This window comes from Chryseobacterium sp. StRB126 (assembly GCF_000829375.1).
In the GTDB taxonomy this organism is placed as follows: Bacteria; Bacteroidota; Bacteroidia; order Flavobacteriales; family Weeksellaceae; genus Chryseobacterium.
In genome coordinates this window covers 2,707,834-2,765,504 of sequence record NZ_AP014624.1, presented here as the reverse complement: position 1 = coordinate 2,765,504, position 57,671 = coordinate 2,707,834, and the positions used below count along the sequence as shown (strand labels likewise).

The window sequence follows — 57,671 nt, the reverse complement described above, 5'->3', positions numbered from 1 at the left end:
ATTCCTGTAACACCTGCGCCTGCACAGGAAAACATTAAGTTTAACGTAGAAGTAGCTCCGGTAATTGATGTTTTGGATGATTCTGACAAAAAATCTCAGGAGCTTGTTGAAAAACATGGTTTGTATGATCATAAATTAGATCTGGCTAATTTCCAAATGCCCCCTGTTGAGTTGTTAAAAGATTATGGTAACGAGGAAATTTCCATCAACAAAGAAGAATTAGAAGAAAATAAAAACAAAATTGTTGGACTTCTGAAGAACTTCAACGTAGGAATTGCAGAGATTAAAGCAACCATCGGTCCAACAGTTACTTTATACGAGATTGTACCGGAAGCTGGAATTCGTGTTGCTGCCATTAAAAAGCTACAAGATGATATCGCATTGAACCTTTCTGCATTGGGAATCAGAATTATTGCTCCAATGCCAGGAAAAGGAACCATTGGTATTGAAGTACCAAGAAAAAATCCCACAATGGTTTCTATGCGTTCCGTAATTGCTTCTCATAAATTCCAGAATACGGATATGGATCTTCCGGTGGTTTTCGGAAAAACGATTTCCAACGAGATCTTTATGGCTGACCTTTCAAAAATGCCTCACTTATTGATGGCGGGAGCAACAGGACAGGGTAAGTCTGTCGGGATTAATGCAATTCTTACTTCCCTACTCTACAAGAAGCACCCAAGCGAACTGAAATTCGTAATGGTTGACCCTAAAAAAGTGGAACTTTCTCTATATTCAAAAATTGAAAGACATTATTTAGCGAAATTACCAGACGCCGAAGAAGCCATCATCACAGATACCAATAAAGTAATCAATACTCTGAACTCTCTGTGTATTGAAATGGATACAAGATATGATCTTCTGAAGAATGCTTTCTGTAAAAACCTTAAAGAATACAACAAGAAGTTTGCGGAAAGAAAATTAAATCCTGAAAACGGACATCGCTTCCTTCCATATATTGTATTGGTAGTAGACGAGTTTGCAGACTTAATTATGACTGCCGGAAAAGAAGTTGAATTACCGATTGCCAGATTGGCACAGCTTGCAAGAGCTGTAGGTATCCACCTAATTGTTGCAACTCAGAGACCATCCGTAAATGTAATCACAGGTATGATTAAAGCCAACTTCCCGGCAAGAGCTGCCTTTAGAGTAATTTCCAGTGTGGATTCAAGAACGATCCTTGATTCTCCGGGAGCAGATCAATTGATTGGTAAAGGAGATATGCTTTATTTCAACGGTAATGAGATCTTAAGACTTCAGTGTGCTTTTGTTGATACACCGGAAGTAGAAAGACTTGCAGAGTTCATTGGAGAACAAAAAGGATACTCATCTGCATTCCTTCTTCCGGAATATGTTTCAGAAGATGCGAACAGTTCTTCCGTAGGTGCTTTTGATCCTAATGAAAAAGATGCATTATTTGAAGATGCTGCAAGAATTATAGTTTCCACACAGCAGGGATCTACTTCAATGCTTCAAAGACAATTGAAACTGGGCTACAACAGAGCCGGAAGAATTATGGATCAGCTAGAAGCAAGCGGTATTGTAGGAGGCTTCAACGGAGCTAAGGCAAGAGAAGTTATCATTAGTGACCTTCATTCTTTGGAACAGTTCCTGGAAGATTTAAGAAGCTAATCAATCCTAAAAATTATTAATCCAAAAAATCAATCTCGGGCATATTTGTTTAAATATGCCCGAGTAATATAAATCATATTCAAAGAATAATCATGAAAATTTCAATACAACAAACCATTAAACTGGGACTTTTTGCATGTACACTTACATTATCTTCATGTGCCTTAAGATCCGTTCCTAGCGATTATACTTCTGTAAAACTAGATGTCATCGACAATAATACTTTGGGAAATGGCAAAGTTCTTATTTATAATGGTGCTGGAGCTCTTCATAAGATGGATAATACAGCAAGATTAAATATTGGACTTGACGGCAAATCTCTGGGACAGATCAGACCAAAAGAATATGTTATTGTTAATTTAGAAAATGGAAAACACGAGTTTACAGCACTCCATATAGATATGGTAAATATGAGAAGTAAGCATCCGGTTGAAATTAATGAACATACTAAAGTTATAAAAATTGAACCTACTATTACTTCTAATAAACTAACCACAACTAATATTCTGCCTGAGAACTTTGATAAGTATATTGAAAGGCCAGAGGTAAGATAAATGGTAAAACATCGTCTGTAATACAGACCGTGTTGAAAGTGTTTTTTTGGAACAGTTTTTGGAAGAACAGCATTAATAAAAGGAAAAGCTCTATTGCTTTAACCTTGAAAGTTTAAAATTATCTAAAGATTATTAAATAGAAAAAATGAAAAATATTATTTCAAAAGTTATATTGGGAAGTTTTGTTGTAGGTGCAGTAGGTATGGCGAATGCTCAGAAAATAGATGCAAAAGCTAAAAAGATATTGGATGATATTACAGCCAACTATAATTCTAAAAAGAATTCTTACTTCAAATTTTCTTTTGGAAGCGGACTGAACGGACAGGTTAACAAAACAGAGCCTGGTATCTATTATACAGCCGGAGATAAATACAAACTGAAGATCATGGATACAGAACAGATCTTCGATGGAAATAAAATCTACAACATCAATGCAGATGATATGGAAGTAACCATTGCAAAACCTAACGGAAACAGTGCCATGTTCTCCCCTATCAACTATCTTACTACTTACAGAAACGAGTACAATGTAACTTATAATGGTAAGAAAACAGTAAATGGTGTAAATGCAGATTTCATTAAGCTTACTCCGGTAAAAGCAAACGGAATTCAATTTGTGTACATTTTTGTAGACTCTGCGAAAAAGCAAATGGTAAAACTGGAACAGCACGGAAACAACAAAGATGTTGCAGTAATTGCGATTAAAGAGTACAAAGAGAATCAGGATTTGGATCCTAATATGTTCGTTTTCGACAAAAATAAGTTCAAAAACTACGTCATTACAGAGCTTTAAAAGTTGAAAATCAAAAAGGTAAATTCACCTTTTGATAAATTCACTTCAGAAAAAAATAACAAAATATAAAAGCCGCAAGTTTGCGGCTTTTTGATTAATTTTGGCACATGTTAAAAATACTAGACAAATATATTATAAAAACCTTCTTTGGACCGTTTTTCTTTATATTCAGCGTATTGTTTTTCATTTTCATTGTAAACATTATCTGGGTTCAATTAGGACAGTTTATGGGAAAAGGATTAAGCTACTGGCAGATCCTGAAGCTTCTTTTTTACCTTGGGGTGAACGTTATCAGTATGGTTCTTCCGCTCACAATTCTTCTGGCGAGTATCATGTCATTCGGAGAATTTGGAGAACGCTATGAGCTGGCCGCTATGAAAGCGGCAGGAATTCCCCTTACCCGAGTAATGGTTCCTCTGTTAGGAATTACTACGATTCTTGCCATCATGCTGTTTTTCTTCTCCAACAATATTATTCCGGATTTTCAGAGGAAGGCAAAGAATATGCTTTTTAATATTGCTCAAACAAAACCTGCGATTAACTTTACTCCCGGGCAGTTCATTGACCAAATCCCAGGATACATGGTGAAGTTCGACAAGATCTACGGAGAAAACGGAGAAAATATTGAAGGTGTTTTTGTTCATAAAAAAGCCAATACTTACGAAAACCAGCAGTCTGTTGTAGCTGAAAAAGGGAAGTTTGTACCGGCAACCAACAAGAACTTTCTAAAACTAATCCTTTATAATGGATATGTATTTGAAGATAATTTTGCAGGAAAAGGAGAAGATGTAAGAAGAAAACAGCCTGACCAGGCTATTAAGTTCGATACTCTGGTGAATCACTTTGACATTAGTGAACTCATCAACAAGGCCATCGAAAAAGAGCAGATTACGGATGATTATCGTTTCCAAACTTATAATGAACTTAATACAACCATTGCCGTTAGTAAAAAAGAAAATGCATTGTTCTTTAAAAGTGTAGGAAATGATGTTTTAAACCAAACCAATAGTGTAGTTGCTTATATGGATCAGTCTAACAAACCTAAAGTAACACCAAAAGCACAGATAAAAATGGATACTGTAAAAAGTGATAAAAAGCTGGAAATGATTTACAGTTCCTACAACAGACTTGAAAATCTGAAATCAACACTTGAGGTTAAAAAGAATGAGTTCAGCACCAATGTAAAATACTTCAGTAAGGTTGTTATTTACCAGCAGAGATACATCTCTTATTCGGTAACTTGTCTTATTTTCTTCCTGATTGGGTCAAGTTTGGGATCTATCATCAGAAAAGGAGGAATGGGACTTCCAGTAATTATAGCGATTGTTATCTTCATCATTTTCTATGTGATTAATGTTGGGGTGGAAAACATTGCTTGGAGTGGCAAAATGAACCCCTATTTAGCAGCATGGCTTCCTAATCTCATTCTATTTCCATTCGGAGTATGGATGACTTATAAAGCGCTTACAGATTCACAGTTGTTTGATGCAGAAAAATACAAAGTACTGTTCAAACCAATTACGAAAAGATTCTCAAAAAATAAAGAGCATAAGAGATATCAATAATTTCAAGAAATAGAAAGGCCCGGAAAATCCGGGCCTTTCTATTTCTTGAAAGATGGAAGCTGGAAGTTACTTATAGACATATCATCAAAGCTGATTGTTAAAACTATTGTAGACATCATTATAATTGAGTTTTATATCATTTAAAGATTATTCCATATATCACTTTTTATCTTTAAAACAAACTCCAATTACTCTGTAACCACAATTACCTCCAGCCTCCAGCTTCCCACTTCCTGACTATCTCAAAAAGACTATATTTGCAAAAAACTTTAACTCCATGAAAAAAACACTGGCTTTAAGCCTGTTTGCGCTGGTTTCCTTTAATGCTTATGCGCAAGAAGACAACAACACCGATTATGCATTAAGAGGTGATGAAATATATGGTTATATTATAGACAAAAGTGGTAAAAAAACCGAAGGGATCGTAAGACTGAACGGAGATGCCCTGTCCCCCTGGGATAACCAGAAGAAAGTAAAATTTATTGCCGCATCTGACATTGATAAGTCTAAAAAGAAACAGAAGTTCAAAACACTGGATACTGATGACATCAAAGAATATGTTGCTATTGATAATAACAATAGCGAAAGGCACTTCGAAAACATTAAGTATACCAATACCAAAGAAGGATTTAATACAGCAACAGGAGGCTTAAGTGGCAATATCAAAGCTTTCAACAATCTTACAAAAAGCACACAATTTGCCGAAATCGTAACAGACGGCAAGATTAAGGTATATAAATTATATGGTTATCCTACTACCTTTTCAGCCGGAACCAGCCAGATTGCCGCCGCCGATGCAGAAACCAAGAGAATGAGAGAAACTCCCTCTTATATTTACAGTAAAAAAGGTGGTAAAATTGAAGAACTTACCTTAGCCAAAGCCAAAATAATTATTGGAGACTGCAGCTATGCTAAAAGCAAAATGACCAGTGGTACTTATGCTTCCCTAAAAAATGATGAAAAGAAAAGATCCGGTCTTGGCAGACTGATTAAAAGCCAGATTGACGACGTGATGTCAAACATCCCGGAAATTGTAGAAGAAGTTATTATGGATTACAATGAAAACTGTAAATAAATTACTGAATATAAGAAAAGAGACTCCAGAATCTGAAGTCTCTTTTTTTTTTCGTTGAAAATCTATTTAACCTGAGTTCGGGATAAGACCTTTTTGTTTTTAGTAAGAAAGCCTGAAGCTGGGAGAGTGGAGTGAGTTGATGTTAAAAAAACACTTACAACCCTGTAATCTATTATTCCTTTAAAGACTGCTTCATCAAATTTTACGGCAACGTCAGAAATGGTAGCTCCGATAGTAACTTCCAGCCTCTCTCTTCCAGCTTATTATCCTTAATTTTATGATCCCGAACTCGGGTTATTTAATGAATGATTAAAATTGATAAACAAAAGCGTTAATATTCATTCCAGCACCTACTGAAGCAAATAGAACAACATCATTCTTTTTGATCTCGTGATCTTCTAATTCACCCTTTAAAATCATAGCAAGTAAAGAAGGAATAGTTGCAACACTGCTGTTACCCAGTTTATGAATCACCATAGGCATGATATGCTCCGGAGTCGGAGTATTATACAGCTGATAAAACCTGCTAACAATGGCTTCATCCATTTTTTCATTAGCCTGATGGATGATAATTTTATTTAATTCATGGATTGAGTACCCGCTACTATCCAGACATTTTTTCATGGCTTCAGGAACATGCAGAAGGGCAAATTCATAGATTTTCCTTCCATCCATTTTAATATATTTGGTATCCGGACAACGTTCATTGTTGTAAGACTTCCCGAAATATAAATAATCCTTTTCTGCAAAGGTATAGGAAGCGGACAAATGAGATTTAATTCCAGATTCGTCCTCTGAATTAGTTTCAAGAACAGCAGCGCCGGCGCCGTCTGCATAAATCATACTATCTCTGTCATGGATATCCACCACACGGGAAAGTGTTTCAGCTCCAATCACCAAACAACGCTTGGCAATCCCTGCCTTAATAAATGCATTCGCTTGTATTACCCCTTCAATCCATCCCGGGCATCCAAATAAAACATCGTAGGCAACACAGAAATTATTTCGTATTCCTAATAAATGCTTCACACGGGCTGCAAGACTCGGAACCGTATCAGATTGAACAGTTCCAAACTTAACATCTCCAAAATTATGGGCGAATATAATATAGTCTAATGTTTCAGGATCTATTCCTGCATTTTCTATGGCAGCCTGAGCCGCTTTAAGCCCCAAATCTGAAGTGACTTGTGTACTTTTGGCATATCTTCTTTCTTCAATGCCTGTAATTTTTTTTAGTTTCTCTGTGATAGAGGCATTATTGTCTTTTAATAAAATACCTTCCTCATTAAGGAAAATATGCTTGTCAAAAAATAAATTGGTAATTGTTTCAGATGGGATATAGTTCCCCACTCCAATAATTCTGGTCATCATCTTTATGCTGTTATCCTGTTCTATAGTACTTTCAGGAATAATCCGATAAATATAACGATAATACTTAGCAATATATTATAACAAACTGATAATTCTAATTAATTTATAAATAATATTATGCAAAAAAGAGGATTCCAAAAATGGAATCCTCTTTCTATATTTTCAAAAACTGAAAATTATACTTTCATAATTTCAGCTTCTTTTGTCTTAAGATGCTCATCACAAAGCTTCACATACTTATCTGTATACGTCTGGATTTCTTCTTCCACTCCTTTTACAACATCTTCAGAAACTCCCTCCAACTTTTTAAGCTCTTTCAAACCTTCCTGTCTTGCGTTTCTTACAACGATTTTTGTCTGCTCTGTTTCGCTTTTAGCCTGTTTTGCCAAATCTCTTCTTCTTTCCTCCGTTAAAGGTGGTACATTAAGAATGATATTTTCTCCATTGTTAGAAGGTGCAAAACCTAAATTAGAATTGATAATTGCTTTTTCAATAGCATTGATTGCTGTTCTGTCCCAAGGTTGAATAGAGATAGTCATTGCATCTGGAATAGAAACATTGGCAACCTGATTGATTGGAGTCATTGCTCCATAATATTCAACCATTACATCCTGAACCATTGATGTAGAAGCACGTCCTGCTCTGATTCTTTGAAATGCATGGTCAAGGTGTTTTACCGCTGCATCCATGTCCTGTTTTACAGATTCTAATATTAGATCTAATTCTTCCATTATTATAGTATAGTTTGATAAATTACACATTAATTAATACTCACTGTAAATTAAATAGTTAAACCTCATAAGCCTTCTGCTTTCAAGCTATTTTTTACTATTTTTTACTATTCAGTGGTGCAAAAATAATGATTGTTTTCGATATTTCACTAAGCTTATATTCTCTATTTTTGGGAAAACAGCTCTTTTTTACTATCAATCGTTACTTGTTTTTTGTCTTTTATTCATAGTTTTCTATGATCATGGATTAGAAATAAAGTATTTTCACCAGCTCAAAATTTATTCTTTCTATTTAAAAGAAAAGAATTGACACCTAAACAATTAAAGTAGAGATCACTGTATTTTTTTTCTTTCAACCCCTTATATTTACTATTCTCAATACAGTTAGATTTTACCTCACTTCGTTTTAATCCCTGAAAATATGTGAAGCATTACCCATATTTTTATTGAGAAACATCACAGATGCCTGGAGTAAATGTTACTCACAGCAACATGGCACGATCTGTAGATGTACGTAAGTACAGATTATTCAAGCCAAATTTTTCTTGATGACTACTATCCACAACCGCTATGACGGATGAAGAATAAATTTAAGGACAAATAAAAACCACTTGTCCTAGCTTTAATGGCCGTAACAAGTGGTTTATTTTTTATAGAAAATTAATTTCCGGCAAAAGATAAGAAATAAGGAGATATATTATAATCCTACCTTGTATTCTCTAATCTATGTTCTGCCTGATATCTGATTACAAATCAACTAGAGTCCCTACATTTTCCCCATCTACAATTTTCACTAAATTTCCATCTTTATTCATATCGAATACAATGATAGGTAATTTATTCTCGTGGCTCAAAGTAAAGGCAGTCATATCCATTACCTTAAGATTTTTCTCAAATACTTCGTCAAAAGACAATGAGTTATATTTTACCGCATCAGCATTCTTCTCAGGATCGCTGTCATAAATTCCGTCTACTCTTGTTCCTTTAAGAATTACATCTGCTCCAATTTCGATTGCTCTCAATGTTGCCGCTGTATCTGTTGTAAAATAAGGGTTACCTGTTCCTGCGCCGAAGATCACTACTCTACCTTTTTCAAGGTGTCTTACTGCTCTTCTTTTGATGAAAGGTTCAGCTACTTTATCCATTTCAATCGCAGACTGAAGCCTTGTCTTGATCCCAGCATCCTCCAATGCACCTTGTAATGCCATACCATTGATTACAGTAGCTAACATTCCCATGTAGTCTCCCTGTACTCTGTCCATTCCTTTCGCAGCCCCCGCAACACCACGGAAAATATTTCCTCCTCCAATGACGATCGCTACTTCACAGCCTTTTTCAACTACTTTTTTGATCTCTGCAGCATATTCCTGCAGTCTTTCGTTATCAATACCGTATTGTCTGTTCCCCATTAAGGCCTCACCACTAAGTTTTAGAAGGATTCTTTTATATTTCATCTTTTATTTTTAATAAGCTTTTATTAGAGTGGGTTTCCCCAAAATTTGATTTTGCAAATATAATCATTAAAAATATTGATAAAAGAAAAATATTTAATTAGAAATAATGTAAGAAATATTTTGAAAAGTACGAAAAAGGATTATTTTTGCATTAATTATAAATTGAGTTGAAGAAAATTATCATTTTTTCATTATTTCTATCAGGAATTGTTTCTTATGCACAAACAGGAACAAATGTGTATCCGTTCTTAAATGTACCTGTATCTGCAAGACAGGCAGCCTTGGGTGGAGATGCAATTTCGATAAGAGATTATGATGTTTCCTTTGCTATTGCAAACCCGGCCCTGTTAAACAAAGATTCAGATAAACAGCTTTCTGTAAACGCTACCGCTTATCTTGCCGACTCCAAATACGGAACCATTGCTTATGCCAAAGACTTTGAAAATGGTCACATGGCCACTATCAATGCCAGATATATGAGCTATGGAAGTATTCCGAGGACCGATGAAAGTGGTTTTCAGGATGGAGAGTATAAAGCCTCCGATGTTGCTATTGGTGCCGGATATGCTTACCAGTTTGAAGAAGACTGGACGATTGGTGGAGGATTAAATTTCGTTACCTCAAAAATAGATAATTATACTTCTTCCGCCATCTCAGGAACTGCCGGAATTACGTATCATAATAAAAAGAACAAAGAAGTTCTCTCTCTTGTATTGAGAAACTTCGGTTTCCAGCTGAAATCATTCAACGGAACCCGCGAAAATCTCCCATTCAGAGTGGATGTAGGATATACAAGAATATTGAAAAATTTCCCTCTTGCTATAACTATCACAGCACACGATCTTCAGCAATTTAATATTTCATCAGAATATAATAAGGATGGTCAGGAAGTGAAGGCAGGCAGAAAAATTGCAGATCATTTCTCTTTAGGGGCAGAATTATTTCCTGAAAAAAACTTTAATATCAGATTGGGATATAACGTAAAAAGAGGAAATGAGCTCGCTGTGGCAGATCAAAGAAACTTTTCAGGACTTTCCGGCGGATTCGGAATTAAAGTTTCAAGATTTCGTATAGATTATGCTCACATAAGATACCACAACTCTTCGAACGTCAATCAGATAGGAATTTCTATGGACCTTTCCAGCCACAGAGGAGAATAAAAAAATCTTAAATACCTCTTAAAATTTCTTATTAGTTCTTGATTTTCTAAAAAAAATCTTGAAATTTGCAGTATGAAAAAACCTGTAATAGCTATCGATGGGTACTCGTCTACCGGAAAAAGTTCTATCTCCAAAATCATTGCTGATAAGCTAGGACTTATTCATATGGATACAGGAGCGCTTTACAGAGGAGTTACCTGGTTTGCTCTGCAACATTGTCTGAATGAAGAAGGCGGGATTAATCTGAACACTTTATTTTCATCTTTAGATCAAATTCATCTTGAATTTAAAAATAATGATGGAACACTTGTTCTTTATCTTAATAATGTAGACATTTCTAAGGAAATCCGCACCCATGAAGTTTCTGATAATGTAAGCCTTGTAGCCAAGCAAAAAGAAGTGAGAGATTATTTGTTACAATCTCAACGTTCTATCGCAGAAAAAGGAGGTGTCATTATGGATGGACGTGACATAGGGACAGTAGTTCTGCCAAATGCGGACTATAAATTCTTTCTTACTGCCAGCATAGATGAAAGAACCAACAGAAGATTTCTGGAATTAAAAGGACTGGGAATTGAAGCAGATAAAGATCAGGTAAAGCAAAACCTCATTGAAAGAGACAAGATCGACAGTGAACGCGAAATAGCACCATTGAAGCAGGCTGATGACGCTACGGTAATTGATAACTCTGAGCTTACTAAAGAAGAAACCATAGAACTGATTCTTTCTTATATCGAAAAGATTTAACAATTTTTAATAAGCATACAGTCTCCTTTGGTACACAAATTGTAAGTTTTACTAGTGTAAAAACTAATCTATTATTAACTATTAAAAAACTTAAAATGTCTAAAAACGGAAAAAATACAGCAGGTATATTAGCGGGACTTCTTGCAGGTGCTGCAGCAGGTGTAATCTTAGGAATGTTATATGCACCGGAAGAAGGAAAAGAAACAAGAAAAAAAATCAGAAATAAAGCCAATGATCTGAAGGATCAGGCAAAAGACAAATACGGAGAGGTTTCTGAAAAGGTAAAAGATCAATATGGTAATATTTCTTCTACTTTTAAAGAAACAGCTAACAACGTAGCACATACTGTGAAAGACGGATATGACAAATACAAAGATCAGATTGTTTCTAAAACAGCAGATGTGGTAAAAGATGTAGAAGCAGAACTTAATGATCTTAAATCATAAGTAATTTATCTTTTTTAAGTAAATTACAGAAAGGAACTTTTGTGCGAAAGTTCCTTTTTTTGTAACTTTAAAAAAAAACAATGATAGAAACTATTAAAGAATACGCCTCAAAGAGAATAGACCTTCTGAAAATAGAAGCTACAGAAAAGTCTTCCCTTTCTGCCGGGCTCATTACCTACTTTGTAGTACTGCTTGTTGCTTTTGCTTTTTTTATTATCCTTTTCAATTTTGGAATCGCTTTTCTTATCGGTAAGGCTTTGGATAATTATTCCTACGGTTTCTTAATTGTTGCGGCATTTTATGCTGTAGTAATGGCTTTTGTCATTGCATTCAAAAACAAGATTGTAAATACTGTTGCAGATCAGGTTATTAAATTTTTAAATCATTCAAGCCATGAGTAGAAAATATGAAAGCATAGAAGAATTAAGAAGAAAGAAAAAACTGCTTCAAGGTGAAATCAATGATCTGGAAAACCTTCTTACTTTTAAAAATACCAAGGAAAGCCTTAGTGCATTTACCAATGGTTTAAGTGATCAATATCTCCAGGAAAAAGTAGATGAAGATGGAGATGAAAAAGTGGTTCTTAGAAAGGATGTCATTGCCAAGCAGCTTACTTCTGAAGTGAAAGACCTTCTGATCAGTAAAAATACAGCAGTAGGATTTGCCAGTACGGCCTTCAAGGGAAATATTGCGGATAGTATTATTAAATTGGGTGTTACAGCTATTGTCGGTAACTATGCCAAAAAGAATATGAAAAGTTCTAATTGGAAGAATAAACTGGTAGGAGCAGCCTTAATTTACCTCGCTCCTATTGCTCTGAAATATGTCAGAAAAAAATTGGAAGTATACCAGAAAAATAAAAGTGTTTCCAGTATGGAACAGCTTATTTAAGGAATTATGGCTTAGAAAATATATAATTATTCTCTAAGCCATAATTTTTTTATTTTGAAAATAATTGTCCTAAAATAATTCCGGCAGCCATTGATACATTTAGGCTTTCTGTAGACTGGGATTTTCCAAACCTTGGAATGGTGATGCATTTTTGCAATAATTTTTCTGTTTCCGGTCTCATTCCGTTTCCTTCATTTCCAAGAATCAGATTAATTTTTTCAGGCTTTTCAAATGTATAGATGTTTTCTCCATCCATATCTGTTCCGATATTTACATTTTCTGTTTTTGAAAGATACTCAACAAGATCTGTGTATACCATATTTACTCTCGTAAACGATCCCATTGTTGCCTGAATTACCTTTGGATTATAAACATCCACCGTATCTTCACTGCAGATAATCTGTTCTATCCCAAACCAATCTGCCAACCGGATAATGGTCCCCAAATTCCCCGGATCCTGTATTCCATCCAGAACAAGCTGTATTTTCTTATCAGCCCATGATTCTTCCTCTGCCAGATAGCACACGGCAACAGAATCTTTGGGGGTTTTAAGAAAGCTGATTTTTTTTAACTCATTTTCAGAGATATGGGTAATAGGGATATCAGTACGGTCCAATTTTTGCGGATCGGTTGATAATATTTCTTTAACTTTAAAGTTAGAATTGAAAAGTTCACAAATGATTTTATTACCTTCAACCAAAAACAAATTGTATTTTTGTCTGAACTTCTTTTTATCTAAAGATTGTAAAACTTTTATTGTATGAGCTGTAAGCATTATAAGAATTCTCCTCAAAAATATTATAAAATTATTTCATTTGCAACATTTGTTGGTCTCCTTTATGCTTGTAGTACCACAAAAAAAGTTCCAGATGGTGATTACCTGCTTACTAAGAATAATTTTGAATTCGAAGATAAGAAAGAATTTTTTGATGAAGAGCTGAAAGATTATGTTCAGCAGAAACCTAATAAGAAGCAAGTTCTTTTTATGCCATTGGGTCTTATGTTTTATAATATGGCCACTCCAAAATACGATACAATTCTTAATGAATATATGACCTATCCTCGTGAAATGAGAAATCAGAAACTGAGGGACTCTTTATTTATTAAGTATAATATGAAAAACAGTATTGGAAAAAACCTTTTCTTTGACCGTCTAATGCATACATGGGGTTCACCACCGGTTATTTTGGACCAGACCAGAAGTGAAAAAGGTGCAGAGTCCATCAAAAAAAGATTGACTTACCGAGGTTTTTGGGATGCAGAAGTAAAATACAGACATGATTTAGATTCTGCATCTAAGAAAGCAGCGGTAAACTATTTCATCAAACATAATGATCCTACTTATATTAAAGATTACTTTTTTAATATTCCCGACCAGGGTATCAAACAAATTTATAATGCTCATCTGAATAAAACGCTGGTAAGATCAGGTAAGATCCTTGACCAGACTGTTCTTGAAAAGGAAGTAACGAGGATTACAGACTTAATGCGAGAATATGGGTATTATAAATTCAACAATACCAATGAAGAAGTGTATTTTGTTGCCGACTCCTTAAAAAGTAAAAAACAAGTTCCTGTTACTCTGGAAATTCATAAAGATTCTCTGGACCGACCTTATAAAAAAGCCACATTTGGAAATATTGATGTTGCTATTGTAGATGATGTTAATGATTATCCTAAAAATACGGTTAAAGACAGTTTGAGGAGAATCAGATTTCATAAAATGAATGACAAATACAGAACATCATCATTATGGAGAACCATCATTGTAGACAGTAAGCAGACGTACGATCAGCAGAAACTGGACGTTACCAAAAGGAACCTCCTGACAATGAACAATTTTAGTATCGTAAAAGCTAGAGATTCTTTAAGACAAGGTGGCTTTACTGCGCCTAATGACAGTATTGTAGATGTGTTATATATCTTGAAACCGCTTCCTAAGTATGAGCTTAAAGTAGGAACAGACCTTAATTATTCCCAGATTCTTAATCTTGGTGTTTCTCCTTCTGTAGACCTTACCACCCGAAATCTTTTCAGAGGGGCAGAAAACCTTTCTACCAGTCTTTCCGGTACATTTGGATCTATTGCAAGCACAGAAAATACAGATAAGAGAGTATTAGCATATGAAATATCAGCTCAGGCGTCCCTGAACTTCCCAAGATTGCTACTACCATTTAATTATTATAAATTCATCCCTAAAAGATATACACCTACTTCATCTATTCTGTTGGGAGCATCTATACAGAATAATATCGGACTGGGAAGGGTTAACTTCAACACCGGATTAAATTACCAGGCAACGGTAAATGATTTGGTTTATCATAAGCTAACCTTATTTAATACACAAATCAGTTTAACAAAAAATAAAAGCGCCTATTATGATTATTTCGTTAACGATGAAGTGGTAAGAAAAGCAATATTTGCTGATTATTCTGCTCATTATCCCGGACTTCATCTTGAAGACAAACTAAAATCCGGAGAGTTTACGATAGATGGTGTTTCTGAACAGATCATTAATGACGGTGATTATCGTGGCAGTCTTAATGAACAGGGCTTAGATTTGCTTACAACATTCAGAGGAAGTCTTATTAATAAAGAAAGACAGACGGAAGATGTCTTTATTTCTTCTATGATCTACAATTTTGTCTATAATGAAATTGGAAAAAAGGATTACCCTAATGCATTTTATTTTAATGGTAAAGTGGAGCTTGCCGGTAATATCCTAAGTTTATTCAATAAGAAAAGTAATGATGGAGGAATTATTACAGCACCACAAAAAACAATCTTTGGTATTCCTTATGCTCAGTTCGTAAAATTTGATATTGATGCAAGAAAATATTTCAAATTCAATGGTAACCAGACTTTGGTTCTTCGTCAATTTATTGGTGTGGGTATTCCGTACGGAAACTCCAAAGACATGCCGATCATCAAATCTTATTTCAATGGAGGCTCTAATGATATCAGAGCTTGGGTGGCATTCGGAGGGTTAGGTCCAGCTGCTTCCCAGGTAGATGAAAGAATACGTGCTTACATGACCAATGATGTAAAACTGACAACCAATATTGAGTACAGAATTCCGTTTAACAGTATGTATGAAGGAGCTCTGTTTACAGATATAGGAAATACATGGAGTCTTCGTAACCATAATGATGCTCATCAGGATGAATTCAGGTTCAATAAGTTCTTAGGGCAAATGGGTATTGGTAGCGGATTCGGTTTAAGAATAAATGTAGCATATATTACCCTGAGATTAGATTTTGCGTATAAGATCTTTGACCCTAATAAGCCAGAAGGTGACCGTTGGAGATTCAAAACGTTACAGCCTTTCAAACCAACCATTAACTTTGCATTCGGATATCCTTTCTAATCCGGAGAAACTCCCAAAATAAAGTACACTACAGCAATAACACGGGCGAGGATTTCCCTCGCCTGATTTCTGTAGAAACTTTCAGGCTTCGTTACATCCTGCGCATCAAAACCCAGGGCATTCATATCATTATTTCTTGCAAAAAATAAAGCGCGGAGGTTATGGTATCCCTGAGAAACAATAATGACATTTTTCTTCTTATAAATATCTTTACAACGAAGAATACTTTTGTAAGTGTTAAAACCTTTCGGGTCTTCAACAATAATATCTTCAGGAACACCTTCCTGATAGATTAAATAGTTTTTCATTGCAGCAGGTTCATTGTACCCTTTACTTTTCTCCCCACTTACAATAATTTTCTTAATTTTTCCATGGTGATAAAGAAGAGCTGCAGCATCCATCCTTTTGGTAAAATAAGGATTGGAAAGACCTGATCTCATCTTTGGAGATGTTCCCAGCACTAAAGCAACTTCCCTTGGCGGAATTTTTGAAATTTTGGTATAGGTACGTCCGTTGGTAAGTCCGAAAACCCACACATTACAGAAACATATCATTAAAATTCCTAATTCTAATGATATAAAACCCAAGTTAAATATGTTCCTAATAATTCTCAACTAAGATCAAAGTTAAGCTTTATTTTTTTACTTTTCACTATTGACATACAAGCTAATATATGTCCCTGCCCTTCCTCTTTTTCGGTAAGATACTCATTCTCCAACAGTTCCACTTCACCTTCTTCTAAAGAACATTCGCAACTTCCGCAGATTCCTGATTTACATGAATAAGGAACCGGAAATTTTTGAAGTAAAAGTTGCTGCAGGATTCTATCCTTATTATCAGAGAGTTGAGTTGTATATTTCTTTCCTAACATCGTAAATTCCACCTCTATATTTTCAATCAATGGAAATTCTTTTTCTACAGGATAAATATCATCATTATATTCTTCAAAAAGTTCAAAATGGATATTCCGTTTTGGAATCCCGTGATGGTAACAAGCATTTGCCAGAGTTTTAATCATCTCTCCTTTTCCACAGATCAAAACTTCATCCACAGCATCCCAAATCGTAGATTCTTCATCAGTATCATCCAAATGAAGAATTTGATTGATAATTAAATTTAATTTCTTTTCATCCAATCGCCCAAAGAAAAACTGATCAGCCGTTTTCTCCTGTGAAAAGAAGTAAAAAATCTGAAGCCTGTCTCCACAGGTTCTGGCAAGGTTGTCCAGCTGGTCTCTGTAAATAAGGTCTTCCGAACTCTTATTTCCAAAAAATAAAAACAGCCTTGTTCTGGGTTCGTTATGAAGAATATTCTTGAAATGGCTTAAAATAGGGGTAATTCCAATACCGGCAGCAAAAGCAACAATTGTTCTGAACTCAATGGGTTTAGATACAATCGTAAATCTACCTGCAGGTTCACTTATCATTAATTCGTCACCTTCACTATAGTTTTGAAACAGCTGAGAAGTAGCTCCGTCAGGAGAATTAATCTTAATTCCCAGACATATTTTCCCTTCATAAGGAGCAGAAGTCATCGAATAATCATTAATAACTTCTTCTCCATGCGACTGAAATTTAACACTAACGAACTGCCCGGCATCAAACTTAAAGTTTTCTTTCAAATTCTCCGGAATATCGAACTCCAGAGAAAAAGTATTTTTGGTCAGCTCTACCTTTTTCGTTACTTTTAACGGATGAAACTGTATCAGTTTCCCTTTATAGATTTGTTGTTCCATACTTCAATTCAAAAATAGATAAAAAATAATTTATGAAGAAGATAATTTTATCCACGTTGATCCTGACTGCTCTTTACAGCTGTAAAAAAGAAGCTTCAAAAACTGACGGTAATACTACTACTGCTACAGATTCAGTGGCTGCAACCCAAAACACGATGGATCAACCGACTACCTATACTCCCAAAGAACTTTCTCCTGAAAATGTAGGTCAGCACTTAGCTAAAAATAATGATACTTTGTATGTTACCAATTTTTTTGCAACATGGTGTGGCCCTTGCATCAGAGAGATTCCAAGTTTTAAAAATAAAATGCAGGAATTAAAAGATAAGCCTGTAAAGTTCACCTTCATAAACCTTGATGACCGGGCAGATTGGGATACTGCTGTGAAAGATTTTGTGGTAGAACATAATCTTGGAGCGAATGTCATTTTACTGGATGGACAAAAACTGGATCCGAATTTCTTTTCCAAAAACTTTAAACAGTGGGATGGTGGGTCCATTCCTTTTACGTTCATGAGAAAAGGGGATAAAACAGATGAATTTTTAGGAATGATGACTGAAGAAGCATTAAACTCTAAAATCAATGCTTTTCTAAAATAAAATATACATCTTTCTGAATCATGTCAAAAAGATTTAAGATCCTGTGTTTATTATTGACCATTGCAATCATTGGAGGCGCAATTGTTAATCTGAACACTGGATTTTTGAGTTTAAACCTTCAGGATTTCTTTCAGGATTCTGCACAAAGTCAAATCGCTGAAATCCGTATTAACAGGGTTCTTGTGATGTTGTTGGCCGGAATTTCAATTCCAACTTCTGGTTTTCTAATGCAGGAATATTTTCAAAATCCTTTAGCCGGACCTGATATCCTGGGAATTACTTCTGTTGCCAGCTTATCGGTAGCATTTTATATTTTCTTCTCTCACAATATCCTGATCCCGGAATTTCTGCAAAACAGTTTTCTGAGCCTGTCAGCTATTGGAGGAAGTTTATTACTGATGCTAATCCTGCTATCCATGTCTAATAGATTTCAGGATAAATCTTATCTTATTATTTTTGGATTTCTGATATCTGCTTTTGCAGGAGCCATTGTTTCTCTGTTACAGTTTTATGCAGAAAATCAAAGCCTGAAAAACTATATTTTATGGTCATTCGGAGCTAATAATATGGTCACCAGAAATCAGATTTACGTACTGTTTATTTTAGTATTGACAGGATTATTCTTCTGTTTTAAATCCATAAAGCCTTTAATAGGAAATTCTCTGGGAACATCATACGCTCAGAGTTTGGGAGTTAACCTAAAGCATTTAAAACTTTTAATAATAATAGCTTCTTCCCTACTTTCCGCATCTATTACTGCTTTTTTAGGACCTATCCTGTTTATTGGAATTATTGTTCCTCACTTTTGCCGATTGATCTATAATCCTTCAAAACTATGGCAGCAATGGATCTTAAATATGTTCCTAGGAATGTTGGTGATGTTGTTCTTCTCAGTGATTGCAGAAAAAACTCAAATCCCATTAAATGTAATAAGTTCGGTATTTGGAATTCCTGTGATCTTGCTGATGCTTTTGAAGCAGAATAAAGTGTAAATCTTTGTTGGAAAACGCAAAGACGCAAGTTTATTTCTTACATTATTTTTTAATCGCTCGCAGATTGAGCAGATAATGCAGATTTTTGCGAATAATTTTATAACTTTCTAAATATATATAATAAGATAAAACCTTCACTTTGTGTCATTCCGTAGGAATCCAAACCAGCTATGTAGAGATGCTTACAGCATGACAAACATAGAGTAAAAATCACCAATAGTAATTCAAACTATGAAAATTAGAATATCCCAAAAACAATTGATCATTGCACACATAGCTTTGTTTGCAATCAGTTTTGCTTTGCTGGAATACTCTAAAATGTTTAGAATAAATAAAGAATTACATTGGATTTATTCCTGGGGAAACAACTGGTGGTTTATGGTTGCTTTACCTTGTATCTTTTGGGGCTCAATCATTTTAGGAGGTTATAGTTTATGGAAAGTCAATAAAAATAAAATCCTATATTTCTTATTTAGCATTATACCTCTCAGTATTTTTTTAATTCTTACTTTTCTCTAAATATGCACCTACAGATTAAACAAGCCAATATCGGATATAACAAAACATTAATTTCAAATGCTAATGCAGAATTGAAGCTTGGTGATGTATGTTTACTGATTGGAAATAATGGAGTGGGAAAAACAACTTTAATCAAATCTATTCTTCATCAGATCCCTTTACTGGATGGAGAAATATTAATAAATGGTAAGAATGTAAAAAAACTTTCTGTTAAAGAAATTGCAGAGAATATTGCTATTGTTTTTTCAAAATCTGTTATTCCGCAGCATTATACAGTAGAAGATCTTATCTCTTTAGGGAAATACATCTACTACCCTTTTTATTTTGAACTAAAAAAGGAAGATCGTGAAGAGGTTGCACATATCATTGAAGAGCTAGATCTGGGACAATACAAATACACGCTTCTTAAGAATCTTTCGGATGGAAACCTTCAAAAAGCATTTATTGGCCGTGCTATTACTCAAAACTCCCCTGTTATTATTCTGGATGAACCAACTACCCATTTGGATGAAAAAAATAAGATCATTATTCTGAAAGCACTGAGAAAGCTGGCTAAGGGACAAAACAAACTCATTCTGTTTTCTTCACATGACTGGCGTTTGGCCAAAGAATTTGCCGATAAAATATGGTACGTGAAAGACTCACAGCTTTATACAGGAATTGTGGAAGATGTATTATTACAACATGATGAGCTTACCAACCCTTCATTATTTCAAATACACGAGAGTTTTGTTCCACCACATATTTCTGCACCGCAAGTTCAGAAGGAAATGCTCTATTCTTTGCTTCAGAAAAACTTCTCAAAAGATCTTTCTGCCCTTAACTTTGTATATCAGAACCGTTTTTGGGTAATTACTAACGAATCCCGCAAACAACAATGCGAATCCTTCGAAGAAATTATAAATTTTATTGGAAACATTTATTAATCAATAGTTTTCTTTGATTATTTCACATACTATGCATGCATAGTATTATGCAAATCATACAATTTAACACTCTCACTACCAGATTATTAACAAAATTTAACGTTAATAAATATTATGCATGCATAATATTTACTAAATTTGGGTAAAACCATTAGCGCAAAAATGATGGATAATAATAAGGAAAAAATAGAAAACGTAGATTTAATTTTAAAACAGACCTGGTTGGCTGTTTCTAAAATGTACACAGAGCTGGCTCAGGAACATGACTCCACGGCAGTACAAGCCCTTACCCTTCTTAAAATTGATCCCAAAGAAGGAACGCGAAGTACGAATCTTGGACCTAAAATGGCCATAGAACCCACTTCCCTCACAAGAATCATTAAACTTCTGGAAGATAACGGATATATCTATAAGGAGAAAACCACCACAGATAAAAGAGAGGTGATTATCAAACTTACGGATAAAGGATTAAACTCCAGAAATATGTCCAAAGAAGTTGTTGTCAACTTTAATAAAAAGGTAATGGAAAAAATTAGCCCTGAAAAAATGGACACTTTTAAGGATGTGATGACTGAGATCATGAAAATAGCCAATGAACTCTTAAACAACAGAAAGTAAATTATAGTAAAACCGTATGGTTCGTATAACCTTATAAATAATAAAAAATTAGATATGAAAAGAAGAATCAAACATGTAACGGTTCTTGGTTCAGGAATTATGGGTAGCGGTATCGCAGCTCACTTCGCCAACATTGGTGTGGAAGTGTCACTTTTGGATATTGTTCCCTTTGAACTTACTGAAGCTGAACAGAAGAAAGGTTTGACCAAAGAAGATAAGGTAGTAAAAAACAGAATTGCTACAGAAAACTTCGAAAAACTGAAAAAAGCAAGCCCTGCACTTCTTTATTCACCAAAGTTTGCAGACAGAATCAAAGTGGGAAATTTTGATGATGATTTACCAAAAATTAAAAATACGGACTGGATTATTGAAGTAGTTGTTGAAAGACTTGACATTAAAAAGTCTGTATACGAAAAAATAGAACAGTTCAGAAAACCGGGAACATTAATTTCTTCCAATACTTCTGGGATTCCAATTCACTTTTTAACAGAAGGAAGAAGCGAAGATTTCAAAAAATACTTTGCAGGAACTCACTTCTTCAACCCAGTAAGATATCTGCCTCTTCTTGAGATTATTCCAACAAACGATACAGATCCGGAAATCATCGATTTCTACATGAATTATGGAGCTAAATTTTTAGGCAAAACTACCGTTTTAGCAAAAGATACTCCTGCTTTCATCGCAAACAGAATCGGGGTATTCTCTATGATGGATCTTCTTCACAATGTACAGAAATTAGGACTTACTGTTTCTGACGTTGATAAATTAACAGGTCCTGTAATCGGACGTCCAAAATCAGCTACTTTCAGAACAGCTGACGTTGTAGGTCTTGATACTTTAGTAATGGTAGCCAACGGTGTTCGTCAAAGCGGTGCTGAAGCCAATGACTTTAACGATGTATTTGCTCTTCCTGCCTATATCCAGAAAATGATGGATAATAAATGGTTAGGTTCAAAAACTGAGCAGGGCTTCTATAAAAAAGTAAAAAATGCAGAAGGAAAATCTGAAATTCACGGATTAAACCTTGATACTTTGGAATATGAACTTCAAGGAAAATCTTCATTCCCTACTTTAGAATTAACAAAATCCATTGATAAGCCAATTGACAGATTCAAGGTATTAATTGGTGGTAAAGATAAAGCTGGTGAACTATACAGAAAGTCATTAGGAGCATTATTCGCTTATGTTTCTCATAAAGTTCCGGAAATTTCTGACGAAGTTTACAAAATTGACGACGCTATGAGAGCAGGTTTCGGATGGGAAAATGGTCCATTTGAAATCTGGGATGCTGTAGGTGTTCAGAAAGGTATTGAATTAGCTAAAGATGCCGGCTACGAAGTTTCTGACTGGGTTAAAAATGTAGAAACATTCTACAAGGTTAACGATGAAGGACAAAGCATTTATGTGGATAAAAATTCAGGAGAATACAACAAAATTCCTGGACAGGATGCTTTCATTATCCTTGATAACATCAGAAAAAACAAAACACTTTGGAGTAATTCCGGAGCTGCCATTCTAGATTTAGGTGATGGGATCATCAACTTCGAGATCCGTTCCAAAATGAATTCTCTTGGAGGCGAAGTTTTAGATGGACTAAACAGAGCTATTGATTTAGCAGAAAAAGAATACGACGGATTAGTAGTAGGAAACCAAGGGGCAAACTTCTCTGTAGGAGCTAACCTTGCGATGATTCTTATGATGGCTATTGAGCAGGATTGGGATGATTTGAATATGGCTATCGCTTACTTCCAGAAATCGATGATGAGAGTACGCTACTCCTCTATTCCTGTGGTAGTTGCTCCTCACGGCATGACTTTAGGAGGAGGATGCGAAATGACCATGCACGCAGACAGAGTAGTTGCCGCAGCAGAAACTTACATCGGACTGGTAGAAACCGGAGTGGGTGTAATTCCTGGTGGTGGTGGTACTAAAGAACTTACTTTAAGAACTTCCAGAGAATTCCACAGTGATGATGTGAAGAACAACAGGCTTCGTGATGCCTTCATGAACATTGCTATGGGTAAAGTAGCAACATCAGCTTATGAAGCTTATGATATGGGAATTCTTGAAAAAGGGAAAGACATCGTTTCTGTAAGCAAAAACAGACAGATTGCAGAAGCTAAAAAAGTAGCAAAACTGTTAGCAGAGCAAGGTTATACTCAACCTATCGAGCAAAAAGTTAAAGTTCTTGGTAAAGATGCATTAGGAATGTTCTACGTAGGAACAGACCAAATGTTAACAGGGAAATACATCTCTGAACACGATAAAAAAATTGCAGACAAGCTAGCCAACGTAATGGTAGGCGGAAACCTATCTGAACCAACAGTTGTTACTGAGCAGTACTTATTGAACCTGGAAAGAGAAACATTCCTTCAGCTTTGTGGTGAAAGAAAAACTTTAGAGAGAATTCAATACATGTTACAGAACGGAAAACCATTGAGAAACTAACGTGGAACTCCGCAGGAGCGAACTGTTAATAGCTATGAATAATTTTTAGAAATGGCAGAGCCTCGTAGAGGCGACCTGATAATAAAAGATCATGTTCGTTTTATGGCCAATACCTATACACAGATTTATATTCAAATTGTTTTTGCAGTAAAAGGAAGACAAAATCTGATTTCAAAAGAAAACAGAGAAGAATTACATAAATTGATTACAGGTATAGTCTCTAACAGAAATCAAAAATTATTCGCAGTTTTTGCAATGCCAGACCACGTTCACATCCTTGTAAGTATGAATCCGACCTTGTCTGTTTCAGATTTAGTAAGAGATATTAAAGCGGGTTCTTCAAAATTTATCAATGAAAAAGGATGGATCAATGGAAAGTTCAATTGGCAGGAAGGATACGGAGCTTTCTCTTATTCTAAAAGCAATGTTGATGCGGTAGTAAAATATATTTTAAACCAGGAAGAACATCATCAAAAGAAAACTTTTAGAGAAGAATATTTGGATTTTATGTCAAAGTTTGAAATTGAATATGATTCAAAATATTTATTTGAATGGATTGAAGACTAACAGGTCGCTCCTACGGAGCTCCACAAATTGCAAAAACAATAGATCTATGAGCAGTTTACCTCTATGAGGCAAAATCTTTCAAAAACAATTTAATTAAACAAAAAAATGAAAACAGCATACATTGTAAAAGGATTCAGATCAGCAGTAGGAAAAGCACCCAAAGGTTCTCTACGCTTTACACGTCCTGACGTAATGGCAGCCACCGTTATTGAAAAATTAATGGCTGAGCTACCACAATTAGATAAGAACAGAGTTGATGACCTTATTGTAGGAAATGCAATGCCTGAGGCAGAGCAAGGATTAAACGTAGCCCGTTTGATTTCCTTAATGGGTTTAAATACAGATAAAGTTCCAGGAGTAACCGTAAACAGATACTGTGCTTCAGGAAGTGAGGCTATTGCTATTGCTTCTGCAAAAATTCAGGCTGGAATGGCAGATTGCATCATTGCTGGAGGTACAGAATCCATGTCGTATATTCCAATGGGTGGTTATAAGCCGGTTCCTGAAACGGAGATTGCAAAAACAAACCCTGATTATTATTGGGGAATGGGTTACACTGCTGAAGAAGTTGCAAAACAATATAATATTACCAGAGAAGAACAGGATCAGTTTGCCTTTGAATCGCACATGAAAGCTTTAAAAGCAAATCAGGAGGGTAAATTTGCTAATCAGATTGTTCCGATTCCGGTAGAATATAACTTTTTAGATGAAAATCAGAAGCTTCAGACTAAGAAATTCGATTTCTCTGTAGATGAAGGTCCAAGAGCAGATACCTCTCTTGCAGGTTTGGCTAAACTTAGACCTGTTTTCGCTAACGGAGGAAGCGTAACGGCTGGAAACTCTTCTCAGATGAGTGATGGTGCTGCTTTCGTGGTAGTAATGAGTGAGGAAATGGTAAAAGAATTAGGTCTTGAGCCAGAAGCAAGATTAGCAGCGTACGCAGCGGCAGGTCTTGAGCCAAGAATTATGGGAATGGGACCAGTTTATGCTATTCCAAAAGCATTGAAACAAGCAGGTCTTGAATTAAAAGATATCGATTTGATCGAGTTAAATGAAGCATTTGCATCACAATCAGTTGCTATCAAAAAAGAGTTAGGCCTAAACCCTGATATCTTAAACGTAAATGGAGGGGCAATCGCTTTGGGTCACCCACTAGGATGTACAGGAACAAAACTAACTGTTCAGCTTCTTGACGAAATGAGAAGACGTGGTAACAAATACGGAATGGTTTCTATGTGTGTAGGAACCGGACAGGGAGCTGCGAGTATTTTTGAACTACTTTAATTAATTATAGATTTTAAATTATAAATTTTAGATGAGTTTCAAGGAAGATAATCTGATTCAAACCAAAACATTTGAATTTGCTTTAAGAATAATAAAATTTTATACCAAGTGTAAAGCTCAAAACGAATTTATTCTATCAAAACAAATTCTTCGTTCAGGAACTTCCATTGGAGCAAATGTAGAAGAAGCTATTGCAGCTCAATCTAAAAAAGATTTTATATCAAAACTTTCTATTGCAAATAAAGAAGCGAGAGAAACAAGATATTGGTTGAGACTGTATCATTCTTCAAATCTTGTTCAAATTGAAATTGATTCTTATTTAAAAGATATAGAAATGATTATTAATATTTTGACTAAAATCATTAAAACATCATCTGAAAATTTATAACGACAAAATCTAATTTAAAATTTATAATCTAAAATTTAAAATAATAACATATGAGCAACATAGTTAAAGGAGGTGAATTCCTGATCAAGGAAATTCCTGCAAACGAAATTTTCAGTATTGAAGAACTGAATGAAGAACAAAAAATGCTTCGCGATTCTGCGAAGGAATTCATAGATAGAGAGGTTGTCCCTCAAAGAGAGCGTTTCGAAAAGAAAGATTATGCATTCACTGAAGAAACAATGCGTAAGCTTGGTGATATGGGAATGCTTGGTATCGCTGTTCCAGAAGAATACGGAGGTCTTGGAATGGGCTTTGTAACTACGATGTTAGCTTGTGACTATCTTTCGGGGACTACAGGTTCATTGGCTACAGCTTATGGAGCGCACACGGGAATCGGAACGCTTCCAATCGTTCTTTACGGAACTGAAGAGCAAAAGAAAAAATACCTTCCAGACCTGGCAACAGGAACAAAATTCGGAGCTTACTGTCTAACAGAGCCGGATGCAGGTTCGGATGCCAACTCTGGAAAAACCAGAGCTAAACTTTCCGAAGACGGAAAACATTATATCATCAATGGTCAGAAAATGTGGATTTCCAATGCAGGATTTGCAGATACATTCACTTTATTTGCGAAAATTGATGATGATAAAAACATCACTGGTTTTGTAATCAACCGTTCTGAACTGGAAAACCCTGAAAGCTTAACTTTTGGTGAAGAAGAACACAAATTAGGAATTCGTGCATCTTCTACCCGTCAGGTTTTCTTCAATGATATGAAAATTCCTGTTGAAAATCTTTTAGGAGAAAGAAACAATGGTTTTAAAATCGCTTTAAATGCATTGAACGTAGGCCGTATCAAATTAGCAGCGGCTTGTTTAGATGCTCAAAGAAGAATTTTAAACCACTCTATCCAGTATTCTAACGAAAGAAAACAGTTTGGAGTTTCTATTGCTACTTTCGGAGCGATCAGAAAGAAGCTTGCTGAAATGGCAACAGGTGTTTTCGTAAGTGAGGCCGGTTCTTACAGAGCCGCGAAAAATGTTCAGGATAAAATTGACGAATTGGTAGCAGGTGGAATGGATCACCAAGCTGCAGAGCTTAAGGGTGTTGAAGAGTTCGCTGTAGAATGTTCTATCCTTAAGGTATTTGTTTCTGATCTTGCACAACATACTGCTGATGAAGGAATTCAGGTATACGGAGGTATGGGATTCTCTGAAGATACTCCAATGGAAGCTGCATGGAGAGATTCAAGAATTTCAAGAATTTATGAAGGAACGAACGAAATCAACAGGTTACTGGCAGTAGGAATGCTTATTAAGAGAGCAATGAAAGGTGAATTAGACCTTTTATCTCCTGCCATGGCAATCAGCAAAGAGTTGATGGGTATTCCTTCATTCGAAGTTCCTGATTATTCAGAATTCATGAGCGAAGAGAAAGCTATTATCGCTAACCTTAAGAAAGTATTCCTTATGGTTTCCGGAGCGGCTCTTCAAAAATACATGATGGATATTGAAAAGCAACAGCATTTATTATTGAATGCTTCTGAAATCCTTAACCAGATTTATATGGCAGAATCTGCAGTATTAAGAGCAGAGAAACACTTCTCTCCTGATTCTGTAGAAGCGGCTATGGCTCAATTGAACCTTTATAAAGCTGTTGAGAAAATCACTGTTGCAGCTAAAGAAGGAATTATTTCTTTCGCTGAAGGAGATGAGCAGAGAATGATGCTTTCAGGATTAAGAAGATTCACTAAATATACTAATCATCCTAATGTAGTGGCATTAACTGAAAAAGTGGCTGCTCACTATATTGAAAAAGGAACTTATTAGTCTTTATAACATAAATTTGATTTTAAAACGTCCCATTTGGGGCGTTTTTTTATTACATTCTTACTATTGAAATCTTAAAGGATTTCAGATTTCAATATTTTTCCCTAATTTTATTGTAACTAAAACCATTTAACTCAAAATACAAACGTATGGGAAAATTTATTATTTCTAAAAGAGCCAACGGTGAATTTCAATTCAATCTTAAAGCCGGGAACGGTCAGGTTATCTTAACAAGCCAGGGATATAGTACCAAACCATCCTGTGAAAACGGGATCAATTCTGTGAAGACCAATTCACAGGAAGATGCCAAATTTGAAAGGAATACAGCAAAAGATGGCAGATGTTATTTTAGTCTTAAAGCCGGGAATGGACAAATCATTGGAACCAGCCAAATGTATGAAACAGATAACGGAATGGAAAACGGAATAGAATCAGTAAAAAACAATGCTCCCAATGCCTCCATAGAGGATGAAATAATTTTGTAGAATAATCATAAATATTCTCTAAAAAATGCTTTATTTTTTAAGGCATTTTTTATTTTTGTACTCTATTTTCATAGAAAAAATGACAAAAGAAGAATTACTAAATAAAGCTATAAAGATTGCTGACAAAGCACATAAAGGACAAACAGATAAATACCACGCTCCCTATATAGGACACGTCATGCGTGTAATGGAATATGGCAAAACAATAGATGAGAAAATTGTTGGGGTATTGCATGATGTAGTAGAAGATCATCCATTAGAATTCAGCCTTGATTATTTAAGAGCCGAAGGATTTCCTGAATACATCATTTTTGCCATCAGCTGCCTCACTAAATTTGATCCGGAAGAAGATTATGATGAATTCATTAAAAGAACGGAAAGATCTCTCTTATCCGTTGCCGTAAAAATTAATGACCTTCGTGATAATATGGACCTTAGAAGGGTAAACCGTGAGCTTACTCCTAAGGATATTAAAAGGTTCAATAAATATCTTAAAGCCTATCGTTATCTGATAGAGAAATACTAACAAAATGACTAATAACCTGCCCAAAATTTCAACTGCTTATCAATCTAAGCTGATTTCTGCTATCATATCAGTTTCAGCTTTTTTTTTCATTTACTTAGTACTCATTCTGGCCTCTCTCCTAATGATTTTCCTCTTAGGATATGGTGCTATAAAGCTATTGATAATTAAAGTCAATTATTTTACGATTTTTGGTGCTGTAGGTTTATTTAGTATAGGTATTTTTGTGTTCATCTTTCTTATCCGATTTATTTTCAGAAAAAACTATTACAGTCCCCGCCATCTGATAGAAATTTCACGTTCCCACCAACCCGAACTTTTTGACATGATTGATGAAATTGTAAGGGAAACAAAAGTTCAGCCTCCCAAAAAAGTTTTTCTTTCACCGGATGTAAACGCCAGTGTGAGCTATAATTCTATTTTCTGGAGTATGTTTTTACCTGTAAAGAAAAATCTTACTATTGGTATGGGACTGATTAATACAACAAGTACTGGAGAATTAAAAACAGTGCTGGCTCACGAGTTTGGTCATTTTTCTCAAAGAAGTATGAAAATAGGTGGCTATGTGAACCAGGCTGAAAAAATTATTTTTGAAACCGTTTACAATAATAAGGACTATGAAGATTTCATTATGGAGTTTTCGGGAGGTAATGTATTTTTTAAAATTTTTGGATTAATATCTGTAAGCTTTATTAGTGCATTTCAATATATTCTTAAGAACATATCCAATTTTCTTTTTAAAAACCATGCTTCCCTACAAAGAGAGATGGAATATCATGCAGATGCCATTTCAACTTTTGTAACGAATCCGGACGAACAGATTTCATCCTTATTAAGATTAGAATTAAGTGATGCAGCCTTTAACTATGCAACCAATTTCTATATTGAAAGTAATCAGAAATATCTTCCAAAAAATCTTTATGAAAATCAGATTTCTTTAATGAAGATTTTCAGTGAAAGAAATAATCATCCTTATGTAAATGGACTTCCAAAAATAGATATTGAGGATTTGACCCGTTATAATAAATCTAAAATAGAGATTGAAGACCAATGGTCATCCCATCCTGACATTGACAAAAGAGTTGAAAGAATTAAAAAGAACGAAACCAGAAATACAACCAGCGACCACAGACCTGCCGGAGAAATCATAAAAGGCTATGAAAACATATGCGAAACTTTAACTGCAAAATACCTCACCCTGTTAGGTATTAAAAATATTGGAGAAATTATCGATGGCAATACCTTTACAACACTCTATCTGGAAAACAATAGGTATCAGAATCTGATTTCCGGCTTTAATGGCTATTATGAAAGACATACTCCTATTTTAGAAAATATCGAAACCTTGATTCCAGATTCCGGGCTTTATCATGAATCTGATTTGTTCAGCGATAAAAAGGTTTCTCTTGTGTATGAAAAAACAGGTATAGAACAAGATCTGCAAACTTTAAAATATTTGGTTTCGCAATCAAAAGAAATAAAAACATTCAGGTATAATGGAACTTTACACAAGGCAAAAGATGCAGGAAACATGATTCCTCAACTTGAAAATGAGCTTAAAAATGTGACTGCTGAACTTCATAAAAACGATAAATTAATTTTCCAGTATTATTATCACATAGGTAATCATGAGTACAAAAAAAGGTTAATAAGTAAGTACAAAAAAATGGCTGCAATAGACAAAGAATTCGATGACTTTCAGGAAAGCCTTAATGAATTTATTGGATATTTACAGTTTATGACGGTCACTTTACCTTTTGAAGAAATCCGTAAACACAGAGCAAAGCTTTTGAAGGCAGAAAAACCGTTTAAGCAAAAGATCAAAAGTCTTTTGGAAAACTCAGCTTATAAAGAATTACTCACTGTTGAAGAAAATAATCTCCTTCAACAGTTTGTAGATGCTGAATATATTTATTTCAACAATGACCATTATCTTCAAAATGAAGTTGATTCCGTATCATTACTGATTGAAAAATACCAGGCACTTTTAAATACTTATTACCTTAATACGAAACAGGAATTATTAAACTTACAGTCAGAAGTAAACAAAGCCTCTTAATCCGCACCAGGGAAATCGTACGTTTTCGTCTCATGGTTTGTACCATCAATGTTGATGTTTAAGGCCAGGTAGATAAAATGTAAGTTTTTATTTCCTTTTGCTTCAAATTCACGTTGCCAAAGGTATCCGCTAACAATTCCAAAATAATCATCGATCTGATAGCCAAAACCGCCATAGACTCTGTTTCTGGCAAAAGTAGGCTTCATCGGGGTTACCAGAAAAAGCTCATCATAAGCATTGGCAAAAACAGTCCCTTTTTTGATCGTTTTAGAGTTTAAAGGAACACTTATGTTCAAACGGTAACGGTAACGCATTCTTTGAGAAGTATTGTCGGTTTGTGGCTCATAAAACCAGCTTTTTTCTACACGAAAACGGTTTTCAAACTTCACAATACCTTTTTTAACATCAATGATATCCTGAAGCCAAATCCTGAATTCTTCCTTGCTTAATTTTTTATCCTTATAGTTGACATATCTTCCAAGCCCTACAAATGGTTTATGATTCTTGGTAAGATTATACCCTATTCCTCCTTTTATCTCATAATAATCCGGGTAGGTATAGTCTTCGTTACCTCGTAGCTGACCTTCTCCGTAGATGAAAAATTTAGGATGAAACTTATAGGTTAGAGTCACTGCATTGAAGCTGGAAATATGTTCCTGAGCTTTGAAGAAAGATAGACTAAGAAGGAGACTTAAACCTAGAAAACGTTTCATAAAAAATTTTTGCAAATGTAATTTTTTTAACAATTTGTTAATATTAACTTTCATTAATATTGAATTAATACTTACTTCATATTAATTGTGTAAGAAAAACCAATATGGAACCATCTTTGTGGCATTTCTACCCCAAATGCTTCCGTGTATTTTGTATTGGTGATATTATTCACTAAAACATATACAGAATAATCTTTTTGGCTGAAGCTCAACTTATCATCCAACAGCTGATAGCTTCCTAAATTCATTCTTTCGTTATATTTGTAAACCAATTCATTAGTAAAAGCACCAAGGAATTTTGTTTCTACCTTACCGATGAACTGATGTCTCAGGTTATCCATAATATACTTTGAAACAAACTCATTGGAGTTCTGAAACTTACCGTCAATATAGGTATACCCTGCCATCATTTTCAGCCAGTCAGTCATTTTATAGTTGATCTCAGTTTCTATTCCTTTTATTTTTATGTTTCCTACATTTTCAGCGGCCCAAGCTTTATCATTGATGTCTTTTTTTATCCAATCAATAGAATTCTTCGAATCTCTCAAAAACCCACTGATTTTTGCTAAAATCTTCTGATCCTGATATTGGTATCCTATCTCAGATGAAATCCCATTTTCAGGCAGCAGATTTGGGTTACCACGCTCCTGTGGGCTTACATAATAAAGATCGGTAAAGGTTGGTATACGGTGTACCTTAGCTATGTTTCCGTACACTTTATTATTAGAATTAAAGTTATACCCTACATCCAACCCAGGATAGAAAAAGTTTCCTTCTTTAGAATAGTTAGCCCATGAAATTCCCGGACTGATGTTTAATTTTTTATCTAGTAATGAGAAATGGTGTTCAAAGAAAACCTGAGAAACAAAACGGTTCGGATTTCCCAAATTGCTGCTCACCAGAAACTCTTTTCTCAGTTCCACACCCACTCCGGTAGTTCCCAAACCCCATTGGTAGCTGGAGTTTACTTCTGCCCCTACATTATTCCCAATATGCATATTCCTGTAAACAGAAGGTTTTTGCCTGTTGTAAAGGTACATGTCTTGCCCTCTTCTCCAGTATATATTGGAATTAAGCTTTAGTTTCCCGAAAGTCTGCTGATGGGCAACACTTACAATGGAAGCCTGCATTTCCTCATATTGGTCTATGGCAGCTTTGGATGCATAAAATCCGTTAGCTCCAAATTTCTTTTCTGAAAAACCAGCCTGAAGTCTCAAATCTCCGTTCTTAATATTCAGTCTTCCCTGATAGAATACATTTCGGATTTCATAATCCGTATTGTACATGTACCCTTGTGATCCTGAAGCATTAGCCTGAAGAGTATTGGCAAATTTTTCATTTCCCATCTGAGCATTAAACCCTAGTCCGTAAGAACTATAATCACCACCTTCTGCACTTATCTTAACCTTTTTACCTATTCCAGGTCTGGTAATTACATTAATAACTCCAGCATAGGCATTCTGTCCAAAACGTCTGGCAGCAGGGCCTTTTATGATCTCAATCTTTTCCACATCTTCCAGGTCCACCGGAAGATTCATAGAGTTGTGTCCTGTTTGTGAATCATTTATTCTTACTCCGTTCAGTAATAACAGAACCTGTTCAAAAGAACTTCCACGGAAACTGATATCACTCTGAACTCCATTGGATCCTCTCCTTCTGATGTCCATACCCGGAACCTGCTGAAGGATTTCATCAATACTTTTGGAGGGAGCATTGGCAATATCTTCTTTGGTGATTACAGTGATATTCTGGTTGGCGCTTTTATAAGGTGTGGAGATAAATTTCCCCTGAAATTCAATGTTTTCAATATCTGTAGTTTTTTCCTGTGCTTTTACCAAAAGTAAAGATCCCAGAAAAAAAACACTTCCTATCTTTTTGATCATAATCGTTTCCGTAGTTTCTTTTAACAAGGTTCAAAAGTAAGGGAGTTCATGAAGACAGGCAAATGATAGTTGTCATAAAAAAAGACGCAGCATGTATGCTGCGTCTATGTTTTTTGAGGGAATTCTTCTATCTTTTTCTCATTAAATGTGTAACTAGATCTCTGAATAATTTTCTCATTTCTATATTACATATTTATGAATACAATTTTAAATAATTTTAAAATACAAAACAATACCCGGATAAAAAAACCTGTTAAAAAATCAAAAACTGTTTGAAATTCAATAAAAACGAATGGTAAAAAGAAAATAATTCTACAAAATATATCTGAAATACTCTTTTTTTGAGTGCCTTATTTGGGTGTCAAGACCTCATTTTTTATTTTTTGTATATCATTTTAGTCATGAGAGAAGCATATAATTTTCGCTAAAAAATTCGTAATTTTGTGGGTCTTAATTTTACAGCGAAATCATTCTTTTTCATCTGTAGTTTGAGCAGCATTTTACAATCATGCTGTTTCTCTCAGCTGAATCCGAAAATAATTTGAAAGTTCAATTGATGACACCCCGGAATATTCCGGAAAACACCAGTAAACTGATAGTTTTTAATACTCTACAGTTACTTTTATGAATAAACAAAATATGGCTGATACTACAGAAATAGACATAAAAAAACAGATTTTTGTTAAGAATGCCCATCTTAATAATCTGAAACATATAGATGTCCTGATCCCGAAAAACAAACTGATTGTTATTACCGGAGTATCAGGAAGTGGTAAATCATCTTTGGCTTTTGACACCATTTATGCTGAAGGACAAAGAAGATATGTGGAAAGTTTGAGTTCTTATGCCCGTCAGTTCTTGGGAAAATTAGAAAAACCTAAAGTTGATGATATTAAAGGATTGGCTCCATCCATTGCAATCCAGCAGAAAGTAATTTCATCCAATCCGCGTTCTACCGTAGGAACGTCTACGGAGATCTATGATTATATGAAACTTCTGTTCGCAAGGATCGGAAAAACATTTTCTCCGGTTTCCGGGGAAGAAGTGAAAAAAGATTCAGTAACAGATGTGGTGGATTTCATCAAAACTTCTAAAAAAGATACTTCCTTTCTATTAACTGCTCCTTTGGAATATGATGCAGATAATTTTAAGGAAACCCTGAACGTTTTAAAACTAGCTGGTTTCACAAGACTTGAGATCAACGGAAATCTAGCAGGAATTGAAGATCTGGAAAGTTTCGGATTTGTTCCGGAAAAAGGAATGAAGATCAATCTTGTGATTGACCGTTTTTCTTATGAAGAGGATGAAAGCTTTTTACAGCGATTGGCAGATTCTATTCAGATGGCATTTTATGAGGGCCGTGGCTACTGTTCTTTAAAAAATACAGATACCGAAAAGGTAAAAGAGTTCTCCAATAAATTTGAATTGGATGGCATGGAATTCCTTGAACCGAATGTTCATTTCTTCAGTTTCAATAACCCGTACGGAGCCTGCCCAGCTTGTGAAGGGTATGGAAAAGTAATCGGAATAGATGAAGATCTTGTAGTTCCTAATAAAACATTATCCATCTACGAAGATGCTATTGCGTGCTGGAAAGGAGAAACGATGAGCGAATGGAAAAAAGATTTCATTAAAAAAGCCGGAGATTTTCCTATTCATAAGCCTTATCATCAATTAACCAAGGAACAGAAAAACTTCCTTTGGAAAGGAGATGGTAAAAGCAACTTCCCAGGCATCAACAATTTCTTCAAAATGCTTGAAGAAAACCTTTATAAAATCCAGTACCGTGTTATGCTTTCCCGCTACAGAGGAAAAACCCTTTGCCCAACCTGTGAAGGATTGAGACTGCGTGAAGAAACAAGCTGGGTAAAAGTAGATGGTCACAACATCCAATCGATGATTGAGCTTCCGTTGGACGAACTGGCACCAATGATTAACAGTTTACAACTATCCGACCACGATAAAGAGGTTGCCAAGAGATTACTATACGAGATCACCACTCGTCTTGAGTTCTTATTAAAGGTGGGTTTAGGATATTTAACATTAAACAGAACATCCAACACCCTTTCCGGAGGAGAAAGTCAAAGAATTAATCTGGCAACAAGTTTAGGAAGTTCTTTAGTAGGCTCCATTTATATATTGGATGAGCCTTCTATCGGATTGCATTCCAAGGATACTGAAAACCTTATCGAAGTATTGAAAAACCTTCGTGATTTAGGAAATACTGTGATCGTAGTAGAACACGATGAAGATGTGATGCGCGCTGCCGATTATATCATTGATATTGGTCCGGAAGCAGGTTATCTTGGTGGTGAACTGGTATTTGCAGGAGATTATAAGGATTTGAAAAAAGCCAATACCCTTACTTCAGAATATCTTACCGGAAGATTGGAAATAGAAGTTCCGAAGCAGCGCAGAAAGGCAAAAGAATGGATTCATATTAAAGGAGCCCGTCAGAATAATCTTAAAAATATTGATGTAGATGTTCCTTTAGAAAGTTTAACTGTTATTTCAGGAGTTTCAGGAAGTGGAAAATCGACTTTGATGAAGGAAATCCTTACCAATGACATTCAGATTCAGCTGGGAATGGGTGGTAAAAAAGGAGACTATGATTCTGTAGAATTCCCGAAAAAACTCATCAAAAATATTGAACTGATTGATCAGAACCCTATTGGAAAATCTTCTCGTTCAAACCCTGTTACCTACCTTAAAGCTTATGATGACATCCGTGATCTTTTTGCCAAGCAGAAAATAGCTAAAATGATGGGCTACAAACCTAAACACTTCTCTTTTAACGTAGATGGTGGAAGATGTGATGAATGTAAAGGAGAAGGCGTAATCAATGTTTCGATGCAGTTTATGGCTGATATTGAGTTGGAATGCGAAGTTTGTAAAGGCACCCGTTTTAAAAGTGAAATCCTTGAGGTGAAGTTCGATGAGAAAAGTATTTCCGATATTCTTCACATGACTGTGGATGAAGCACTGGAATTTTTTAAAGATAATAATGAAGAGAAAATTGTGACCAAACTGAGACCTTTACAAGAAGTTGGATTGGGCTATTTACAGCTAGGACAAAGCTCTTCTACCCTTTCCGGTGGTGAGGCTCAACGTGTGAAACTCGCTTCGTTCCTTGTGAAAGGGGTTACTACGGACAAAACATTATTTATCTTCGATGAACCTTCTACAGGTCTTCATTTCCATGATATTCAAAAACTTTTGAAATCATTACAGGCATTGATCGACCTTGGACATTCGGTGATTGTTATTGAACACCAGCCGGATATCATCAAATGTGCTGATTACATCATTGATATTGGTCCTGAAGCAGGAAAACATGGTGGTGAAATAGTTTTTGCCGGTACACCTGAAGATCTGATAAAAAATAAAAAGTCTTATACAGCCAAATACATCAAGGAAAAACTTGAAAAATAAAGAACAGAGAGCCGTTGAGCTCTCTGTTTTTTTATATACTATGAGTTTTATTTTCAAAAACGTTAAATATTGTATACAAATGGACTTTTCCCGATATAGGTAGAATCTTCAATCTGTGATACCAGAAATTCTGCGAGATCGGCTGCGCTGATATTTTCACCTTTACAATCCATCAGATTTGATTCCGTAGTAAAACTTTTGCCTGTCAAGTTAATAAGCGGCAACCGTACCAAAGTCCAGTTTAAGCTACTTTCTGAAAGAAGTTGATATTCTTTCTGTTTATCGGAAGTTGTTTCAGGGTAATTCTGATACATCCATTCGGTAGCCATTTTCACATGGTCATTTTTACAATCGTCTTTTGTATTTACACTTAAACCAGTTGTTACAATATATCTTTTAATTCTATATTGGTGCATAGCTTTAATGACATTTTTGGCAGCATCACTAAATATCGTTTTCTCCCCTTTTGGCTGCCCTAATGTACTTATGACAATATTGCAGCCTTCAATTAATGAATAGACTGCTGCTTCATCCCTCACATCCCCTTTTACAATCTCAATTAGAGGATTCTGCAGACTAAAATTCTCAGGATTTCTGATTAATAATTTTAAGGAATATCCTTTATTCAGAAGTTTTTGCACAAGGTATTTTCCGGATTTTCCGGTTCCGCCAATAACGGCGATTTTATTTGTTTTCATAATGATCTTATTTAAAATATAATGGTATACAAACTCCTTAATCACGAGTGATCGGTTTGCGCATCATTAAGGTTGAATTTAAATAATAGAGAAATAGATCCAGAAATTTCTGAACCTGTTATTTTCAAGCTTTAAAATAGTGCTTGATATCGGATGATATTTATAATAAGATTTTAATAAAATAAAGATACTTAATTTCAAAATATAATCATGTAAAATCAACTTCTTATTTTAATTTCCAATTCATTAAATCACTTGTAAGCGTATTATAAATTTCATATTTTAGTCTGTAATGAATTAAAAATCAATTACCATGAAAAAAATTAATGAAACTAAAAAGAAGCCACCTTGTATTGATAAGCGGCGGGGATGTTCCTTACGCAGACTGTGATCTTGAAGGAAACTGTCCTGCTGTATCAGGTTCTTATTACTGCAGCGGAGGGATCTGTTACAGATCTACTGGAGATGACAATCCTAATGGCCCTTGTAATGAACCTAAACGTGATTGCATGCCATGGGAATCAGGATGTGGATGTGTGTATTCGTAAAAAAAATAACTAACACACTGAAAATAAACTATTTAATACTTTACTTTATTAAGGTTAACACTGATAAAAATTCTTTTAAAAACAACCTCTTTATATTAGGAAAATTCAGATTTTTGTAATCAACCTATTTTATTATGACATTTAAAAAAGTAATACACTTCCTTCCTGCCTTCCTCCTTCTTACGAATTGTTCTGTAAAGAAAAGTGTAAATTTAAATAATGATTATGAAGTGAAGCGGGATACGGTAACGCTATTCGACCAAAGCAGAAACCGCAAAATCCCTGTTGCTTATTATCTGCCCAAAACCCGTAAGAAAATTCCGAATCAGCAGGTAATTATTTTTAACCATGGATATGGTTTTAATAAGGGCGGTGATTATTTTGTATACTCTTATTTAACAGAAAAACTAGCTTCAAAAGGATATTTTACCGTAAGTATTCAGCACGAACTTACTACAGATGCTCCCCTTCCCGTGGAAGGAAATCTGCAGATGGTAAGAAGACCATTCTGGCAAAACGGTTCTGACAATATATTGTATGTATTGAATGAGCTTAAAAAAACGAATCCGGATCTGGATTATAAACATCTTACTTTAATCGGACATTCCAATGGCGGTGATATGGTCGCTTTATTTGGAAATCAGCACCCTAATCTTGTATATAAAATGATTACCATGGATAATCGCAGAATGTTCCTTCCAAGGACAAGCATTCCTAAAATTTATTCATTGCGTTCTAATGATTATCCGGCTGATGAAGGCGTATTACCTACCAAAGAAGAACAGAAAAAATATCATATGATTATTCAGCCTACTCCCCTCAATCATAGTCATATGGATAATAAAGGCAGTGATGAAGAGAAAAAGATATTGAATGATTTTGTCTTACAATATCTGGAAGAATAATAGTATTGTTAGCAGGTGAAGCTTAAAAAAAATAAAAAGAATTCGCTCTTTAGGAGCGAATTCAGTAGATAAGACATCTCATTTTTTTAATTAGACAACAATAAAAAAGCACAGCCGACAATGCTGTGCTTAAATTTTTATTTCAAATTTAATTGCAATTTCAATAGTAGTAAGAAAAGCAAATAAAGTTTCCACTTCGATGTTTATTACATAGTAAATGTAGTAATATTTTTAATACGAAATATGAATTTAATGTTAAAATTCACAAGTTATCCACAATTTACTGTGGATAAGTCTATCTCTACTCCATGAATCCTCCACTTAAAAAGGGAAAAGCATCCTACAATATTGTAATAATTTAATATGGAAATCCAGAAAATATACATAAACATCAGTACAAATCTGTATTATCTGTGGTTAAATAAAAGCCAAGATATAAACATTCCGATTTTAATTATTTAAAAGAATAATTTGTATTTTTATTTTCTCATAGGCCTCATAGTTCAATGGATAGAACAAAAGTTTCCTAAACTTTAGATCCAGGTTCGATTCCTGGTGCGGCCACACACAAGGATCAGCTCTTTTCTTATCCTTTTTCACATCATTACAAACAGTTAAATCACTATTTATCAATGATATAATATGAAGTATAGAATTTACTCTTGCAGCTCGATATTCCATTCCTGTAAATTGAAGGTTTTCGGGATAGATCGAACTAATTATCTTTCTCTTCACTTCTATGCTACTTGATTGGTATAATAAAGACAAGTTACCTATCAGCGATAAAGCCTTGTCCAGACGACCATCTACTTTTTCGCGATTACGATTAGAAAGTAAACAAGAGTGAAGTTCATTCTCAAGACTTTCAATTTTTTGTTTACATTGTTTTTTTATCATCATCTTCAATTTTTTCTGCTAAAAGTTTTTCAAGGGAAGAAGTGATCTTAGTATTATAAGTCTCAATTTCAGCAATTACCCTTTTCTTCAGTCGTTTGTTTTATTATTATATTTTTTATAAGCTGTTAGCAAGATATTTTGTAAAATCCTCTAAACCGAAGGTAGAAATTCATATTTTTTTAATTCAACAAAAAAAGATTATCGACATATTCTGCACCATGTCTAAGCCCACAAGACGATTTGCTGAGCTTCTTCATCTTTATATTTTTTAATAAGTATTTTACCACAGTATACAGGATTTCTTATCGCAACATAAAAAGCTTGATTACTTAACACCTTTTTCTGAAAGCTGTCATCTGATAGTTTCAGGAGCTTCAACTCCTTTTATTATTTCATTGAAAAAATATCGCATTATGATAATGACACCCTTGCCGGTAAGAGTAAATATGATAGTAATTGAGAAGGTTTTTTTCGTTAGAAAACAGTGAATAGATACCAAATATAGTTCATTTTTATTGCTCGAAATTAAATTGCAATAAAGTTTACAATATTAAAAACTAAAAAGAAATTTTGTGTTAGAAATGAGGTTTGTAACTCCCTTTTAATTTGGCTCAAACGTACCAAATCATCAGTAAAAATGTTTGGAGATGGTCATGCATAGCCAAATATTACCACTTGAAATCAGGTACCGCTACTTTTTAACAACACATCTTAATAGGGTATTAATTTTGAAATTGATACAGTCTCTGATGATTTATTTCATACTTCTAAAGTCAATGAATAAGAATTGCGTTTGAACAACCTTAGCAATTCAACAAAATATTGAATCATCTAAGTCTATCGATACCCACGAATTTTACCATTTGATTTCTAAAGCTCAGTCTTTCACCACCAACTTTTACAGTTTCACCTGTTTATTGTATTGTTAGTTTCAATATTTTACTTTCTTTGTAAAAATGATTAAGAACGAAAGAAAAATATACCTGTATAGTGCCCTGCTGATTACACTGGTCGTTAATTCAGCAAAGCTGATGGCACTTAACAGTGATGGGATTATTGCCCGTTACTGGCAGTTCAATATTTGGGAGTATGGTTTTCAGTTTATCTACAATTTGACATTCTGTCTCGTCTTGTTGTATCTTAATCTTTCTGATGGTAAATTTTTTAGTGGGTTTAGAGAAAACAAACAATATTGGAAACTTTACACATTCAATACTCTAGTTGTTGTAACAGCCATTTTATTGGGAAGCCTAATCCATTCTGTATGGTTTGGAGTACTCCAGTTTCCGGGAGGCAGAATAAGAGGATATTTTGCCCGGTTTTTGCTCAGCAGTATCATGATTGCCGTAGTGATCCGTCTCATTCTTCTGATGCGTGAAAGCAGAAATAAAGATCTTATTAACGAGCAGCTCAATTCTGCTTATCTTACGGCACAACTGCAGCTGCTGCAGGAACAATTAAACCCGCATTTTCTATTTAATACGCTGAGTAGTCTTTCTGCTATTGTCAGGGAAAATCCGCCCTTAGCTCAAAACTACATTCATCATCTTTCCAAAATATTCAGATATACTCTGCTCCGTTCAGGAAATGATCTGGTAACTCTTGAGAAAGAGCTTGATTACTTGAATTCTTATGTCCAACTCATAAAAATGCGGTTGGAAAACACCTTTCAGATTCAAATCAATCTCAGCGAAAATATTTTAGGTAAAGAGCTTCTTCATTTATCACTTCAACCTCTGGTGGAAAATGCTGTTAAACATAACAAGGCTACCCTTTCATCTCCTTTAATAGTAGATATTTATGATGAAAATAAATGGCTTATCATCCGAAACAATCTTCAGCCAACCGTTAGTGAGGCAGAAAGAACCGGGCTTGGTCTTGTCAATCTTAATGAAAGATACAGGCTGCAACTCTGTCAGGAAATAGAAATCCTTCAAACAGAGCAATATTTCACGGTAAAACTTCCTTTATTATGACACAGAATTTACATATCGTAATTATTGAGGATGAAGCTGCTACTGCAAGAAATCTGGAATATATCCTGAAAGAGACCGATCCCGGGATTGAGATTATTACAACATTACAAAGCATCGCTGAAGCAGTAGAATGGTTCGAAACGAACGATACTATTTATGATCTGATATTTTCTGACATACGGCTTTCGGATGGGCTATCATTTGAAATTTTCAGCAGTACGAAAATATTAAAACCTGTTATATTTGTAACTGCCTATAATGATTATGCTATCGAGGCTTTTCGGAACAATGGCATTGATTATGTTTTAAAACCTTTTGACAGGGAAGAAATACTACGGACTTTACTTAAATATAATACTCTTATTGCTTCCGATACAAACAACGAACTCTCTAAAACAAAGTCTTTACTGCACGAGCTTCAGTATGCCACAAAACAATATAAAAAATCATTCCTCATCCACTATTGTGGAAGACTTATCCCCGTGGAAGCGGCTAAAATCAATTGGTTTTACACCGCTAACGAAATAGTGTATGCACATCTGGCTGATGGCAGGCAATATGTTGTGGAATTTACATTGGAACAGTTGGAACGTGAACTTAATCCTTCCCTTTTTTTCAGGGCAAACCGCCAATTCATTATCAATAAAACTGCTGTAGACGCAGTAGAATATTTTTTTAACGGAAGACTGCTTGTGAAAGTACATCCGTTACCTCAGGAACAGATAATCGTAAGCAAAGCAAAAGCCATGGATTTTAGAAAGTGGCTGGATCAGTGATAATTTCACCCTTAGATTTAGCAGGTTCACCTTTTTTTTATATTAAAGTAAACATTGGGTGTTGCTACATTTGTTTCATTAAAAATTAAAATTCTCCAAGATGCTTTTAAAACAAAAAAAACAATGGCCACTTTTTGTAATGGCATTTCTATGTATGACATTTACAAATGTATCGGCACAGGCTAAAAAATTAAAGGACTCTACTCCGGAACAGCGTGCAAAGATGCAGACGGAATGGATGACAACTAAACTGGCTTTGAATACGTCACAAATCCAGCAGGTTTCTGCGCTTAACCTTCAGTATGCCCAAAAGAATGAGCCTATTATTCAGAGTAACGAAGGTAAACGCTCCAAATTCAAAAAACTAAAAGCTTTACAGAAAGAAAAATCCAATGCCCTGAGCCAAATTCTTGATGCAGCACAATATAAAAAGTATCAGGAAATCAAAGATCAGATGATTCAAACTTTAAAAGAAAAAAGAAAATGAAAAAACTATTTTATCCATGGGTAATGATTATATTTATTACCACTTCAGCATGTTCTCAGAGTACTAATGATAATGAGGAAGCTCCTGATTTCCAATCGAAACTCGGTATCAGAAATACCCTTCAGGGACCTATACAAAAACCGACATCAGGATATGGGGCAGATGGCAACTATGAAGTGGCTGAAATTGATTTTAATAACCCACAATATACAGGAACACAGGTTTCTATATTCTATCCTAAAGGAATTACTTCTCCCAGACCTACAATATTCTTTTCACATCCCTTTGGTGGTGAGGATAAAGAATACAATATAGAGCTGTATAACTTTATCGCAAAAAAGGGTTATGTTGTAGTATTTGTACCTTACCGTACTGTTGATATCAGTGTTGATCACCGTTACCAAACCCTATGGGAAGGCTTCATAAAAGCTGCCACAGATTATCCCAATATTATTGATACTCAGAAAGTAGGCTTTATGGGGCATTCTTTCGGTGGTGGAGCAAGTATTGATCTTGCCTATAAAGCGTTTACGGGAAAAGGTTGGGGCCAAAACGGGCGTTTTCTTTTCACTATGGCTCCCTGGTATTCTTTTAACTGGAACAGTACATTAACCACCCAACAGCAATTGCAGAGTTTTCCTTCTAACACCAAAATGATCACCCAGGTTTATGACGAAGACGATATAAACGATCACAGAATGGCAATTGATATCTTTAAAAACATTAATATTTCTAATGCTGAAAAAGATTTCATTTATATTAAATCATCAACTGTTAACGGATACAATTATGTAACAGATCACACAATGCCAAGTTCCCGAAAAGTATTTGATGCATTGGATTATTATGGTGTATATCGTCTTTTAGATGCCATGATGGATTACAGCTTCAACGGTAATGCCGGTGCCAAAAATGTGGCTTTAGGCAATGGTTCCGCTGCACAAGTTACCATGCCTTCCTATAACGGACAAGCGATGGCTCCACTGGAAGTTACAGATAATCCTACTCCTAAATATCTGCAAATCAAATATCAGTTTCCATGTGGAAGCAGTACAAACCCTAGAATTTCTTACTGTAACTAATATGAAAAACAGCTTTCTTTGAATAAAACACATTTAAAATAGTAATTAAAAAGGCTTTCCCGCTATGTGGAAGGCCTTTTTAATTATCGGAAACTATTTATTTTAGCGGATCAAAAATATAATCAATTAATAGTATATTGTATTCAAAAAACAATTAACAATGTCTGTCAAACATCAGGTTGAAAACCAAACAAAAAAAATCAAAAAATTCTTTGGTCTTTTAGGTCCCGGACTGACAACGGGAGCAGCTGATGACGATCCTTCAGGCATTGCTACCTATTCTCAGACAGGAGCTCAGTTTGGTTATGGTCAATTATGGACAGCTCTCTATATGCTACCGTTTATGACTGCCGTGCAGGAAGCCTGTGCAAGAATAGGAATGGTTACCGGTAAAGGACTTACAGGTGTTATCAAAGATCATTACAGCAAAAAAATACTCAATAGTTCTGTAGGATTGGTTGTCATTGCCAATACTATTAATATCGGAGCGGATATTGGAGCCATGGCAGCTGCCGCACAATTAATTATTCCTGCTGATATTGTTATACTAATGCTATTTTTTACTGTTAGTATACTTACATTAGAGGTCTTCACCAGTTATCGGGTATATTCAAAAGTTCTTAAATGGTTGGCATTATCTCTTCTTGCCTACCCTCTTACAGCTTTTATTATAGATCAGCCATGGAAAGAAATACTAAAAGCATCCATTGTTCCCCATTTCGAATTTTCTTTCAATTTCCTGTTCATTATCACCGGAGTTTTTGGAACAACGATTACACCTTATATGTTCTTTTGGCAGGCATCTCAGGAAGTGGAAGAAGAAAACGAGAGAGGTTTGATCCAAGACGGAAAACCCAACATCGGATGGCGCCATATTCATGCGATGAGAAAAGATAATAATATAGGCATGGTCATTTCTGAATTTACAACATGGTGTATTATACTAGTTGGGGGAACTGTTCTTCATAGTGCTCATATAACAGATATTAATACTGCGGCTGATGCAGCCAAAGCTTTAGAACCTCTTGTGCAATCATTTCCAAATTCGGGGTTGATATCAAAAATCATATTTGCCATAGGAATCATTGGTCTAGGATTACTGGCAGTACCCGTTCTTTCAGGATCGGCATCTTATGCTGTTTCTGAGGCTCTCAACTGGAATGCAAGTTTAAATCTGAAATTTGCAAGAGCAAAAGGATTTTATATGGTTATCATTACCTCTACACTTATTGGTCTGTGTATGAATTTTATTGGGATTAATCCTGTGAAAGCATTGGTTTATACCGCAGTACTCAATGGTGTAGCTGCAGTTCCTCTATTGTTTCTTATTATCAGAATATCTGCCAATGAAAGTATTATGGGAGAATTCAAAAGCAGATGGCTTTCAAAAAGTTTATTGTGGGCAACTTTCATTTTTATGGCAACAGCGTCAATTGCGATGTTTTTTACGATCTAAAATAAATCCGAAAATAATGCAGACTGTGTCGTATAAGTTAATATTGCCACTTTTTCACATAATTAACTTTAATTCTAATTCATTTCTTATAAGATTTTCTCTCAAAAGAAGAGATTGCAAAACACATCAAAAAAATGAAGAATAAGAAGGGGCTTTAAATGCAGCAGCGTTTAATGGAGTACTTATGAATTAGAAAAAGGAATTGATATGTTTTCATTGTGAGTTTAGATTGCATGCATCTTTGGTTAGGAATTAAATAGTGATTTGAAAATGTAGTCTAAAAGTATTTAAGATATAAGAATCCATTTTTAATTCATAATGCACTCTAAAAAAAGGTAATTCCAAGTAATCTTGAAACTGAAGCCTTCCCAAAGAAGGGAAGATTACCCAACAATAAACTATCTCAACCAAAGTATTATAAAAATACTATTATGACCGGATATCCCATACTACGTAAAGTACTTTATTCATTTTGGGAGTACTCCCACATATTATTACAAGAATTGAGTCTATATTCAGTAGGAGATAAACTTGTAATATAACAGTCAGAAAACACCTCTTTCCTTCTATTATTATCGCTTAGGAAAGTTACAATACGTCTTTGCCTGTTTTATCTAACCATGCTAGGCTTACCTTTCTGGCTTGTTCATCTACATCTTTCATAAAAATTGATTAAAATTATGAATAAAAAGAAACTATTAGAAAAGAAAGATTGGAAATATTATGTTTTTGAAGAGGACGGCAATATTGAATTATCTGTTCCTATTCCCAATCCCAGCCCAGGATTTGATATCATTTATATTCTGAATGAATCTGAAAAAGAAATGTACCTGCATGCAGGCATTAAAGCCCTTGAAGACAGAATATAAGATATGAAAAATAACTTTTCAAATTATAAAATGAATTCATGGAGATAATCATATTATGCCGGCTTTAACAAAAACATTATCTCCCAATATGTATGATAGCTTGATAGAATATGATGAATGAGAGTTATCATTTTTGCTTAATCCGACACAGACTAACCCACTCATCAATAAAAGGATTTGAAGATACTTTTGTCCTTGTTACACACAACCAAATGGCGCCAACTGTTTCCAGTAGACGCCATTGTTATTGAATAGGAATATTTATTTAATTAATACTTTTCAGTGAATTAGATCTATGAAAGTAAAGCTATTTCTTAACTTCCGCAATAGCATCTTTAATTCCTCCTCCAGCAACTTCAAAGAATGAAGGTCCTGCCAGAAGATATACTTTTTCTAATTTCTTAGTTTTGGAAAGGTTATGTTCTTTCAAATAAACTTCGGAGCGGTTTGCATTCACAATACCTCTTACTACGTTTCCTGCTACCAGAGCTGTTGGAGAATCAATACCGGCATCTTTTAAATCGCTTGCAAAGGCAAAATTACTTACCCCTAATCTCATTGCTTCACGTGCTGCAACCTCTCCCACAGATGTCATCAATTCAGGAGTGAATTTGTTTCGGTCTCCTAAACCGATTAGCAACAGTCTTTTTGCAGACATGGAACCTTTTGGAGGAGAAATCAAAATTGTTTCCAAAGAATGCCCTTTGAAGTAACCTCCTTGTCTTATTTTTGTAAATTCTCCTTTCAAAGCTTCATCCAAATGCACCAATCCGTTCAGGTTGGCGGGCAATGCCTGAGCACTGTGGATGTCATTATCCGTATATTCAAAAACACAGGCAACCTGTAATTGAGCATCTGCAGAAGATGGTCCCTGAACCAATCCAATCATTGAAATCCCATCAACAGAACCCCAGTTTTTTGAAGCTCCAACTGCAGTGGGAACTACAGAGGAATTTGCAGTTGTTGTTTGAGAAAAAGTTAAAGTTGAAAAAATTAACCCGGTAATTAACATGGATTTACACAACGTATTCTTTACTATATTTTTCATAATAATTGTTTTAAATGTTTAATTTTTAGTATTTATCAAAGTTAGTTTTAGAAATAATTCTCAGCATTGACGTGAGATAATTAAAAAGATCTGATCCATTAAAATTTGAATACTATTCTTGAATTAATAAAAAGTCCGTCTTTATCATTTTCGATAATATCATCTACAAATGCTCCGGTTTTGAAATACTGGATCCCTGTATTGAAGGTCAAAAATTTATTGATTTTATAATTAAAACTCCCTAAAAAAGCGGTTCCGATATATCTCTTTTTAGAGTTCATTGAAGTAAGATTTAATGAGCCGCTTGGCCTGTAAACACCATCCTGTAAAGAATATCTCCAATTGAAAACCACATCTGCCTGAACTGTTATTTTATTACTCAAATCTATGGTTGCATAAGGATGTATATCGATAAGATTCACTGGTCCTATTTGTGGATTGAATCCGAAATACCCACCTTTCGGATAGAGCGGATTGAAAGTCTCCAATTTTCCATCACCTTTGTTTTTGTCGCCTGAAATATAATCGTTACGAAGATTGATGGTGGGTTTTCCTTTCACATTTTCAAACATATACCCTATATCCGCAGAAGCTGTCCATGCACTTATTGTTCCTTTATTAAAGTTCCCGAACTGATACGCCATTTCAAAGTTGTAAATAAAACCACCTCCATATTTCCAAAACCGGCCGCCTAAAGTATGTCTTGTCTCATCTCCTATTCCATCTTCAAAACGAGATTCCTTTCTGTGAATTCCCAGATAATACCATTCTAAATTCCCACTTTCCGGAAGAATCAAGGTATTATAACTTCCCCAAAGGCTTACAGATTTTGAAATCTTATTATCAAAAGCTCCGGTATTAATTTCGCTTGCCATCATCATAAAAGCATCTGATTTGAAGTTTCCTCTTTGATACATTAATTTCAATCCATCAAAATAAAGTCTTAAGTTTGGACCTTCCCGCACAGAAATTAATCTTCCGCTTCCATAATCCAGTTCCTGTCTTCCCGCACGAACAGTTAATTTTTCTTTTTCATTTTTAACGACATCCACATCCAGGAAGAGGTTCTGAACATTAAGATGATCTTCATCAATTGGTCTTGGCCCGTTCTTCCTTCCGTACTCCCAAGCACTTCTCAACTGCCCGAAAACCCTTACCCTTGAACCTAAATGCAAATCACCATGAACTGTATATCTCTGGATAAAAAAAGGATTGCTTCCAATGCCCAATCTGCCCCAGTCTTCATTATTAAATTCCACAAATTCCGCTCTTGCTTCTCCGCCTAAGGATAAATATTTACTGCTCTTATCTTCAGAAAGCGGAATATATTTCAGAGAATTATAAAATGTTTTAGCTGAATCCCGGTAAGTTGCATAATTCTCATCAAACCTCATGAGTTTAAATTGTGCTGAAACCACAATGGGAAGAATAATCTGAACAATCAATACTATCTTAATCAGCTTTTTCATTTTATTTTTTTTCTTATATAATGATCAATCGAATATTTCCCCGGACCCACAAAAAGCAGAAACAAATAACATAAACTATACATAAACGGTGTGTCTTTTATCAGTAAAGCATCATTCCAATGAAGAACAAAATATCCGGTTAAAGTCACCGCTAATATTGGTAAAATTGCTACTCTTGTAAATAATCCGAAGATGACAAATACAGGAAAAAACAAGTTAGCAGCGTCAGCAAAAAGACTGTTGAATGCTTCCGGAAGCTTTAATGGATTGGGAACCTTTTCCGCTTCCACAACACCTATTCCGAGTTTTTTCAGTCCGTGAGCAAAAATTAATTCTAATGATAATGCTGTTCTGAAAATAAATAATGCAATGTGAATTAATTTTCCTTCAAGGCTCGTATTGTTGATGGTTTCGATGAGCTTTTTCATAGTTGTAAGTTTGAAAATGATTGGATCGTATTTGATAGTGTATTCTTTTAAACCACCCCGTCAAAAATTCTTTGAATTTTCGCCCCCCTTCCAAAGGAGGGGAATTTTGGAACGAAGCAGCTTTTAGTTTCGTTATTTGGTCTGATATCCGCCGTAATATTTTACAGGAGACCATTCAGGAAGTACAGGAAGCGAAGCTGGAGCAACATGCTTGTATGTTTCGTCCCCATACACTACTTTTCCGTCAACAATGGTTAATTTTGAAGTAATATCTTTAATTTCTTCTTCATTAACACTGAAATAATCTCTGTCTAAAATGGTAAGGTCTGCGAAATATCCTTCTTTGATTTTTCCTTTTTCATAATCCTTTATAAGCTCATACCCTCCAAAAGTAGAAAGTGATAAAGCTGTTTTTCTGTCCAGAGCATTTTCTTTTGCCATAACCTGAGTTCCACCCAAAGTTTTTCCTGAAGTAACCCAATATAAAGCAACCCACGGATTATAACTTGCCACTCTCGTTCCGTCTGTTCCCAACCCCACAGGAATTCCCATTTCAAGCATTTTCTTTACCGGTGGAGAAGCCAAAGCAGCTTTTTTACCATAGCGGTGGATGAAACTTTCACCCTGATAGGCCATTCTGTGTTGCACTGCAATGCCTCCGCCCATAGTCTTAATTCTTTTCATGTTTTCTTCAGACACTGTTTCAGCATGATCAATAAACCAAACCAATCCGTTCAAAGGGGTTTCTCTATTGACTTCTTCAATGACATTTAAAAACCTTGTAATACTTTCATTATAGGTTGCGTGAATTCTGAAAGGCCATCTTTTTTTCACCAAAAGACTCACCACATCTTTCATATTTTTCTCCATTGTTGCAGGTAATTCTGGTCTTGGAAAAAGAAAATTTTCAAAATCGGCACCATCTGAAACCAGGTTTTCTCCACCTCCATTCACATGATAATCAATTTCATTATGGTCATTATGCCCGTGGTCATCAATATCAACCATTCCGGTCCATTTTGTATAATCAGACAATTCAGAACCCTTCTTTTGAGCAAACAAATAATAGGGTAATCTAACCGTAATCTTTCCCTGCTTATTCAGAGCATCCGTTGTTCCGTAGTCGTCAGGGAAATTCTGAAAACCACCACCCGCATCCATCACAGCAGTTACTCCAAGACGATTGAGTTCAGTCATATACTGTAATGTAGAATTTTCTTTTTCCGCCTCTGATAATTCAGGTAATTTTGCTAAAGTTGAGTACAGAATAAAGGCATTAGGTTCTGCAACCAACAAACCAGTAGGGTCACCATTGCTGTCTTTTTCAATTAAACCCTGAGACGGATTGGGTGTGTCTCCGTTAATATTTAATTCCTTTAAACCAGCTTTATTTAACCAGGCTTTTCCGTAGAGATACATCACAAAAGCTGGAACATCACCCGTTGCTTCGTTGATTTCTGCCAAAGTTGGCAATCTTTTTTCTTCAAACTGATATTCATTCCAACCACCAATCACTCTTACCCATTGTCCTTTCGGCGTTCTCCGGGCCTGCTCCTTCAGCATTTCTAAAGCTCTCTTCAAGGTTTTCACACCGTCCCACCGAAGCTCTGTGTTATAAAATCTTCCCCCACGAATTACATGTAAATGGCTATCAAATAATCCGGGAATCACTCTGTTTCCTTTAGCATCAATTAATTTTGTAGAACTTCCTTTTAGTTTTAAAATTTGAGTATTCGTTCCTGTCCGGAAAATTTTATGATCTTTAATGGCAACTGCCTGAACTTCCGGATTTTTATCATCCATCGTTGTTATTTTTCCGTTGGTTACAATTAAGTCAGCTTTCTGAGCATTCATCAATCCTGCTCCTAACACAATTGAGAATAGAATTTTATGTACTGATTTCATAATTTACTTTTAGTGGTTTGAAAAAGAAAAGGCAGGTAGGTTTTCAACCTGCCATTGTTGAAATTGATTAGTGTTTAAGCATATCCTGCGCATACTGGATTCCTAGACCGTAAGCACCACCATATTTTTTCATTAAATCATTCACTGGTTTATACGTTTCTTTTCTAGACCAATCTCTCTGTAATTCAAGAACATACTGAACAGATGTAATCGGACGCGCACCAGCCTGAACCATTCTTGTAACTGCCTGGTCATGAGCTTCTTTAGAAATGTCACCAGAAGCATCTGTGATAATATACACCTCATACCCTTCATCAATAGCAGATAAAGCCGGACCTACCACACAAACGCTTGTCCACAGACCTGCAAGAACCAGTTTCTTTTTATTTTTTCCTGTGATTGCTTTATGAGCATTTACATCTTCCCAAGTGTTCATCGTAGTTCTATCCACATATCCACTTGTTGCTTCAGGATAAACTTCTGAAATTTCTGGAAAAACAGGTCCTGCGAACGATTTTTCTGCCACTGTAGTTACCACTGTAGGAACATTGAAGATCTTTGAACCTCCGGAAATTAAGGCTACATTATTTCTCAGTTCTTCCATGCTGATACTTTTTGTTGCGAATGCCATCTGTCCTTCGTGGTCAATTAAAACCAAAGCGTGGTTTGTTGGGTTCAGCATTGATTTCCCTGCGTTCTGAGCGAATGCTGTTACCGATACTACTACTGCTGCGAATGTTAAGATTAACTTTTTCATAATGTTTAACTTTTTAATGTTGTTTAGTAAGAATTTTATTCTAAATTTTAAAATCTTACTGAGTATTTGTTTGATTTTGATATGGCAAATTTAGAACAGTCAGAAGGCCTACACATTTAACTAGTTTAATAAATTATTTTTTATGATAAAAAGTTGAATTTATTTTCACCCTTTGTAATAGAACCTAATTTCAACCTGATGAAATTCAATTACGAAACATATCAAACAACTAACAAACAAGTATTTAAAACAAAAAAATGTTTTAATTACAAACAAAAAAAATAGACTTAGATAATAAAATCCAAGCCTACATACTTTACATGTTTCACATTAAAAAAAGTGATTGTTTAATTTTCCCATTACATCATCACCGGAGCTTCCATCGACAATATCTTTATATTTCTTGAAATTGATTTAATGTTCAAATCGGAAATAAACAAGAATCTTAATGAATCCAAAATCTCCGTCTTTTTGATACCGTAAATTTAGAGTAATGAGATATAATGTACATTTAACTAGTTTAATAAATAACCCTTTATTTTATTCTAAATAAAAAAGATGATTTACACATTCTGTATAAACCACCCCGTTGCATCATCAGTCGGAATGCTCTTTCAAACTTCGGAACCTTCTGCATTAGTTCCTCTTTAGTTTCCGGATTCAATACTGGAATCCAAATGCTGTATCTTCTCCATCCAAATATTCATAAATGCTTTCTATTCTTAATAAATCCTCTTTAAAAAAAATTCGAGAAATCATCCGTTGGGGCCACTCACAGAATCCTAATACCGCAAACTATCAATAAACTCAGAACTTTCATTTTCATCAGGAAAATAAAACTAACATTATCTATGTATATCTACCGACAGTCATTATTGGCATGATGTTTTTGGTGATTAGTTGAAATTAAAACTAATTTCCGTACATTTGTTAGGAAGCATAAACATAGAGCTTCATACTTTACTTAAGGCTTACCATTATTTATCACAATATGTCTGAAAATCAAAATAACATATCTGAACTAGCCTTAGAGTTAGGTTGGGCAATGACTGAAATGAAGAGCCGTTTACGGCAAAAGATTCAGGCTCGCGTTAATGAATACGATCCGGATCTTTCTTTTGAACTGATTGAAATTCTTGGGCTTCTTTCCAGGAACGACGGGATCAATCAACAGGAAATAGCCAATAAGGTAAGTAAAGATAAATCGAGCATTACCTATCTTATTAATGTTCTTGTGAAGCGGGAACTGGTAGAACGGATTGCCTATAAAAATGACAGAAGAAATAAACAGATTTTTCTTACTTCAAAAGGAAGAAAATTGATAGAAAAAGTATATCCATGGGCATTAGAATTGTACAAAAAAGCAGCCGGTGATCTTCATCAAGATGAAATCAGCAAAGCACTTCTTTTGGTAAAAAAAATGACCGCCAACCTCGAATAATCAGGATTTAAAAAATAGATAAAATGAGAACAATCCTTGTACCTATTGACTTTACCCCTACTACAGAAAATGCTGTAAAAGCTGCTGCAGAATGGGCAAAATACTATGAATACCAAAACATCATCCTTTTAAAAATTGCCGGAGAATCAGAATTTGATTATCTGCATATTGCAGAAGGTCACTCATTCGTCAATGAAGAAAGTGTCAATAGCCTTTTAGAAAGAACAGAATTACGATTTGACCAGTTAAGTCAAGTCGTTGCAGAGATTTCACCAGAGGTAAAAGTCTCCAGGCTTTTAAGTGACTGGGCGATTACCAGAAGTATCAATGAAGTATTGAAAAATGAGCCGTCGATCGAAATGATCATTTTGGGAAGTGATGATTCCACTTCCTCCAATGAAAGTTTTGTGTCCGAAAATATTATCCGTATTGCAAGAACAAGTCCTGTTAAAGCCTTGATTGTTCCCAATAGCCATCAATATAATAGCATTCACAATATTGTAATTCCCTGTGATATCAATGGCATTAAAAAGCTTGAAAGGCTGTTCCATCATAAATCAATTATTCAGAAACATGATGTACATCTGTCATTCCTGAATATCAATACTAAAGAAAAAACGGAAATCAACTCTGATAAAAAGAAAGAACTTGAAGACTATATCCGACAGCATTTAACGGAAATTCCGAGCAGTATTCATTATTCCTATGATGAAAATGTGATCAATGGGATTTTAACTTTTGCTGCTTCAAACAATACAGATCTTATTATTGCTTTGCCGGGCAAACATAGTTTCCTTTATTATATGGCGAGCAGAAGTATTTCTGAAGGGCTTTATCAAAATACCAATTTGCCCGTTTTGATTTTGAAATAAAAGTTGATATTAATAACCAGATCTTGAATTGCTTTTTAAGACAGCTGGAAAATAATAATCTGTTATCCGGCTTACCAAGAATACATATTTTACTATAACATTTAAAAACCGCATCAAATTTATTAATACGGTTTTTAAATGTTTTTTTGAAATCAATAAACTGCACATTGTTAAATAATTGAAAAAAAACTTATTCAGAAAAAACTAAAATGAGATAAACTTTCATTACTTATCAGCTTAAGAAAGTTCGTCAATTATAGTAGTATATTCTGGAAAATTTTGAGCCCTCAGAGCTCAAAAAATTTTTACGAAAATAACTTGTTATTAATTTTAAACCTACATAGTTTATGAAACACTACCAATCTGATAAAAATAATTTATCTAACATTATAAAAGGTTCTATAATTATATTTTGACATAGCAAAAACAATCTTTCAACTGTTTTTCAATATATTCTATATAATCATATTCCATAAGACCAATCGTGTATTTATCCCATGGAGCCAGTAGATTTTCATTTTTGTTGATATAAAAATTAATTAACTCTAACAGGGCTTTTCTACTCAATTCCTCTTCTGTATAATTTTCAATTCTTTCTAATTCTTCGTGATTGATAATTACATTATACAGAGATAATAACTGCTGTTTACAATTATTTTCGCCAAAAATAATTATTGAATTTTCTAGTTTGGAAGATGAAAATCTTTTTAAAATAAAAACAGGAGTATAATCCTGATAAGGCTCTCCCCATTCAAATTTTCCCTCTTCAATTTTACAATTAGGTATTGTTTCTATGTCTATATAATTCTGCATAATCGAGTAAGCCCCGTGTTTCTTTACCTGTTTTACATTTCTATATCAACAGCGATTTGATTTACTGCCTATTATAAAATAATTAATAATATTTTCATGTATTAATTCTCACAAATATATATATTTTCTCTTCTTTTACTTGTTTAATATGGCTTTATATTCCTTTACATTAATCAAAAATTTCCGACATTTGCACCAATTAAATAATAATGGAAGAATTTGAACTCCCCGTAACCTATAAAGGAAAAGAAGAGCTTTTCAATGTAAAACTGGCAACATTTACCCATGGTTATAAATTCTATGTAGATGTAAAGGGTAACGAAGTGGTTTTTGAACGGGATGATTCAGGCAATATGCGGGCGCTTGTACAGGATACCTCATCAGAATCTAAAGTAGATAAAGGGCTTATTGAAGCCATTATGGAGGTATTTAATGCACTTTAATCTAAGTTGACTCCAGTCTATAGGCTTTAAGGCTTTTCCCTTTATGTCTTTTGAAAAACTTATTGATATGGCTTTCATCCGCAAATCCAAACTCATCGGCAATTTCATGAACTCTTTTATCACTGAAGCGTAATCGATGTTCTATCAAACGAATTTTATAGGAAGAGAGATATTGCTGGATCGACTCATTACACTGTTTACGAAAATAACTGCCAAGATACGTTGCAGATAATCCGAACTCATTAGCAATGGTTTCTACTTTCAGAAGTTTAGGCTGACGTATATTTTCCTGAATATAATCCAGAATCTGAAGAATACGGACATCTGTATTGGATGAGATATTCTCAGGTTTGATAACTGCAATGTTCCTTGCTGCAATCACAATGATTGCATTCACCAGATGCCGGGTAAGATCTTCATTATATATTGACTCATGTTCTATGGCCTGCTGTAAATTCTGAATGAGCAAGCTTATCATTTTTTTATCCTCGTTATTCACAAGTACCGAGCCTGATAAATGGGAGGCATAATATAAAAGGCATTCGATATGATCTATACTTTTCCACTGGTATTCTTTAATGTAGTTTTCCCCAAAACGAATCACCATAAACTCACAGATTCCATTCAGATCAAAGCCATGATAGTCATTAGGAGTAATTAAAAACAGGTCCCCGGCAGCATAAGCAATTTTATTCTCATTAACGATATGATCTCCAATTCCGGAAATCACATACACCAATTCAAAAAAATTGAATTGCCTGTCCTTTAACGGGCACTGATCTATCTTTTCATAAAAAACTTCAAGGGACTGGTATATATTTTCTCTTGCCATAGCACAAAGGTACCTAAATAAGCTTTAAATATACCTGTTTTCACCTAGTTTATCAGTCTATTTTTGCGATACAAAATTGATTTGTAATGCAGGAAAAAATAGATACTGAACTTTTAAAAGCTATTACTGACAGTCCATTTAACGGAATTAACTATGAATATTTATTGGCCAATCATCCAGAAAAGATCAGAGAAGAAGAAATGGCTGTAATGACAATGGAAGAATTACCGCCTGTTCCTTCATCTCTTTCTGTAGAGAACATCTGTATTCCTTCTTCTGAACCCCAAAGAAATATAAGACTTAGAGCTTACCAACCAAAAGGAAAGCAAAACTTACCGGTACTGCTCTATTTTCATGGAGGAGCTTTCATATACGGAACACCGGAACAATATGATTTTATCTTTTATCGATTGGCTTTGGACATTGACGCAGCAATTGTCTCCGTAGATTATCGTTTAGCTCCCAAACATCCCTTCCCTGCTGCTATGGAAGATGGTTATGATGTTTTATTATGGTTATCAGAATCTGCTGACCAAATTGGAGGAAATAAAAACAGGATAATGATCGGCGGAAGCAGTGCCGGAGCTACTATTGCGGCTTCCATAACTCATTATGCCAGAGATAAAGAGGAAATAAACATCCTGCATCAATATTTATTGTACCCTCCGACAGATCATCTATTGAAAACCTCATCAATGAATGAACTGGCCCATGCTCCTATGCAGACTAAAAAAGCTGCTGAATGGATGTGGAAACATTATTTACAACCTTCAACAGCTCATCCCCCTCGGTATTCTGTTCCATGCCAGGAGAATAATTTTAAAAACCTTCCTGAGGCTACCATTATTCTATGTGAATTTGATCCACTAAAAGATGAAGGAAAGGAGTATGCGAAAAAATTACAGGATGCAGGAATTTCAGTTACTCTATTGGAAATTGAAGGCGCTGTACACGCTTTTGATTTCTTTCCTTGCCAGCTCTCTGAAGCTTTTCACCAACAACAAGTCAAATTATTTAACCGTATTTTAACTCGGAAATCATGAAAAAAATTGTCGTTATTAACGGACATCCGAATCAGGAAAGTTTTAATTCTGCTATTGCAGAATCCTATATCAATTCTAGTAGAGCTACCGGTGCTGAGGTGCGGTATATCGCCATTGGACAACTGAAATTTAATCCTAAT

Annotated in this window: 53 protein-coding genes and 1 tRNA gene (2 of these 54 only partly in view); 38 read left to right on the top strand and 16 right to left on the bottom strand. The window is 34.9% G+C overall.

Annotated features, from left to right (window positions below; genetic code table 11):
• From CHSO_RS12505 to CHSO_RS12485, 5 genes are all read left to right on the top strand, one after another.
• Nucleotides 1-1,632 carry the 3' portion of an FtsK/SpoIIIE family DNA translocase gene (locus CHSO_RS12505; RefSeq protein ID WP_045496372.1) on the top strand. The gene continues 981 nt to the left of window position 1, outside the view, so 1,632 of the gene's 2,613 nt are visible here — the last part of the coding sequence; the start codon falls outside the window, past its left edge; the stop codon is at nt 1,630-1,632.
• Between the two features lie 92 nt (nt 1,633-1,724).
• Entirely contained in the window at nt 1,725-2,186 is a 462-nt protein-coding gene (locus tag CHSO_RS12500; protein ID WP_045496370.1) for a hypothetical protein, read from the top strand.
• 145 nt (nt 2,187-2,331) lie between these two features.
• Entirely contained in the window at nt 2,332-2,979 is a 648-nt protein-coding gene (locus tag CHSO_RS12495; protein WP_045496368.1) for a LolA family protein, read from the top strand.
• A 107-nt stretch (nt 2,980-3,086) separates the two neighbouring features.
• A complete protein-coding gene (locus CHSO_RS12490) occupies nt 3,087-4,544 on the top strand; it encodes an LptF/LptG family permease (protein ID WP_045496366.1) in 1,458 nt (485 codons plus the stop codon).
• Between the two features lie 277 nt (nt 4,545-4,821).
• Nucleotides 4,822-5,619, top strand: coding sequence for a hypothetical protein (locus CHSO_RS12485; RefSeq protein ID WP_045496364.1), 798 nt, complete (start codon nt 4,822-4,824; stop codon nt 5,617-5,619).
• Between the two features lie 309 nt (nt 5,620-5,928).
• On the opposite strand, the gene CHSO_RS12480 is transcribed toward CHSO_RS12485, so the two are convergent.
• The 3 genes from CHSO_RS12480 to pyrH all read right to left on the bottom strand — a co-directional run bounded on the left by CHSO_RS12480 (nt 5,929) and on the right by pyrH (nt 9,175).
• Nucleotides 5,929-6,990, bottom strand: a complete 1,062-nt coding sequence (locus CHSO_RS12480; protein WP_045496362.1) for a 3-oxoacyl-ACP synthase III family protein — start codon at nt 6,988-6,990, stop codon at nt 5,929-5,931.
• Nucleotides 6,991-7,166: 176 nt separating this feature from the next.
• The gene (frr, locus tag CHSO_RS12475; RefSeq protein ID WP_045496360.1) at nt 7,167-7,721 is read right to left on the bottom strand and encodes a ribosome recycling factor; all 555 of its coding nucleotides are present in this window, start codon (nt 7,719-7,721) and stop codon (nt 7,167-7,169) included.
• A 746-nt stretch (nt 7,722-8,467) separates the two neighbouring features.
• Entirely contained in the window at nt 8,468-9,175 is a 708-nt protein-coding gene (gene pyrH, locus CHSO_RS12470; RefSeq protein WP_045496358.1) for a UMP kinase, read from the bottom strand.
• A 167-nt stretch (nt 9,176-9,342) separates the two neighbouring features.
• Between pyrH and porQ the strand changes: the two genes are divergently transcribed.
• From porQ to CHSO_RS12445, 5 genes are all read left to right on the top strand, one after another.
• Nucleotides 9,343-10,335: a type IX secretion system protein PorQ gene (gene porQ, locus CHSO_RS12465; protein ID WP_045496356.1), complete on the top strand. Its 993-nt coding sequence runs from the start codon at nt 9,343-9,345 to the stop codon at nt 10,333-10,335.
• Between the two features lie 72 nt (nt 10,336-10,407).
• The gene (cmk, locus tag CHSO_RS12460; protein ID WP_045496354.1) at nt 10,408-11,082 is read left to right on the top strand and encodes a (d)CMP kinase; all 675 of its coding nucleotides are present in this window, start codon (nt 10,408-10,410) and stop codon (nt 11,080-11,082) included.
• Between the two features lie 95 nt (nt 11,083-11,177).
• Entirely contained in the window at nt 11,178-11,528 is a 351-nt protein-coding gene (locus CHSO_RS12455) for a YtxH domain-containing protein (protein ID WP_045496352.1), read from the top strand.
• 80 nt (nt 11,529-11,608) lie between these two features.
• Nucleotides 11,609-11,929 (top strand): phage holin family protein, encoded by a 321-nt coding sequence (locus tag CHSO_RS12450; RefSeq protein WP_045496351.1) that lies wholly within the window; start codon nt 11,609-11,611, stop codon nt 11,927-11,929.
• Nucleotides 11,922-12,419 carry a hypothetical protein gene (locus tag CHSO_RS12445; RefSeq protein WP_045496349.1) on the top strand — a complete coding sequence of 166 codons (498 nt, stop codon included), beginning with the start codon at nt 11,922-11,924 and terminating at the stop codon, nt 12,417-12,419. The genes CHSO_RS12450 and CHSO_RS12445 overlap by 8 nt, the downstream gene beginning before the upstream one ends.
• 49 nt (nt 12,420-12,468) lie before the next feature.
• On the opposite strand, the gene CHSO_RS12440 is transcribed toward CHSO_RS12445, so the two are convergent.
• Nucleotides 12,469-13,194 (bottom strand): TrmH family RNA methyltransferase, encoded by a 726-nt coding sequence (locus CHSO_RS12440; protein ID WP_045496347.1) that lies wholly within the window; start codon nt 13,192-13,194, stop codon nt 12,469-12,471.
• Between CHSO_RS12440 and CHSO_RS12435 the strand changes: the two genes are divergently transcribed.
• On the top strand, nt 13,180-15,786 hold the full coding sequence (locus tag CHSO_RS12435) for a BamA/TamA family outer membrane protein (protein ID WP_045496345.1): 2,607 nt from the start codon (nt 13,180-13,182) through the stop codon (nt 15,784-15,786). The genes CHSO_RS12440 and CHSO_RS12435 overlap by 15 nt on opposite strands.
• Here the strand turns inward: CHSO_RS12435 and CHSO_RS12430 are convergent.
• Together CHSO_RS12430 and CHSO_RS12425 are read right to left on the bottom strand one after the other, a co-directional pair.
• Nucleotides 15,783-16,340: a vancomycin high temperature exclusion protein gene (locus CHSO_RS12430; RefSeq protein WP_410493403.1), complete on the bottom strand. Its 558-nt coding sequence runs from the start codon at nt 16,338-16,340 to the stop codon at nt 15,783-15,785. The genes CHSO_RS12435 and CHSO_RS12430 overlap by 4 nt on opposite strands.
• A gap of 56 nt (nt 16,341-16,396) precedes the next feature.
• On the bottom strand, nt 16,397-17,521 hold the full coding sequence (locus CHSO_RS12425) for a ferredoxin--NADP reductase (protein ID WP_045496341.1): 1,125 nt from the start codon (nt 17,519-17,521) through the stop codon (nt 16,397-16,399).
• 32 nt (nt 17,522-17,553) lie between these two features.
• On the opposite strand from CHSO_RS12425, the gene CHSO_RS12420 reads away from it, so the two are divergent.
• The 12 genes from CHSO_RS12420 (at nt 17,554) to CHSO_RS12360 (ending at nt 30,758) form a co-directional block, all read left to right on the top strand.
• Nucleotides 17,554-18,120: a TlpA family protein disulfide reductase gene (locus CHSO_RS12420; protein WP_045496339.1), complete on the top strand. Its 567-nt coding sequence runs from the start codon at nt 17,554-17,556 to the stop codon at nt 18,118-18,120.
• A 20-nt stretch (nt 18,121-18,140) separates the two neighbouring features.
• Nucleotides 18,141-19,112: an iron ABC transporter permease gene (locus CHSO_RS12415; RefSeq protein WP_045496338.1), complete on the top strand. Its 972-nt coding sequence runs from the start codon at nt 18,141-18,143 to the stop codon at nt 19,110-19,112.
• Nucleotides 19,113-19,633: 521 nt separating this feature from the next.
• The gene (locus CHSO_RS12405) at nt 19,634-20,557 is read left to right on the top strand and encodes an ABC transporter ATP-binding protein (protein ID WP_045496336.1); all 924 of its coding nucleotides are present in this window, start codon (nt 19,634-19,636) and stop codon (nt 20,555-20,557) included.
• Nucleotides 20,558-20,722: 165 nt separating this feature from the next.
• Nucleotides 20,723-21,175 carry a MarR family winged helix-turn-helix transcriptional regulator gene (locus tag CHSO_RS12400; RefSeq protein WP_045502437.1) on the top strand — a complete coding sequence of 151 codons (453 nt, stop codon included), beginning with the start codon at nt 20,723-20,725 and terminating at the stop codon, nt 21,173-21,175.
• A 54-nt stretch (nt 21,176-21,229) separates the two neighbouring features.
• Complete coding sequence (locus CHSO_RS12395) at nt 21,230-23,623, top strand: 3-hydroxyacyl-CoA dehydrogenase/enoyl-CoA hydratase family protein (protein WP_045496335.1); 2,394 nt, start codon at nt 21,230-21,232, stop codon at nt 23,621-23,623.
• A gap of 102 nt (nt 23,624-23,725) precedes the next feature.
• Nucleotides 23,726-24,190: an IS200/IS605 family transposase gene (tnpA, locus tag CHSO_RS12390; protein ID WP_045502434.1), complete on the top strand. Its 465-nt coding sequence runs from the start codon at nt 23,726-23,728 to the stop codon at nt 24,188-24,190.
• Between the two features lie 105 nt (nt 24,191-24,295).
• Nucleotides 24,296-25,474 (top strand): acetyl-CoA C-acyltransferase, encoded by a 1,179-nt coding sequence (locus CHSO_RS12385; protein WP_045496333.1) that lies wholly within the window; start codon nt 24,296-24,298, stop codon nt 25,472-25,474.
• 31 nt (nt 25,475-25,505) lie between these two features.
• Nucleotides 25,506-25,862, top strand: a complete 357-nt coding sequence (locus tag CHSO_RS12380) for a four helix bundle protein (RefSeq protein ID WP_045496331.1) — start codon at nt 25,506-25,508, stop codon at nt 25,860-25,862.
• Nucleotides 25,863-25,912: 50 nt separating this feature from the next.
• A complete protein-coding gene (locus tag CHSO_RS12375) occupies nt 25,913-27,691 on the top strand; it encodes an acyl-CoA dehydrogenase family protein (protein WP_045496329.1) in 1,779 nt (592 codons plus the stop codon).
• A gap of 149 nt (nt 27,692-27,840) precedes the next feature.
• Nucleotides 27,841-28,176: a YegP family protein gene (locus CHSO_RS12370; RefSeq protein ID WP_045496326.1), complete on the top strand. Its 336-nt coding sequence runs from the start codon at nt 27,841-27,843 to the stop codon at nt 28,174-28,176.
• Between the two features lie 79 nt (nt 28,177-28,255).
• The gene (locus tag CHSO_RS12365; RefSeq protein WP_045496324.1) at nt 28,256-28,702 is read left to right on the top strand and encodes a phosphohydrolase; all 447 of its coding nucleotides are present in this window, start codon (nt 28,256-28,258) and stop codon (nt 28,700-28,702) included.
• Between the two features lie 4 nt (nt 28,703-28,706).
• Nucleotides 28,707-30,758, top strand: a complete 2,052-nt coding sequence (locus CHSO_RS12360; protein WP_045496322.1) for a M48 family metalloprotease — start codon at nt 28,707-28,709, stop codon at nt 30,756-30,758.
• Here CHSO_RS12360 and CHSO_RS12355 read toward each other — a convergent pair.
• Both CHSO_RS12355 and CHSO_RS12350 read right to left on the bottom strand, forming a co-directional pair.
• The gene (locus tag CHSO_RS12355) at nt 30,755-31,471 is read right to left on the bottom strand and encodes a DUF2490 domain-containing protein (RefSeq protein ID WP_045496320.1); all 717 of its coding nucleotides are present in this window, start codon (nt 31,469-31,471) and stop codon (nt 30,755-30,757) included. The two genes, CHSO_RS12360 and CHSO_RS12355, sit on opposite strands and share 4 nt — an antisense overlap.
• A gap of 71 nt (nt 31,472-31,542) precedes the next feature.
• Complete coding sequence (locus CHSO_RS12350) at nt 31,543-33,354, bottom strand: TonB-dependent receptor plug domain-containing protein (RefSeq protein WP_045496318.1); 1,812 nt, start codon at nt 33,352-33,354, stop codon at nt 31,543-31,545.
• 639 nt (nt 33,355-33,993) lie between these two features.
• Between CHSO_RS12350 and uvrA the strand changes: the two genes are divergently transcribed.
• Entirely contained in the window at nt 33,994-36,786 is a 2,793-nt protein-coding gene (gene uvrA / locus CHSO_RS12345) for an excinuclease ABC subunit UvrA (RefSeq protein ID WP_045502432.1), read from the top strand.
• Between the two features lie 62 nt (nt 36,787-36,848).
• On the opposite strand, the gene CHSO_RS12340 is transcribed toward uvrA, so the two are convergent.
• Nucleotides 36,849-37,484: an NAD(P)-dependent oxidoreductase gene (locus tag CHSO_RS12340; protein ID WP_045496316.1), complete on the bottom strand. Its 636-nt coding sequence runs from the start codon at nt 37,482-37,484 to the stop codon at nt 36,849-36,851.
• A 326-nt stretch (nt 37,485-37,810) separates the two neighbouring features.
• Here CHSO_RS12340 and CHSO_RS12335 point away from each other — a divergent pair, with 326 nt between their 5' ends.
• The 9 genes from CHSO_RS12335 (at nt 37,811) to CHSO_RS12295 (ending at nt 46,480) form a co-directional block, all read left to right on the top strand.
• Entirely contained in the window at nt 37,811-38,032 is a 222-nt protein-coding gene (locus CHSO_RS12335) for a hypothetical protein (RefSeq protein ID WP_045496314.1), read from the top strand.
• 134 nt (nt 38,033-38,166) lie between these two features.
• Nucleotides 38,167-38,937 (top strand): alpha/beta hydrolase family protein, encoded by a 771-nt coding sequence (locus tag CHSO_RS12330; RefSeq protein WP_052480583.1) that lies wholly within the window; start codon nt 38,167-38,169, stop codon nt 38,935-38,937.
• 492 nt (nt 38,938-39,429) lie between these two features.
• Nucleotides 39,430-39,501, top strand: a tRNA-Arg gene (locus CHSO_RS12325).
• A 1,289-nt stretch (nt 39,502-40,790) separates the two neighbouring features.
• Complete coding sequence (locus CHSO_RS12320) at nt 40,791-41,810, top strand: sensor histidine kinase (protein WP_045496312.1); 1,020 nt, start codon at nt 40,791-40,793, stop codon at nt 41,808-41,810.
• Nucleotides 41,807-42,586, top strand: a complete 780-nt coding sequence (locus CHSO_RS12315; RefSeq protein WP_045496310.1) for a LytR/AlgR family response regulator transcription factor — start codon at nt 41,807-41,809, stop codon at nt 42,584-42,586. The genes CHSO_RS12320 and CHSO_RS12315 overlap by 4 nt, the downstream gene beginning before the upstream one ends.
• A gap of 100 nt (nt 42,587-42,686) precedes the next feature.
• Nucleotides 42,687-43,073, top strand: a complete 387-nt coding sequence (locus CHSO_RS12310; RefSeq protein ID WP_045496307.1) for a hypothetical protein — start codon at nt 42,687-42,689, stop codon at nt 43,071-43,073.
• Nucleotides 43,070-44,155 (top strand): lipase, encoded by a 1,086-nt coding sequence (locus tag CHSO_RS12305; RefSeq protein ID WP_045496305.1) that lies wholly within the window; start codon nt 43,070-43,072, stop codon nt 44,153-44,155. The genes CHSO_RS12310 and CHSO_RS12305 overlap by 4 nt, the downstream gene beginning before the upstream one ends.
• A 160-nt stretch (nt 44,156-44,315) precedes the next feature.
• The gene (locus CHSO_RS12300; RefSeq protein WP_045496303.1) at nt 44,316-45,611 is read left to right on the top strand and encodes an NRAMP family divalent metal transporter; all 1,296 of its coding nucleotides are present in this window, start codon (nt 44,316-44,318) and stop codon (nt 45,609-45,611) included.
• 680 nt (nt 45,612-46,291) lie between these two features.
• Entirely contained in the window at nt 46,292-46,480 is a 189-nt protein-coding gene (locus CHSO_RS12295) for a hypothetical protein (protein WP_045496300.1), read from the top strand.
• Between the two features lie 307 nt (nt 46,481-46,787).
• On the opposite strand, the gene CHSO_RS12290 is transcribed toward CHSO_RS12295, so the two are convergent.
• The 5 genes from CHSO_RS12290 to CHSO_RS12270 form a co-directional block, all read right to left on the bottom strand.
• Nucleotides 46,788-47,528: a M17 family peptidase N-terminal domain-containing protein gene (locus tag CHSO_RS12290; protein WP_052480582.1), complete on the bottom strand. Its 741-nt coding sequence runs from the start codon at nt 47,526-47,528 to the stop codon at nt 46,788-46,790.
• Nucleotides 47,529-47,626: 98 nt separating this feature from the next.
• Nucleotides 47,627-48,997 (bottom strand): alginate export family protein, encoded by a 1,371-nt coding sequence (locus tag CHSO_RS12285; protein WP_045496297.1) that lies wholly within the window; start codon nt 48,995-48,997, stop codon nt 47,627-47,629.
• Nucleotides 48,994-49,425, bottom strand: a complete 432-nt coding sequence (locus CHSO_RS12280) for a DoxX family protein (RefSeq protein WP_045496295.1) — start codon at nt 49,423-49,425, stop codon at nt 48,994-48,996. Before CHSO_RS12280 ends, CHSO_RS12285 begins: the two co-directional genes overlap by 4 nt.
• A 132-nt stretch (nt 49,426-49,557) precedes the next feature.
• Nucleotides 49,558-51,330, bottom strand: coding sequence for an amidohydrolase (locus tag CHSO_RS12275; RefSeq protein WP_045496293.1), 1,773 nt, complete (start codon nt 51,328-51,330; stop codon nt 49,558-49,560).
• A 67-nt stretch (nt 51,331-51,397) separates the two neighbouring features.
• A complete protein-coding gene (locus CHSO_RS12270) occupies nt 51,398-52,087 on the bottom strand; it encodes a hydrolase (RefSeq protein WP_045496291.1) in 690 nt (229 codons plus the stop codon).
• A gap of 991 nt (nt 52,088-53,078) precedes the next feature.
• Here CHSO_RS12270 and CHSO_RS12265 point away from each other — a divergent pair.
• Together CHSO_RS12265 and CHSO_RS12260 are read left to right on the top strand one after the other, a co-directional pair.
• A complete protein-coding gene (locus CHSO_RS12265) occupies nt 53,079-53,528 on the top strand; it encodes a MarR family winged helix-turn-helix transcriptional regulator (protein WP_045496289.1) in 450 nt (149 codons plus the stop codon).
• A gap of 23 nt (nt 53,529-53,551) precedes the next feature.
• Nucleotides 53,552-54,400 carry a universal stress protein gene (locus tag CHSO_RS12260; RefSeq protein ID WP_045496287.1) on the top strand — a complete coding sequence of 283 codons (849 nt, stop codon included), beginning with the start codon at nt 53,552-53,554 and terminating at the stop codon, nt 54,398-54,400.
• 405 nt (nt 54,401-54,805) lie between these two features.
• On the opposite strand, the gene CHSO_RS12255 is transcribed toward CHSO_RS12260, so the two are convergent.
• The gene (locus CHSO_RS12255) at nt 54,806-55,213 is read right to left on the bottom strand and encodes a hypothetical protein (RefSeq protein WP_045496285.1); all 408 of its coding nucleotides are present in this window, start codon (nt 55,211-55,213) and stop codon (nt 54,806-54,808) included.
• A 209-nt stretch (nt 55,214-55,422) separates the two neighbouring features.
• Here CHSO_RS12255 and CHSO_RS12250 point away from each other — a divergent pair, with 209 nt between their 5' ends.
• Nucleotides 55,423-55,656, top strand: a complete 234-nt coding sequence (locus CHSO_RS12250) for a hypothetical protein (RefSeq protein ID WP_045496283.1) — start codon at nt 55,423-55,425, stop codon at nt 55,654-55,656.
• 1 nt (nt 55,657) lies between these two features.
• Here the strand turns inward: CHSO_RS12250 and CHSO_RS12245 are convergent, their stop codons facing one another.
• Nucleotides 55,658-56,488, bottom strand: a complete 831-nt coding sequence (locus CHSO_RS12245) for an AraC family transcriptional regulator (RefSeq protein WP_045496281.1) — start codon at nt 56,486-56,488, stop codon at nt 55,658-55,660.
• Between the two features lie 86 nt (nt 56,489-56,574).
• On the opposite strand from CHSO_RS12245, the gene CHSO_RS12240 reads away from it, so the two are divergent.
• Together CHSO_RS12240 and CHSO_RS26420 are read left to right on the top strand one after the other, a co-directional pair.
• Nucleotides 56,575-57,531, top strand: a complete 957-nt coding sequence (locus CHSO_RS12240) for an alpha/beta hydrolase (protein WP_045496278.1) — start codon at nt 56,575-56,577, stop codon at nt 57,529-57,531.
• Nucleotides 57,528-57,671, top strand: partial view of an NAD(P)H-dependent oxidoreductase gene (locus CHSO_RS26420; protein ID WP_262483771.1) — the 5' portion only. The gene runs 129 nt beyond the window's last position; 144 of the gene's 273 nt are visible here — the first part of the coding sequence; it begins with the start codon at nt 57,528-57,530; the stop codon falls past the right edge of the window. The genes CHSO_RS12240 and CHSO_RS26420 overlap by 4 nt, the downstream gene beginning before the upstream one ends.

Coding starts and splice junctions, on each gene's coding strand:
- CHSO_RS12500 (WP_045496370.1), top strand. CDS start 1,725: ATGAAAATTTCAATACAACAAACCATTAAACTGGGACTTTTTGCATGT.
- CHSO_RS12495 (WP_045496368.1), top strand. CDS start 2,332: ATGAAAAATATTATTTCAAAAGTTATATTGGGAAGTTTTGTTGTAGGT.
- CHSO_RS12490 (WP_045496366.1), top strand. CDS start 3,087: ATGTTAAAAATACTAGACAAATATATTATAAAAACCTTCTTTGGACCG.
- CHSO_RS12485 (WP_045496364.1), top strand. CDS start 4,822: ATGAAAAAAACACTGGCTTTAAGCCTGTTTGCGCTGGTTTCCTTTAAT.
- CHSO_RS12480 (WP_045496362.1), bottom strand. CDS start 6,990: ATGATGACCAGAATTATTGGAGTGGGGAACTATATCCCATCTGAAACA.
- frr (WP_045496360.1), bottom strand. CDS start 7,721: ATGGAAGAATTAGATCTAATATTAGAATCTGTAAAACAGGACATGGAT.
- pyrH (WP_045496358.1), bottom strand. CDS start 9,175: ATGAAATATAAAAGAATCCTTCTAAAACTTAGTGGTGAGGCCTTAATG.
- cmk (WP_045496354.1), top strand. CDS start 10,408: ATGAAAAAACCTGTAATAGCTATCGATGGGTACTCGTCTACCGGAAAA.
- CHSO_RS12455 (WP_045496352.1), top strand. CDS start 11,178: ATGTCTAAAAACGGAAAAAATACAGCAGGTATATTAGCGGGACTTCTT.
- CHSO_RS12450 (WP_045496351.1), top strand. CDS start 11,609: ATGATAGAAACTATTAAAGAATACGCCTCAAAGAGAATAGACCTTCTG.
- CHSO_RS12445 (WP_045496349.1), top strand. CDS start 11,922: ATGAGTAGAAAATATGAAAGCATAGAAGAATTAAGAAGAAAGAAAAAA.
- CHSO_RS12435 (WP_045496345.1), top strand. CDS start 13,180: ATGAGCTGTAAGCATTATAAGAATTCTCCTCAAAAATATTATAAAATT.
- CHSO_RS12440 (WP_045496347.1), bottom strand. CDS start 13,194: ATGCTTACAGCTCATACAATAAAAGTTTTACAATCTTTAGATAAAAAG.
- CHSO_RS12430 (WP_410493403.1), bottom strand. CDS start 16,340: ATGATATGTTTCTGTAATGTGTGGGTTTTCGGACTTACCAACGGACGT.
- CHSO_RS12425 (WP_045496341.1), bottom strand. CDS start 17,521: ATGGAACAACAAATCTATAAAGGGAAACTGATACAGTTTCATCCGTTA.
- CHSO_RS12420 (WP_045496339.1), top strand. CDS start 17,554: ATGAAGAAGATAATTTTATCCACGTTGATCCTGACTGCTCTTTACAGC.
- CHSO_RS12415 (WP_045496338.1), top strand. CDS start 18,141: ATGTCAAAAAGATTTAAGATCCTGTGTTTATTATTGACCATTGCAATC.
- CHSO_RS12405 (WP_045496336.1), top strand. CDS start 19,634: ATGCACCTACAGATTAAACAAGCCAATATCGGATATAACAAAACATTA.
- CHSO_RS12400 (WP_045502437.1), top strand. CDS start 20,723: ATGGATAATAATAAGGAAAAAATAGAAAACGTAGATTTAATTTTAAAA.
- CHSO_RS12395 (WP_045496335.1), top strand. CDS start 21,230: ATGAAAAGAAGAATCAAACATGTAACGGTTCTTGGTTCAGGAATTATG.
- tnpA (WP_045502434.1), top strand. CDS start 23,726: ATGGCCAATACCTATACACAGATTTATATTCAAATTGTTTTTGCAGTA.
- CHSO_RS12385 (WP_045496333.1), top strand. CDS start 24,296: ATGAAAACAGCATACATTGTAAAAGGATTCAGATCAGCAGTAGGAAAA.
- CHSO_RS12380 (WP_045496331.1), top strand. CDS start 25,506: ATGAGTTTCAAGGAAGATAATCTGATTCAAACCAAAACATTTGAATTT.
- CHSO_RS12375 (WP_045496329.1), top strand. CDS start 25,913: ATGAGCAACATAGTTAAAGGAGGTGAATTCCTGATCAAGGAAATTCCT.
- CHSO_RS12370 (WP_045496326.1), top strand. CDS start 27,841: ATGGGAAAATTTATTATTTCTAAAAGAGCCAACGGTGAATTTCAATTC.
- CHSO_RS12365 (WP_045496324.1), top strand. CDS start 28,256: ATGACAAAAGAAGAATTACTAAATAAAGCTATAAAGATTGCTGACAAA.
- CHSO_RS12360 (WP_045496322.1), top strand. CDS start 28,707: ATGACTAATAACCTGCCCAAAATTTCAACTGCTTATCAATCTAAGCTG.
- CHSO_RS12355 (WP_045496320.1), bottom strand. CDS start 31,471: ATGAAACGTTTTCTAGGTTTAAGTCTCCTTCTTAGTCTATCTTTCTTC.
- CHSO_RS12350 (WP_045496318.1), bottom strand. CDS start 33,354: ATGATCAAAAAGATAGGAAGTGTTTTTTTTCTGGGATCTTTACTTTTG.
- uvrA (WP_045502432.1), top strand. CDS start 33,994: ATGGCTGATACTACAGAAATAGACATAAAAAAACAGATTTTTGTTAAG.
- CHSO_RS12340 (WP_045496316.1), bottom strand. CDS start 37,484: ATGAAAACAAATAAAATCGCCGTTATTGGCGGAACCGGAAAATCCGGA.
- CHSO_RS12335 (WP_045496314.1), top strand. CDS start 37,811: ATGAAACTAAAAAGAAGCCACCTTGTATTGATAAGCGGCGGGGATGTT.
- CHSO_RS12330 (WP_052480583.1), top strand. CDS start 38,167: ATGACATTTAAAAAAGTAATACACTTCCTTCCTGCCTTCCTCCTTCTT.
- CHSO_RS12320 (WP_045496312.1), top strand. CDS start 40,791: ATGATTAAGAACGAAAGAAAAATATACCTGTATAGTGCCCTGCTGATT.
- CHSO_RS12315 (WP_045496310.1), top strand. CDS start 41,807: ATGACACAGAATTTACATATCGTAATTATTGAGGATGAAGCTGCTACT.
- CHSO_RS12310 (WP_045496307.1), top strand. CDS start 42,687: ATGCTTTTAAAACAAAAAAAACAATGGCCACTTTTTGTAATGGCATTT.
- CHSO_RS12305 (WP_045496305.1), top strand. CDS start 43,070: ATGAAAAAACTATTTTATCCATGGGTAATGATTATATTTATTACCACT.
- CHSO_RS12300 (WP_045496303.1), top strand. CDS start 44,316: ATGTCTGTCAAACATCAGGTTGAAAACCAAACAAAAAAAATCAAAAAA.
- CHSO_RS12295 (WP_045496300.1), top strand. CDS start 46,292: ATGAATAAAAAGAAACTATTAGAAAAGAAAGATTGGAAATATTATGTT.
- CHSO_RS12290 (WP_052480582.1), bottom strand. CDS start 47,528: ATGAAAAATATAGTAAAGAATACGTTGTGTAAATCCATGTTAATTACC.
- CHSO_RS12285 (WP_045496297.1), bottom strand. CDS start 48,997: ATGAAAAAGCTGATTAAGATAGTATTGATTGTTCAGATTATTCTTCCC.
- CHSO_RS12280 (WP_045496295.1), bottom strand. CDS start 49,425: ATGAAAAAGCTCATCGAAACCATCAACAATACGAGCCTTGAAGGAAAA.
- CHSO_RS12275 (WP_045496293.1), bottom strand. CDS start 51,330: ATGAAATCAGTACATAAAATTCTATTCTCAATTGTGTTAGGAGCAGGA.
- CHSO_RS12270 (WP_045496291.1), bottom strand. CDS start 52,087: ATGAAAAAGTTAATCTTAACATTCGCAGCAGTAGTAGTATCGGTAACA.
- CHSO_RS12265 (WP_045496289.1), top strand. CDS start 53,079: ATGTCTGAAAATCAAAATAACATATCTGAACTAGCCTTAGAGTTAGGT.
- CHSO_RS12260 (WP_045496287.1), top strand. CDS start 53,552: ATGAGAACAATCCTTGTACCTATTGACTTTACCCCTACTACAGAAAAT.
- CHSO_RS12255 (WP_045496285.1), bottom strand. CDS start 55,213: ATGCAGAATTATATAGACATAGAAACAATACCTAATTGTAAAATTGAA.
- CHSO_RS12250 (WP_045496283.1), top strand. CDS start 55,423: ATGGAAGAATTTGAACTCCCCGTAACCTATAAAGGAAAAGAAGAGCTT.
- CHSO_RS12245 (WP_045496281.1), bottom strand. CDS start 56,488: ATGGCAAGAGAAAATATATACCAGTCCCTTGAAGTTTTTTATGAAAAG.
- CHSO_RS12240 (WP_045496278.1), top strand. CDS start 56,575: ATGCAGGAAAAAATAGATACTGAACTTTTAAAAGCTATTACTGACAGT.